The sequence below is a fragment of the Ruegeria sp. CDSB022 genome (assembly GCF_059611145.1).
This window is the reverse complement of the sequence record NZ_JBXWOZ010000002.1, coordinates 169,659-226,162: the sequence shown is the minus strand read 5'-3', so window position 1 is coordinate 226,162 and position 56,504 is coordinate 169,659. Positions and strand designations below refer to the sequence as shown.

Below are 56,504 nucleotides of genomic sequence, written 5' to 3'. Positions count from 1 at the left end.
TCGATACCGCTTTTGACAAAGACGGGAATGAACAGTTGGAATATGAAAACCTCGGCAAGCAGATCATCTGGGATATGGTGCCCGATGGCGACGGCACCTATGGCGGGGGCAAGATCTGGGCTCCGGACAGAGACAAGACCTACAGCTCGAAAATGACCCTGGACAGCCAGAACAAGCTGACCGTCAAAGGTTGTGTTGCGGGTGGATTGGTGTGTCGCGGGCAGGACTGGACACGGGTTCAGTAACCGCTCAGGGCGTCCAGGTCAGGAAATTCCCGATCATGCGCAGGCCCACATCCTGGCTTTTCTCAGGATGGAACTGCATCCCGACCATAGTGTCACGGCCAATTACGGCCGTGACGTCCTGACCGTAATCCACATAGGCCAGACGCTGTGCCGGATCGCTGACCCGGAAATGGTATGAGTGGACGAAATAGGCGTGATCGCCTGATGTGACCCCGGAAAAGACAGGGTGTTCGCTTTCCAACACCAGATCGTTCCAACCCATATGCGGCACTTTCAGCGACCGGTCTGACGGCGCAATCTGCACCACATCCCCAGCAATCCAGTCCAACCCATCGGTGTCAGTGTACTCATGACCTTTCGAGGCCATCAGCTGCATACCCACGCAGATACCCAGAAATGGGCGGGCTTTCTGCTCGACCGCTTCGACCATCGCGTCATAGATACCCTTGTGTCCGCGCAGCTCAGCCGCGCAGGCAGGGAATGCGCCGTCGCCGGGCAGCACCAGCCGGTCGGCGCGTGCAACGACATCCGCGTCTGAAGTTACTACGACCTCGCCGGCGTCCAGTTCCCGCGCCATGCGCTGAAACGCCTTTTCAGCGGAATGCAGATTGCCGCTTTCATAGTCGATAATGGCGGTGAGCATTTACAACGCGCCCTTGGTCGACGGAATCGCATCTGCTTTGCGCGCATCGGTCTCAACCGCGTCGCGCAATGCGCGCGCGACAGCTTTGAACGCCGCTTCTGCGATGTGGTGGCTGTTGAACCCGTGCAACTGGTCGATATGCAGCGTGATGCCGCCATGAGTGGCCAGCGCCTGAAAGAACTCGCGCACCAGTTCAGTGTCGAAGGTGCCAATCTTGGGTGTCGGCAGGTCTACGTTCCAGATCAGAAACGGTCGCCCTGACAGATCCAGCGCACAGCGCACCTGTGCATCGTCCATCGGCAGGTGACATTCGCCATACCGCCGGATGCCCTTTTTGTCGCCCAAGGCCTGTGTCAACGCTTGCCCCAGTGCGATTCCGGTATCCTCGACCGTGTGGTGGTCGTCGATGTGGTAATCGCCCTTGGCGCGGATCGTCATGTCGATCAGAGAATGGCGCGCTAACTGATCCAGCATGTGGTCAAAGAAACCGACGCCGGTCTGATTGTCATACTGGCCAGTCCCATCCAGATTGACCTCGACCGTGATCTCGGTTTCGGCGGTCTGACGGCTGATCTTTGCGCTGCGCATGGGCGAATTCCTTTTACTACAGGCGTGCTTATAGACGGGGTAGGGCGGGTTGATCCAGACCATCCGTCGCAATCGCCGCAAACTGTTGCAGGGGATTGCGCCCGGGCGCAGCCCATGTCAGCCTGCGGCCAACTCAACCAACAAGGCCCGGCCCATGTCCACCTGTGTTTTCATCCAGATCCGCTGCAAACCCGGCACCACTTACAAGGTGGCTGAAGAGATCGCGTTGCGCGAAATCCACTCGGAGCTCTACTCTACCAGCGGCGAATATGACCTGCTGCTGAAGCTTTACATCCCCGAGGCCGAGGATGTGGGACATTTCATCAATGAAAATCTGCTGGTGATCTCGGGTATAGAACGCTCGCTGACCACAATGACGTTCAAGGCCTTCTAGCCCTGCTCAAACGTTGTCACGCGGAAGATTCGGTCCGGGTCGTGATCGGAGTACTTCGGCGCGGTGTCAAAGACGTTCTTATGCGCCGTCCGCGCGGCCAATGTGAAGGTGGCTTTGTTCGGTTGCGGCATATGAACATATACGCGGGTCATGCTTTTTCAGCAGGCCGCGCCATAAGAAAACAGCGTTGAGTGAGAGGGTTTGTATCTGGAGCGGGCGAGGCGATTCGAACGCCCGACCCTAACCTTGGCAAGGTTATGCTCTACCCCTGAGCTACGCCCGCATCAGATACATATTTGGTCCGGAGACCTCTCAATGGAGCGGGCGAGGCGATTCGAACGCCCGACCCTAACCTTGGCAAGGTTATGCTCTACCCCTGAGCTACGCCCGCGCCGTTGAGTGAGGCGTGAAGTATTAATTCTGGCGGAAAGCTGCAAGGGGAAAAACGCGACTTTTGCAAAAAATCTTCTCGTGCGGAGGAAATCCAGACAGACTTGACCTCGCGTAGCAGCAGCCCAGTTCAACTGGACCGGTCGAGATTCCGCGTTAAGCTTTGCCCAGAGCTTAGGAATATTAATAGACGGAGCCACCCATGCTGACAATTACACCGGTTTATGCGGCATTAGCCGCCTTTTTGTATCTGGCGCTGAGCCTTCGGGTCATTGGCCACCGACGGGGCGAAAAGGTTTCCTACGGGGATGGTGGCAAGGGGCAAATGATCAAGGCGATCCGGACTCATGGCAATTTCGCCGAATACGCGCCGTTTGCGCTGTTATTGATGGCAATGGTTGAATTGCAGGGCGCCAGCGGGTTGCTGTTGAACCTGTTGGGATTGGCCTTGCTGGGTGGTCGCCTGCTTCATGCATATGGGTTTGGCAGGTCTCCGCAGATCGTTATCCTCAGGCAAATCGGAATGCTGCTGACATTTGGTTCAATCCTCGTAGCTGCAATAGCCAATATTGTGTTGGCGGTGTGAGCGCGGTGGGTCGCTCACGCCGAAAAAGGCCACCGTTTTACCCAGATTCAATTATTAACTAACTGTCAACGTTGTCTCAGGTGCTTGATTTTGTGGTATCTGCTGCCACTGCTCAAGAAGGACAGGTGAATAATATGAAGCGGTTCTTGTTACTTTCGCGTGTAGTTGCACCTCATTTCTGCTGCTTGGCGCTGTAAGCTTTGTGGCAGTTGTTGCCGCACCTGATATGGCCATCGCCAAAAATGGTGGCGGCAAAGGCAATGGCGCTGGCAAAGGCAATGGTGGTGGAAATGGGAACGGCGCGGATAAGTCTGGCGACAAGTCCTCACAGGTGAAAGGTGGCAAGTCCTCGGGTAAAAAGGGGACGGGCAAAGGGTTGCTCGCCAGTCTTGGCCTAAAAAAGCAAAAAACTGCCAAAACGGGCGCTACGACTCAAAAGAAAAACGGGCTGGTCGCTTCGATTGGTAATCTGGTCAAGGGCAATAAGAAACCTGCCAAGATGACCAAAGTTACCACTGCTGTCGTTGATGAGAAGCCGGTTCACCCCAACAAGCACGGCAAATTGCATCGGAGCTTAAAGGTCTGAACGCGGCCCATGCCAGCCAAACGGCTCTTATGAATGCGTCCCCGAACAGTATGCCAGGAAAGCTGCACTCTTATCAGCAGAACATCCTTGGTCATACCGACGCGACGACAGATCTGCAGGATAAGAACGACGATCTGGAAGACCTGCAGGAACTGACCGCAGAAGAGATCGAAGAGGCCTATGAGCCGACCGAGGACGAGCTTGCCGAGGGCATCACCGCTCAGGACAAGTACGACGACGCGGTCGAAGAGGCTGAGCTGGCTGTAGAGGAGGCCGAGACAAACCTGGCCGGATCATCTGACCCGCAAGAGGCTCTGGATACTCTGACCGGCGGTCGCGAGTTGTCTGACGACGCCCTGAACGAGCTGCGCGACCTGCTGGGTCTGCCGGCGCTTGCGGATTATGATGTTTCTGATGATGAAACAGAAAAGGAATTGGTCGAAGATGAGGTTGAAGAAGAAACCGTAGACGGCTGAACCTTAACCCAATGAAATGGAAAAGGCGCGCCCCAGAGGCGCGCCTTTTTTGCTATTCCAGCTCGATCAGCAGGTCCTTGGCGTCAATTTGGCCGCCTGGCTGAACGTGGATGGCTTTGACTACGGCGTCCCTTTCGGCGTGAATGCCAGTCTCCATCTTCATGGCCTCGATGGTCAAAAGCATATCGCCTTCTTTGACCTCTTGTCCCGCAGTAACCGCAACGGTTGCCACGACACCCGGCATCGGTGCGCCGATATGTGCGAGGTTGCCGATTTCTGCTTTGGGTCGGGCCTGCGTGGTTGATGTCACCAAACGGTTTGGCACCCGGATCACACGGGGCTGACCGTTCAGTTCAAAGAACACTTTGACCTCACCATTTTCATCGGTTTCACCGATGGCCTGACAGCGAATTTCCAGAGTCTTGCCGGGATCGATTTCCGCGGCGATCTCCTCGCCGGGCTCCATTCCATAGAAGAATGTGCGCGTGGGCAGGGTGCGGACGGGGCCATAAATCCGGTGGCGACCCATGTAATCAAGGAACACCTTGGGATACATCAGGTATCCGTTCAGATCCTCGTCGTCGACCTCTTTGCCGTCAAGTTGTTTGGACAGTTCGGCGCGCGTTTCCTCCAGATTGACCGGGGGTACGTCTTTGCCGGGGCGGTCAGTGTTGGGGCTTTCGCCCTTAAGCGCCTTGCTGATGATCGCATCAGGGAACCCGCCCGGAGGCTGCCCCAGATTGCCGCGCATCATGTCGATGACCGAATCCGGGAAGGCCACATCCGAGTCCGGGTTTTCGACATCGGCGCGCGTCAGCCCCTGGCTGACCATCATCAGCGCCATATCGCCAACCACTTTTGACGAAGGCGTGACTTTGACGATATCGCCGAACATCTGGTTCACGTCCGCATACATCTGCGCCACTTCATGCCAACGCTCTTCCAGGCCAAGGCTGCGCGCCTGAGCCTTGAGGTTGGTGAACTGGCCACCAGGCATCTCGTGCAGATATACCTCGGATGCGGGGGCCTGCAGGCTGGATTCAAAGGCCGCATACTGGCCTCGGACCACCTCGAAATAGTCGCTGATTTCGCGGATGGCCTTGATGTCCAAACCGGTGTCGCGTTCCGTATGGCGCAGCGCTTCGACCACAGTGCCCAATGTCGCCTGAGAAGTGTTGCCACTGAAGCTGTCCATTGCGCAATCTACTGCGTCCACACCCGCTTCGGAGGCGGCCAGAATGGTGGCGCTGGCGATACCGGCAGTGTCGTGCGTGTGGAAGTGGATTGGCAACCCGACCTCTTCTTTCAGCGCACGGATCAAAATCTTGGCCGAGGCTGGTTTCAGCAGGCCGGCCATGTCTTTCAGGCCCAGAATATGAGCCCCGGCATCGCGCAGCTCTTTCGCCATGCCGACATAGTATTTTAGGTCATATTTGGCACGGTTCGGGTCCAGAATATCGCCAGTATAGCAAACGGTGCCTTCACAGATTTTACCGTTCTCGACCACCGCATCCATCGCGACACGCATATTTTCGACCCAGTTGAGAGAGTCGAAGACGCGGAACACGTCGATATTTTCTGACGCCTGACGAACGAATTCCTGCACCACGTTGTCGGGGTAATTGGTGTATCCAACCCCGTTTGCGCCGCGCAAAAGCATCTGGGTCATCAGGTTCGGCATCACCTCGCGCAGGTCACGCAGACGTTGCCACGGACATTCCTGCAAGAACCGATAAGCCACATCGAATGTGGCGCCGCCCCAGCATTCGACGCTGAACAGCTGCGGCAGGTTGGCCGCATAGCTCGGGGCTACTTTGATCATGTCGATCGACCGCATCCGCGTCGCCAGCAGCGACTGGTGCCCGTCGCGCATCGTGGTGTCGGTGATCAGCAACTGGCGCTGAGCCTTCATCCAATCGGCCACCGCCTGCGGGCCCTTTTGTTCTAGCAGATTGCGGGTGCCCATCTGCGGCTCACTTTTCAGAGCCGGGGCCTTGGCCTCTTTCAGATCGGTACGCGGTTCGGGACGATCCTTGGTTTCAGGATGCCCATTCACGGTGATATCCGCAATATAGGTCAGAACCTTGGTGCCCCTGTCACGGCGTCGTTTAAAGGTGAACAGCTCGGGCGTCGTGTCGATGAACTTGGTGGTGTATTCATTCGACAGGAAGGTCGGGTGTTTCAGCAGGTTGATGACAAAGTCGATATTGGTGCTGACGCCACGAATACGGAACTCGCGCAGCGCTCGGTCCATTCGCGAAATCGCGGCCTGTGGCGTCGGGGCCCAGGCCGTGACCTTGGTCAGCAGCGAGTCGTAGTACCGCGTGATTACACCACCCGCATAGGCCGTGCCGCCATCTAGGCGAATACCCATGCCAGTAGCTGAGCGGTATGCGGTGATGCGACCGTAGTCGGGAATAAAGTTGTTCTGTGGGTCTTCGGTTGTGATCCGGGTCTGAAGGGCATGACCGTTCAGGTGCACATCCGCTTGGCTGGCGGCGCCGGTGGCTTCGGCCAACGATTTGCCCTCGGCGATCAGGATCTGTGCCTGCACAATGTCGATACCTGTGACTTCCTCGGTGACGGTATGTTCCACCTGAACGCGCGGGTTCACCTCGATGAAGTAGAACTTGCTGGTTTCCATATCCATCAGGAACTCGACGGTGCCTGCGCATTCATAATTTACATGGGCGCAAATCTTGCGGCCCAGTTCGCAGATTTCCGCGCGTTGTTCTTCGCTGAGATACGGGGCAGGCGCGCGTTCCACGACTTTCTGATTACGGCGCTGGACCGAGCAGTCGCGCTCATACAGGTGGTAAATTTCACCATGTTTGTCGCCCAGAATCTGCACCTCGACATGGCGGGCGCGGATAATCATCTTTTCCAAATAGCCCTCGCCATTGCCAAAGGCAGCCTCGGCTTCGCGGCGGCCTTCCAGGACTTTTTCTTCCAGTTCGTCCTCGGATTCGATTGGGCGCATGCCGCGGCCACCTCCGCCCCAGGATGCTTTGAGCATCAGGGGATATCCGATCTCTTTGGCTTGTGACCGGATCGCGTCCATATCGTCACCCAGCACTTCGGTCGCAGGGATTACCGGAACTCCGGCGGCGATGGCCACGCGGCGGGCGCTGGCCTTGTCGCCCAAGGCGCGCATGGTTTCGGCCTTTGGTCCGATGAAGGTGATCCCGTTCTGGACGCAGGCATCCACGAAATCTGGGTTTTCCGACAACAAGCCATAGCCCGGGTGGATGGCATCCGCACCACATTCCTTGGCCACGCGAATGATCTCGTCAATGCTGAGGTAAGCGGCAACCGGCCCCATCCCCTCGCCGATGCGATAGGCCTCGTCCGCCTTGAAACGGTGCAAGCCAAGCTTGTCCTCTTCCGCATATACGGCGACTGTGCGTTTGCCCATCTCATTCGCTGCGCGCATCACGCGAATAGCAATCTCGCCGCGGTTGGCGATCAGGATCTTGTCGAAATGTGTCATATCAGGTCCCGGTCCTGTTTGTTTGGCGAACTTCTAGGCGAACAATACGCGCAGGTATATCGGTGATTTGGGTAGAACCGGCATGTTAACGCTCGCAAACGCCTCCTGTTGGTGAATGCTTGATAGCCTTGCTGCGCTGCGGCATCAAGACTGGTGAATTGCGGCGTGATTTGGCGTGTTCATTATGAACTTTTTGGCCACGGTCGGCAGGTGCTTTGCCAAGTTTCGACTAGCAGGCAAGTTGCGCGCATGGTCGTGCCGGGTGCCGAGCCGATTGACTTCAAGCACGTTGGGAATGAAAGGCCTGACCGCGCCCGGTTTTCGTGGATGTGCAGCCCTGAGAGGTTTCGGGCAGATCGTTTGCGTGCTGCTTGCCTCAAATCATTGCGTTACTTCTTTATCCGATCCTCTGAAAGATCACCGACCGTTTAAGAGTCTAGGGATTGTGCCGCTCAAAGGCGATAGGGCTGGCTAGGACGGTTGGCAAGATCGCGATGTGGCCAAGATCTTGGAGAAAGCTAACAAGTATAGAAGTGGCTACCTTGCCCGCGCAATCAGGCGCCGGGTAAGTGAAGTTTTTGCTAAGTATTAGCTAGAGCTTCACGCCGCCGCGACTGGGCCTGAAGTCCGAACCTTTTGGCCGTTGCTATCAGCGGACCCGGTTTCGGTTGGCGTTCCCTTGGCGACTTGCACCTGATTGCGCCCTTTGTCTTTTGCCATATACAGCGCGTCATCGGCGGCGCGCATTAAATCTTGCGGCATGGTGCCGTGCGCCGGGTAATGCGATAAACCAACCGAAATCGTTATTCGCGGCAGCGACTTGTCACCGTATCGGACCGAAACCGCTTCGACCGACTGCCGTAATTTCTCGGCACGGCTCACCGCGTCATCCGGGGTGTTGTCCGGCAAGATCAGCATGAATTCCTCTCCACCAATACGGCAGGCAACCTCGTCGCGGTCACAGCCCTGTTCCAAGGCGGCTCCGACTGCGCGCAGCACCATGTCGCCTGCATCATGGCCATGAGTGTCGTTGAACTTCTTGAAATGATCGACATCAACGGCGATCAGGCTCAGCGGTACACCGGTCTGTTGACTGCGTGAAATAGACTTGCGCAGGGTTTCCGTCATATGACGACGGTTGAACAGTCCGGTCAAAGGATCACGCACGGACTGGTCGTGCAGCTGATCGCGCATCCTCACATTTGCAATGGCCATGCTGATCTGTTCAGCGCAGAGCTGCGCCAGTTTCCTGCTGACGTGAAACTCTTCTTCGCAGTTTTCATGTGCCCGAAGATGCAACAATCCAACCGTCTCGCCATGAGCCAGAATTGGAAAGCAGAAATATTGGCGCCCGTCATGCGGTTCGGCATGCTCGCAGATGAAGTCAATCTCTGAGGCGCCGAATTCATATGTGCGTCCTCGGCGCAGGCCCCAGCAACCCTCTGGGTGGATATGTGCCTTATGGGTGCCGCCGTTCCAACTGGCGCAGCCATCAAGCACATCGCGCGAGTTCGAGTAGACGTAAACGCTGCCCTCTGCTTCAGGCAGGATATGGGTCATAAAACGTGAGACCATGTCGAACAGCTCATCCAGAGAACGGCTGGATTGCAGCCACTCGTTCAGCTCCCCTAGCAGCCGCACCTCACGCGCCAGCCGCAACTGGTCAGCCATCAGATCACGCTCTTTCTCGGATTGTTTGTGCAAAGAGCGCAGTTGCGCCCGGTTGGTCCTGTAGGTCACCAATGACACCATCGCCAGCGCCAACAGGGCCACACCGCTTAGAACGATCAGCGAAATTCTCAGCCGGGTTATGAAGGTCGCCCGCAAATCCGAGATATCGGTAAAAAACTCTATCGCACCGATGAAGCGACCGTTTTTGGTAACCGGCATAAAGACTTTGACTATGTGATGCGCACTGGAGTTCTGAATGTTGCCTGTGTGCAAGTCCAAGCCGTCAATCTCGGATAGGGGCACAACCTCTTGTAAATAGTACACCATTCCCCGGGCAACGTCGGCGCGAAAGAACGCGCTGTCTTCGCGCAAGCCGACCTCACCTTGACGAGTGGACCAGACCACGCGTCCACTCGTGTCGAACAACCTGAACCGGTAGACATCCGATGCTTCGGGCATCGAGGTCAGAAACTCTGCGTCATGCCCGTCTATATGGCCGGTTCGCAGCGTTGTTTCGGGGTCTTCAAGGTGCAAAACAACCCGGCGTTTCCACAATTCTGACTGTTTGAGGATATCTGTCCGCAGCATCCGTTCCACCAAGGGCGCAGGAAGCCTATAGACACCCCAACCCGCACCAATGGCGAGGCTGATCAGCAATAGGGTGATCCCGGTCCATTTGAGTCGATGATTGATCGTCCCCCGCTCAGCCAATGCCATATCCATATGCTCCCAAACCTTTGGGCCAAGCATCTGACCTAAGGCTTTACAGAGAGTTAATGGCATCAGTCGAACACCGCTTCATTTGGTTAGAATTGAACGCAAGGAAAATCTTAAAAGCTTGTGAACAAGCCGTGAACAAAGCCTTTCCCTTTGCGCCCATCCGGCGTAGTTTGAGAGTATGAGCAGTTTTGACGAAATGGACGCCTTCGAGGGCGCATTGCTGTCGGCGCGGGCGATGCCTGCGGTGGCTGTCGACTATTTGAACGACCTCAACCCGGCACAGCGCGAAGCGGTCGAGCGGCTGGACGGTCCGGTTTTGATGCTGGCAGGTGCCGGCACGGGCAAGACCAAGGCACTGACAGCGCGGATCACCCATCTGCTCAGATCGCATCGGGTACGCGAGAACGAGATTTTGGCCGTGACCTTCACCAACAAGGCCGCGCGCGAGATGAAAGAACGGGTCGGGCGCATGCTGGGCCGACCTGCCGAAGGGATGCCGTGGCTGGGAACGTTCCACGCGATCTGCGTCAAACTGTTGCGCCGCCATGCCGAACTGGCGGGCCTCAAGTCGAATTTTACCATTTTGGATACGGATGACCAAAAGCGTTTGCTCAAGCAACTGACTCAGGCAGCCAATATCGACGACAAACGCTGGCCTGCGCGGATGCTGGCCGGGATCATTGATGACTGGAAAAACCGCGCGCTGACGCCAGATAGGGTGCCTGCTGCGGATGCCGGAGCTTATAATAACAAAGGCATTGAGCTTTATGCCCAATACCAGACCCGCCTGCGTGAGCTAAATGCGGTGGATTTCGGCGACCTGCTGTTGCACATGGTCACGATCTTTCAAACCCATCCGGATGTTCTGGAGCAATACCAGCGCTGGTTCCGCTACATCCTTGTCGACGAGTATCAGGATACCAATGTCGCCCAATATCTCTGGCTGCGGCTGCTGGCCGGGGGGCACAAGAATATCTGTTGCGTCGGCGATGATGACCAGTCGATCTATGGCTGGCGCGGGGCCGAGGTAGGCAACATCCTGCGGTTCGAGAAAGATTTTCCCGGTGCTTTTGTGGTTCGGCTGGAACAGAACTACCGCTCGACCCCGCATATTCTGGCGGCGGCTTCGAACGTTATTCGGGGCAATGAAAGCCGGTTGGGCAAAGAGCTTTGGACCGACAGAGAAGAGGGTGAAAAGGTTCGCCTGATTGGCCATTGGGATGGTGAGGAAGAGGCGCGTTGGATCGGAGAAGAGATCGACGCGATGCAGAGCGGGACGCGTGGCGTGCGCCCGATGAACCTGGACGAAATGGCTATCCTCGTGCGCGCGTCGCACCAGATGCGCGCGTTCGAGGATCGGTTCCTGACCATCGGGATGCCCTACAAGGTGATCGGCGGGCCACGGTTTTATGAGCGGATGGAGATTCGCGATGCCATGGCCTATTTCCGGTTGGTGGTCAGCCCCGAGGATGATCTGGCGTTCGAGCGGATCGTAAACACGCCCAAGCGCGGCCTTGGGGACAAGGCGCAGCAGACCATTCAAGTGGTGGCGCGTGAAAACGGGGTGTCCCTGGTCGAAGGGGCGCGGATCGTGGTCGAGCAGGGGCTGATCAAGGGCAAGGGTGGCAAGGCGCTGCGCGAGTTGATCGACGGGCTGGCTCGGTGGAATGCGATGACACGCGGACCACGGATCGAAGTGGATGATGACACCGTCATTGATGACGGGGTGTCTCCGATCCGCTATGGCGCGCCCGAGCACACGCATATCGAACTGGCGCAGATCGTGCTGGATGAATCCGGCTATACCGCCCATTGGCAGAATGAGAAAACGCCCGAGGCGCCGGGGCGGCTGGAAAACCTCAAGGAACTGGTCAACCAGCTGGACAATTTCGAGAACCTGCAAGGGTTCTTGGAACATGTCAGCCTGGTCATGGACAATGAAAAGGAAACGGATGGGGCAAAGGTCTCGATCATGACTTTGCATGCGGCCAAGGGGCTGGAGTTTCCCGCCGTGTTCCTGCCGGGTTGGGAGGATGGCTTGTTCCCGTCGCAGCGGTCGATGGACGAGACCGGAATCAAGGGGCTCGAAGAGGAACGGCGCCTGGCCTATGTGGGCATCACCCGTGCCGAAGAGGTCTGTACGATTTCCTTTGCCGCCAACCGCCGGGTGTTCGGGCAATGGCAGAATTCGATGCCATCACGGTTTATTGACGAACTGCCCGAGGAGCATGTCGAGGTTCTGACGCCTCCGGGACTCTATGGCGGGGGGCAGCCCTCGGCCGGGATCGAAACCCGTGCGGCTGAGGCAAATGTCTATAACTCACCCGGCTGGAAACGGCTGCAGGCGCGGCAGGGACAATATGGCATGTCGCAACCGCGCGAAACCCGCAACACGGTGATCGACGCAACCGCGGTGGCAAGTTTCACACTGGGTGAACGGGTGTTTCACAAGAAATTCGGCTATGGCGCAGTGGAGGGCATCGAGGGCGACAAGGTTGAGGTCGCGTTCGACAAGGCGGGCACCAAGAAGGTTGTTGCCCAGTATCTTTTTCCGAAGGACGACGTTCCGTTCTAACCAAAAGGAATGCGCCTGACGGCGCATGCTCAATGTTTTGAAAGGCGCCTGGGTGGGCGCCTTTTTCTTTGGGAGAAACGAAAAGCGGCGGTTCCCAGGGAGGAGGAAGGAAACCGCCGTTCTTTTCAACACCAGGGCAGGGAGGAGGAGAGCCCCGATGTATCCGAACCCGGGTTTGATCCCGGTATGAGGAAGACGCGGCGACGTCAGGGAGGAGGAGAGACGTCGCCGCGTACTTTCAACATCAGGGCAGGGAGGAGGAAAGCCCCGATGTATCTGCTTCCGGCGTTCAGGGCCGGTATAAAAGGCGGCAACGTCAGGGAGGAGGAGAGACGTTGCCGCAGATTACAGACCCAAGGGAGGAGTAGGGTCTGATCTCTGTATTGCTGTGCGCTTAACGCGCGAATTGTTCTTCTGCGGCCTGCATTGCCAGCCGACGGATCATTGAGCGGTGCAGGCCCAGGTCGGCCAACTCGCGATCGGACAGCTCGGACAGTTCGTTAACCGTCTGGCGGTAGGCCCGATAGCGTGCAAACCGGGTCTTTGCGGTTTCGATCATCGAAGCCAGGCCGAATGCCGGAGCGCTTCTCAGAGCGGTTTGTTGTGTTGCTACACCCATCTGCGTAACCCGTTTCGTATGTTGGTGCCGAAGTGTTTCGGCGTTTGCTTGAGGATGAAAATAAGCAAATGCTGCGATCGCACAATAGCTGACGTCGTCAATGCTGCTATGCAGCAAATGCATGGATATCAAAGAGTTGAATGTTGGCAATCGAATATGCCTTAAAAATATGGGTTTGAGTTGCGCCAAGGGTGTCGCTCCTAACCCGGTTCCACTGAAAACCATAGGATCGTTACGTAAGGTCCGATTGCTTCGGTACGGTTATCGAAGCAGCCGAACGGCTGTGCTCGTGCGTATATGGGAAATCGTGGGTTCAGGTGGCTTTTAGTAACTTGGGAGTGCGTGGGAACCGAGCCACCTTTGTTGATTCGTAGTTTGGAATGGAGGATTTGCTGGCTCTATCTACGGGGAATCGACGAAAGTAAAAAAATGTTGGGAATTCATGGGACGCTCAGAATTGCTCTGATTTATCTATATATGGTTACTATAAGGTAGTTGTATCCTAATTATGGTGTATAAATTGAGTTTCCATTCATTTTCTTATCGATTACATTGTGAGTTGGGGCATGAGTGTGAGAAATTTTCTATTGATTTCCATGAATTCCCATGTCATCCCTTAGTTATCCGATGAGGACGAGGCACATGGGGCGCTAAACGACCCCGAACCAATAAAATCAGGTTTCATACAGGCTTCTCGCTTTCATCAATCAAGAGATCCGGCGCGCGGGCGAGCAGACATCCCCCCAGGTGGCGCGCGCAGCTGGACATCCCGCAAAGCGGGTCAATGCGGCGGGTTGATCAGTGGCAGCAGATCAACCCGCCGTTTTAATTCTGGGGGGAGTGAGAATTTCAAGTGGGGCGCAAGCGAAAGGGACAGTCGTCTTGGCGCGCAGGTTTAGAGGTGAAAGCCACCATAAGGTGGACACGAAGGGCAGGGTATCAATCCCGGCCTCGTTTCGCCGTGTGCTTGAAGCTTCTGATCCCAACTGGAAGCCCGGTGACAATCCCGAACTTGTAATTGTTTATGGCGATCACCGGCGCAAATTCCTTGAATGCTATACTATGCAGGCGATTGACGAGGTTGACGCCAAGGTCGATGCGCTTCCGCGCGGTTCGATGCAGCGGAAAACCCTGCAGCGTATGTTCCACGGGCAATCCTTTCCGACCAATGTGGACGAGACCGGGCGTCTGGTCCTGCCTGCCAAGCTGCGCAGCAAGATTGACCTAGAGGGCGAAGCCTTCTTTATTGCTGCCGGCGACACGTTCCAGATCTGGAAGCCTGAAACCTATGAGTCTGATGAATTGGCGGCGGCCGAAGAATGGCTGGATGATCAGCCCGAAGATTTTGACCCTCTGGTGTTCCTAGATGGCGTCGGGGACGCGTGACGGCATGGCCGGTGCGCAACCCTCTTCTGACAAACCACATATTCCGGTATTATTGCGCCCTTTGCTGGCTGCGGTCTCTCCGGTGTCGGGTGTTTGGTTGGACGGAACCTTTGGTGCCGGGGGATATACCCGTGGCCTGCTCGAGGCAGGCGCGGACAAGGTCGTCGGCGTTGATCGTGATCCGCTGGCCTTTGAAATGGCTGCGGACTGGGCCAAGGGCTATGGCGATCGGCTGGTGATGCAGCCCGGCGTCTTTTCGCGTCTGGACGAATACGCGCAGGACTTGGACGGGGTGGTGCTGGACCTTGGGGTTTCCTCCATGCAGCTGGATTTGGCCGAGCGTGGCTTTTCCTTTATGAAGGACGGCCCGCTGGACATGCGCATGAGCCAGGACGGCGAAAGCGCGGCTGATCTGGTCAACACCGCAAGCGAAGCGCAACTCGCCGACATCCTGTTTCACTATGGTGAAGAACGCGCCAGCAGGCGAATTGCCAGGTCTATAGTCAAGGCGCGGGCGGAAGAGCCGATCACAACCACTTTGCGGTTGGTGGGGCTTATCGAATCCTGTCTGCCCAGGCCCAAACCCGGTCAATCGCATCCCGCGACACGCAGCTTTCAGGGGCTGCGCATCGCGGTGAATGCAGAATATGAAGAATTGTTCCAGGGCCTGATGGCCGCTGAGCGCGCGCTGAAACCTGGCGGGCAGCTGGCTGTTGTGACGTTTCATTCGATCGAAGACCGCATGGTCAAGCGGTTCTTTCAGTCGCGGGCGGGCAAAACAGGCCGGGCAAATCGCTATGCGCCCGAAATTACGCAGGACCAGCCGCAATTTACGCTCAAAACCCGTAAGGCAGTGGGGCCGGACGAGCAGGAATTACAAGAAAACCCGCGTTCGCGCTCAGCCAAGCTGCGTGTTGCTGTGCGCACTGAGGCTCCGGCGGGGGAAATTGAAGCCCGCGCCATTGGGATGCCGCAACTAGGGGGAAGGGCAAAATGAAGAGTGTATTGTATGTGTTGACTGCCTTGGCCGTGTTCGGGGTGGCCCTTTGGGCGTATCAAGAGAACTACCGCACCCAGCAAGTTGTGAAAGAAACGCAAACACTGCAACGAGAGATCGGCGTGGCGCAGGTCCGACTGGCCGTTCTGAATGCGGAATGGGCCTATTTGAACCGTCCTGATCGTCTTCGAGAGCTGGCGGATCTGAATTTTGAACGTCTCGGCCTGCTGCCCTTGCGAGCAGAGCAGTTTGGGCGCGCGGATCAGGTTGCCTATGCCGAGGATCCAGATCTTCCGATTGTCGATCCCATCGAATTGCAGGCGATAACCAACATTAAGGCGTTGGGAGAGGTGCAGTTCCCATGACGCGCACGCCCCTCCGCCCTCTGGCCCGTGTCCTGGATGCGCGTGCACGCGGTGAAAATCCCAAGGTTATCGAGCGCGAAAACATCCAGAAGCGCCATGAAGATATGAAGGACAGGGCCCGTGCTCGGGCCGAGGGCCGTTTGCTGGTGCTGGGACTTTTCTTCTTTTGCGCCTTCTCGGTGGTTGGTGTTCGGATGGGGATGCTTGCGACATCCGAGGCGCAAGAACCCTTGGCCAACGCCCCCGGTGCCACAATCGCGATGCAGCGCGCCAATATTGTTGACCGCGAAGGGCGCATTCTGGCCACCAACCTGGACACCTATTCCGTCTATGCCCAGCCGCCGTTGATGATCGATCCGATTGCCGCCGCGGATCAACTGGTGGCAATCTTCCCGGATTTGGAAAAAGACCGTCTGATCAAGGATTTCACCGGCAACCGCAAGTTCCTGTGGATCAAAAAGCGCATCTCGCCCGAGCAGAAGCAAGCCGTGCATGACATCGGTGATCCAGGTATTCTGTTCGGCCCGCGCGAAATGCGCCTTTACCCGAATGGCAAGCTGGCAGCACATATCCTTGGCGGGTCAGGTTTTGGGCGTGAAGGCGTCAGTGCTGCCGAGGTGATCGGCGTGGCCGGGATTGAAAAGCAATTCGACGATTATCTGCGGGACCCTGCCAACGGAAACAAGCCGCTGCAACTCTCGCTGGATCTGACTGTACAGGCCGCTGTCGAACAGGTGCTTTTTGGTGGCATGAAGATCATGAACGCCAAAGGCGCCTCAGCCGTTTTGATGGATGCGCATACGGGCGAGGTCATCTCGGCGGCGTCGCTGCCATCCTTTGATCCCAATGATCGCCCGCGCCCCCCGACGTCGGGGTTCGATCCATCGGACAGCCCTCTGTTCAACCGCTATGTGCAGGGCGTTTACGAGCTGGGATCTGTGTTCAAGATATTCACCGCCGCGCAGGCAATTCAGCTTGGTCTGGTGAACTCTGAAACGATCATCGACACCTCGGGTCCGATGAAAATCGGGCGTTTTCCGATTGGTGAGTTCAACGGCAAGAATTACGGCAAGATCAGCGTGGCGGATGTGATCGTCCACAGCTCGAACCGGGGTACTGGGCGTCTGGCGCTGCAAATTGGCGCGCAGCGGCAACAGGAATTCCTGCGTTCGCTGGGCATGTTCGAACCGACCCCGTTCGAGATTGTCGAAGCAAAAGGTGGCGAGCCGCTCAAGCCCAAGAAATGGGGTGAGCTGAGCACAGTGACCATTTCTTATGGCCATGGCTTGTCGACCAGCCCGATGCATCTGGCGGCGGGATATGCGGCGATTGCCAATGGCGGGTATTATGTCAGCCCAACGATTCTGCGCAGGAGCGGGTCACAATATGGCCCGCGCGTGATGTCTCTGGGCGCTGCGACGCAGGCGCAGAAGATGCTGCGCAAGGTTGTCACCGACGGCACAGCGAGCTTTGGCGATGTCGCCGGCTATGACGTGGCAGGTAAAACCGGTACGGCAGACAAACCGAAGCCGCGCGGTGGGTACTATGATGACAAAGTCATCGCCACTTTTGCGACGATCTTCCCGGCCTATGATCCGAAGTACGTACTTATCGTCACTCTGGATGAACCTTCCATCGTGGCCTATGGCGAAAAACGCCGTACAGCAGGGTGGACAGCCGTACCTGTGGCTGCGGAGCTGATCGGGCGTGTCGCGCCCTTGTTGGGATTGCGCCCCCGGCTTGAGCCTGAGGCGCGCGCTGCTATAACGCTGACCTCGAATTAGGCGTCCGGCGAAAGGTGGGTCATGGGCACTAGGACTAAGAAACTCAGCCAACTGGCCCTGACCGCACGTGCGGGTGCAAACCCTGAGATTACCGGGTTGGCCGTTGATAGCCGCGAGGTCAAAGACGGTTATCTGTTTGCGGCACTTCCGGGAACGCGCGTCCATGGCGCAGAGTTCATTCAATATGCTCTGCGCATGGGGGCCGCCGCAATCCTCACCGATGCCGAAGGGGCCGAGGTCGCAGCGGGCGTGCTTGCGGGGTCGGATGCCGCGCTGGTGGTGGTTGAAGACCCAAGGCAGGCGCTGGCAGGATGCGCAGCACTGTGGTTCGGAAAGCAGCCTCAAACCATCGTGGCTGTGACGGGGACCAATGGTAAGACCTCTGTCGCGACCTTTGTCCGCCAAATCTGGATGGAACTGGGTCATGCGGCCGTCAACCTGGGCACAACCGGGGTCGAGGGCGCATGGACTGCCCCTCTGGCGCATACAACGCCCGAACCGATCACCCTGCATCGGTGTTTGGCCGAGGCGGCTGAGAACGGTGTGACACATGCCGCGATGGAGGCATCCTCGCATGGTCTCGAGCAGCGCCGCCTCGACGGGGTACAGTTGGCGGCAGCGGGTTTCTCGAATTTCACCCAGGATCATCTGGATTATCACGAAACCTTCGAGGCGTATTTTGCCGCCAAAGCAGGACTTTTCGACCGCGTGTTGCCTCAGGACGGCACGGTTGTGGTCAACATGAGCGATCCAAAGGGTGGGCAGGTTCGTCGTATCGCTGAAACCCGCGGGCAAAATGTGCTGACTGTTGGATTGGGTGATGCAGATCTGTGTCTGCTCAATCAGCGCATTGATGCAACCGGGCAAGATCTGCGGTTTTCGTGGCAGGGTAAGGTGTATCAGACCCGATTGAACCTGATCGGTGGGTTCCAGGCTGAAAACATCCTGCTGGCATGTGGGCTGGTGATCGCTGGCGGCGAAGATCCCACGCGTGTTTTCGAGACCCTGCCGCATCTGACGACGGTCCGGGGACGGATGCAACTGGCTGCGACGCGTGAAAACGGGGCTGCTGTGTTTGTCGATTACGCCCATACGCCAGATGCTGTGGCCACGGCACTCAAGGCTTTGCGCCCTCATGTTATGGGCCGGCTGATTGCCGTCATCGGTGCCGGCGGAGATCGTGATGCGACCAAGCGCCCGCTGATGGGCAAGGCTGCGGCCAATAACGCTGATGTGGTATTTGTCACCGACGACAATCCCCGCACCGAAGACCCAGCTACCATTCGTACTGCGGTGATGCTGGGCGCGCCCGAGGCAACCGAAGTGGGTGATCGTGCCGAAGCCATCCTGCGCGGCATAGATGCCCTGCAACCGGGTGATGCGCTGCTGATCGCCGGTAAAGGGCACGAGACAGGCCAGATTGTGGGCGATCAGGTTTTACCTTTCGACGACGTAGAACAGGCCAGCATCAGCGTGGCCGCCCTCGACGGGAGGGTGGCATGACGCTCTGGACTGCGGCCGAGGCCGCTGCGGCCACGGGTGGGCGTGCCACTGCTGATTGGCAGATCAATGGCGTATCCATCGACACCCGGACACTGCAGTCCGGCGACTTGTTTGTTGCTCTCAAAGCGGCACGCGACGGCCACGATTTTGTGGCGCAAGCGCTTGAGAAGGGCGCAGGCGCTGCGCTGGTCTCGCAGATACCCGAAGGCGTTTCCCCGGACGCGCCGTTACTGATCGTAGAGGACGTGCAGACCGGGCTTGAGGCGCTGGGACAGGCGGCTCGTGCCCGGACAGAGGCGCGCGTGGTCGGTGTAACCGGCAGCGTCGGCAAGACATCGACCAAAGAAATGCTGGTCAACATCTTGGAAATGCATGGAAAAACACATGCCAGCGTTGCCAGCTACAACAACCATTGGGGGGTGCCGCTGACGCTGGCGCGGATGCCGCGCGATACCGAATTCGCTGTGGTCGAGATCGGGATGAATCATCCCGGAGAGATTGCTCCGCTGGCGCGTCAGGCCCGCCCGCATGTGGCCTTGGTTACCACCGTCGCGGCAGTCCATCTGGAAGCATTCGAGTCGGTTGCAGGTATTGCGAAAGAGAAAGCCGCGATATTCGAAGGGTTGGTCCCGGGCGGTGCGGCCATCGTGAATGCGGATATCGAACACGCCGACATCCTGCGCCAATACGCAGATGAGGCCGGAGCAGGGATCGTCGATTTTGGGCGCGCTGCGTCAGATTACGTGCTGACCGATGTTGTGCAGAAACCGGACTCGGTCCATGCGACTGCCAGGGTCGACGGAAAAGCCATCTCCTTTGATGTGCAATCAGCAGGCACTCATTTTGCCATGAATGCACTTGGGGCATTGGCGACCTGCATTGAACTTGGTGTCGACCTGAACGAAGCCATCGCAGGCTTGGGCAACTGGTTGCCGGTAAAAGGTCGCGGCGTTCGCGAGCAGATTTCACTGCCGGATGGTGGTCAGGTCGAATTGCTGGACGACAGCTATAACGCCAATCCAACTTCGATGGAGGCTGCCTTGGATGTTCTGGCCGCCTCACAGGGCAGGCGCCGGATCGCATTTCTGGGTGATATGAAAGAGCTGGGCGCGCAAGAGATCCCCATGCATGCTGCGATGGCGAATGTCGCGGCTATGACGCAGATGGATCAGGTTCACTGCATTGGCCCGCTTATGAAAGCGCTTTACGATGCGTTGCCAGCGGAAAAGCGCGGACTTTGGTTTGAGACCAGCGTTGAGATGGCTGAACGGCTGCCAGAGCTGATCTGCGCAGGCGACACTGTTCTTGCCAAAGGATCACTCAGCATGGCGCTGGCGCGAATTGTTGACGGTTTGCGGGAAATGGGGCAAGGGGACGCGCTTGAGCCATGATCGCCGCACGGGAAAGGTATTGATATGCTCTATTGGTTGACCGGCCTGTCGGACGGAGGGGATTTTTTCAATCTCTTCCGGTACATCACGTTCCGGGCGGGCGGTGCCTTTATGACAGCGCTGATTTTCGGGTTTATCTTTGGCAAACCGCTGATCAATGTTCTGCGCCGCAAGCAGGGCAAAGGGCAACCGATCCGGGATGATGGCCCCGAGGGGCACTTTTCCAAGGCGGGTACGCCGACCATGGGCGGCTTGCTGATCGTGGGCGCGCTTGTCACATCGACACTGGTTTGGGCACGGTGGGACAACCCCTATGTCTGGATGGTCTTATTCGTAACGTTGGCCTATGCCGCCATCGGGTTTGCAGATGACTATGCCAAGGTCTCCAAGCAAAACACCAAAGGTGTTTCTGGAAAAATGCGGTTAGGACTTGGTGTGATTATCGCGGTTCTGGCGTCTATTTGGGCCACGATGCACCACCCTGAGGCGCTGCAGAATCAGCTTGCGGTGCCGGTATTCAAAGACACGCTGCTCAATCTGGGGATATTCTACATTCCCTTCGCGATTGTCGTGATCGTTGGGTCCGCAAATGCGGTGAACCTGACTGACGGGCTGGACGGGCTGGCGATCATGCCCGCAATGATCGCCGCATCGACCCTGGGGATTATCGCCTATGCAGTGGGCCGGGTCGACTTTACCGAGTATCTGGATGTGCATTACGTGCCCGGAACCGGCGAGATCTTTATTTTCACCTCGGCCCTGTTCGGCGCTGGCCTTGGGTTTCTATGGTACAACGCGCCGCCTGCTGCCGTGTTCATGGGCGATACTGGATCGCTTGCCTTGGGCGGCGCTTTGGGAGCGATTGCGGTGGCCACCAAACACGAATTGGTGTTGGCTGTCGTCGGAGGTCTGTTCGTGGTCGAAGCGCTGAGCGTGATCATCCAAGTGCTGTATTTCAAGCGCACTGGTCGTCGCGTGTTCCTGATGGCCCCGATCCATCATCACTATGAGAAAAAGGGGTGGGCAGAACCCACCATCGTTATCCGGTTCTGGATCATCTCTCTGATCTTGGCGATGATTGGGCTTGCGACGCTGAAGGTCCGGTAGGCTCCCGCCAGGTTCGGAGGACAGCCGGCCCGCCGCCTCCTGTTGGGCCGGGCTCGCGCTGCGCACGAACCTGCTGTCGATCTTGCCAATGGCAGGTTCATCTGTGCAGTGTGTCGGCGCATTTGAAGTCGAAAGAAGGTGGGAAATATGATCCCGGTCAAAGGGTTTTCAGGACAGAAAGTTGCGGTTCTGGGGCTGGGTCGGTCTGGCCTGACCACGGCGCGCGCCTTGCGGGCCGGTAATGCCGAACCCGTCTGCTGGGATGATAATCCGGCTGCACGCGCGGCGGCCGAAGCCGAAGGGTTCACATGCTGCGATCTAGGCCGTCACGGGGCGTTTGATGAGGTTGCCTGTCTGATTGTCTCGCCCGGGATACCGCATCTCTACCCATCGCCGAACCCTGTGGTGGCGGCGGCGCTTGAGGCCGGGGTGCCCGTGGATAACGATATCGGTTTGTTTTTCCGCTCGTTCGCTGGGCCGGAATGGGACAATCTCGATACTCCGCCCCGCGTGGTTGCGGTGACCGGGTCGAACGGGAAATCAACCACCGCCGCCCTTATCCATCATATCCTTATCGAAGCCGGCCGTGAGGCACAGCTGGCGGGGAATATTGGCCGAGGCGTTTTGGACATTGATCCAGGGGGCAATGGCTCGGTCGTGGTGTTGGAGTTTTCGAGCTATCAGACAGAGCTTGCGCGGTCGCTGACACCTGATGTGGCCGTTTTCACCAATCTGTCACCGGATCATCTGGATCGTCACGGTGGCTTGGGGGGCTATTTTGCCGCCAAGCGCCGTCTGTTTGCCGAAGGTGGCCCTGACCGTGCCGTGATCGGAGTGGATGAGGACGAAGGCGCCTTTCTGGCCGGTCAGCTGGCCGAAGCGCCAACGGATGACCGGGTGATCCGTATCTCGGTTGCCCGCAAGTTGACCGGACCCGGATGGCAGGTATTTGCGCGCAAAGGGTTCCTGTCGGAGTATCGCAAGGGGCGACAGGCAGGGTCGATTGACCTGCGCGAGATCAAAGGTCTGCCCGGTGCACACAATCACCAGAATGCCTGTGCCGCCTACGCCGCGTGCCGCGCGTTGGGGTTGGCCCCTCGGATCATTCAGGATGCGTTGCACAGCTATCCGGGCCTGCCGCATCGCAGTCAGATCATCGCCGAAGCGGATGGGGTCACCTATGTGAACGATTCAAAGGCGACCAATGTCGACAGCGCAGTAAAGGCGTTGAACGCGTTCAAGAAGGTCCGCTGGATCTGTGGCGGGCTTGAGAAAGAGGGCGGGTTGTCTGCACTCAACTCAGCCAGTGAACATGTGCTCAAGGCTTATGTGATCGGGCGCGAAGCTGCCGGATTTGCAATGCAGTTACAGGCAGATACCGTGGTTTGCACCACAATGGCAGAAGCCGTTGAACAGGCAATGAACGACGCGCAGTCGGGCGAGACGATTTTGCTGGCCCCTGCCGCAGCCAGCTTTGATCAATATGACAATTTCGAACAACGCGGTGAGGATTTTGCCGAACAGGTTCGCAAACGGCTTTAGGACACGCCATTTGCAATAGATCGCCGGTTGGGCCAAGCTGAGATGCTATCAGCTTGACGCGCCATATTTTTTGGTTTTGCTACCCGTCAAATTCAACACGAGGTTATGACTATGCCATATCGTAAGTTTTCCCTGATCCTGCCTGCCATTCTGATTGCGGGTGCCTGCACCAACACTGGCGCAAACTACCAACCGATCATCGATGGTCCGGTTGGCCCGAATTACAACGTTGATCTGCAGCAGTGCCAACAGCTTGCGGCATCGCAGGCATCTGTTGATGGCACCACGGCCGGGAATGCAGCCATCGGCGCCGTTGGCGCAGCCGCAGTGACCGGGATCGTACAGGACAGCAGCGATAATCTGGGCCGTGCTGCAGTTGCAGGTGCGTTGGTTGGCGCCGGTGCGGATGTGATCAACAAGAACCAGAACAAAGAAGTGTTGGTGCGTAACTGCATGCGTGGCCGTGGGTACAACGTCGTCGGCTAGTGCCGCGCAAATACCGTGTCGGCTAACCCCGACTGGCGATTGCAGTTCCAGCGGCATGGCCTGAGGACCATGCCCATTGGAAATTGTACCCGCCCAGCCAACCGGTGACATCCACCGCTTCACCTATCGCATAGAGGCCGGGGACATCCCTGGCCTCCATCGTTTTTGACGACAGATCATCGGTGTCGATGCCGCCCAGCGTGACCTCGGCGGTGCGATAGCCTTCGGTCCCGGAAGGGGTCAGATGCCAGTTCGACAGGGCCTCGACCAGGTCCGAAAGGGCAGTGTCCGATTGGTCGGCCAGATTGCCATGCATGGGAATGTGTTGGCTCAGGAAATCGACCAATCGCGCGGGTAACTGCCGGGAAAGTTCAGTAGTCAGGGCTTTGCGTCCGCTGTTTTGGCGCTGATCTCGCAGCAGGTCGAACAGTGGCATATCCTGGATGAGGTTGACCCGGATCGCCTCACCCTCGCGCCAGTATGAGGATAGTTGCAGCGCAGCTGGTCCGCTGAGGCCGCGATGGGTGAAAAGCAAAGCCTCGTCAAAGCTGGTCCGGTCGTTCGACAGCCGCGTCGGCAGCGAGACACCGGACAGGTCCTTGAACCTGCCATCGGAAAAGGTGAACGGCACCAGAGCCGCGCGTGTCTCGGTCATCCGCAATCCAAACTGGTGCGCGATGTCATAAGCCAGACCCGTCGCCCCCATTTTAGGGATCGACTTGCCGCCTGTGGCCAGTACCAGATTGGTGCAGGTCAGGGCATGACGCTGCCCCTCGCGCTCAACCGTCAGCGCGAAACCAGTGTCGGTTTTGCGCAGGTCCTTCATCTCGGTCCTTACCCACAGCTCGGCCCCGGCGCGCTCTATTTCATCCAGCAACATTTGGATGATCTGTTTCGAGGAACCGTCGCAGAACAGCTGTCCCAGTGTTTTCTCGTGCCAAGCGATGTCATGACGCCCGACCATTTCAATGAAATCCCACTGCGTGTAGCGTGCCAATGCGGACTTACAGAAATGCGGGTTCTGAGACAGGAAGTTGCCTGACCCTGCATACATATTGGTGAAATTGCACCGCCCGCCGCCCGATATGCGGATTTTCTCACCCGGCGCCTTCGCGTGATCGATCACCAGAACGCGCCCAACGCAATGGGCGGCACACATCAAGCCAGCAGCACCGGCGCCCAGGATGATCGTATCATAAGTCATGCGCGGGGGATGGCGTGGAATGGCTGGGATGGCAAGGGGGAGACGTGAAAACGCGCTGCAAACGTCCGTCCGTGACTGTGGCTCCGTCCTCTGATTGGTTTGGGAAAATGGAATGAAATTGGCAGTTGGAACATTTGTGATATTGGCCGGAATACCATGTGCCAGAATACGCCCGACAAAAAAGCTCAATATGACGCTCTGCACAGGAGGGCGGTTCAGTGATCACGCGCATTTCCCAAGTCACAGTTCAACTGGGAAAAAAGGCTGAATTGGTCGAATCCAGGGGGATAAAGCACAACGATCTTGTTCCCTAGGTGATCCGAACGCCCGGGACGGGAAGCCCTGAAGCGGATCACTGGCTTGAAGGCGCCAATTTCCCCCTGTTGCTGCGTCATTCCACTAGCCCAAACGCTAAAACCCCTGTAGACTCGCACGTAGACCCCGAAAACGGGGCGTTGACGAGGCAGATAGTGGCGGTATCTCATGACTGAGATGGTGTATGGCGCGGTCCAAGACCAGCGCGGAGAACCGATTCTACCGAAGTGGTGGCGGACGATTGATCGTTGGACGATGTCCTGCGTACTGATCCTGTTTGTCATCGGGCTGTTGCTGGGGTTGGCCTCATCGCCGCCGCTGGCTGGTCGCAACGGGTTCGATCCGTTCCATTATGTCGAACGCCAGGCGTTGTTCGGCGGATTGGCGCTTGTTGCGATGCTGCTGACTTCGATGATGTCGCCCACACTGGTTCGACGTCTGGCGGTGTTGGGGTTTCTTGCTGCTTTTGTCGCGCTGGTCTTCCTTCCCGTCTTTGGCACAGATTTTGGCAAAGGTGCGGTGCGTTGGTATTCGCTTGGCTTTGCCTCGCTGCAGCCGTCTGAATTTCTGAAACCCGGGTTTATCGTTGTGGCGGCCTGGTTGCTGGCCGCGTCACAACAGATCAACGGCCCGCCCGGTCGGCTATGGTCTTTTGCGCTGTGCATGGCGATTGTCGCCATGTTGGTTATGCAGCCCGATTTTGGTCAGGCCTGCCTGATCCTGTTTGGCTGGGGCGTGATGTATTTCGTTGCCGGTGCGCCGATGTTGTTGCTGGTTGGTATGGCGGGGTTTGTCGTGCTTGGCGGTATGTTCGCCTATTCCAACTCGGAACATTTCGCCCGACGCATTGACGGGTTCCTGAACCAAGAGGTCGATCCGACCACTCAGCTGGGCTATGCCACCAATGCGATCCGCGAGGGCGGGCTTTTCGGTGTCGGCGTGGGTGAAGGGCAGGTGAAATGGTCGCTGCCTGATGCCCATACGGATTTCATCATCGCTGTCGCGGCCGAGGAATATGGCCTGATCCTGGTGCTGATCATCATCGCACTGTATTCGCTGATCGTTGTGCGGTCACTGCTGCGCCTGATGCGCGAACGTGACATGTTCATCCGTCTGGCTGGCACCGGTCTGGCTTGCATGTTCGGGGTTCAGGCGATGATCAACATGGGCGTCGCCGTGCGCCTTTTGCCCGCCAAAGGCATGACCTTGCCATTCGTCAGCTATGGCGGCTCGTCCCTGATTGCAGGTGGTATTGCAATCGGCATGCTTCTGGCGTTTACCCGCACCCGCCCTCAGGGCGAACTTGGTGATATTCTACGCGGACGAGGCTGATGGGCAAACCCTACCTTCTGATTGCGGCTGGCGGGACCGGGGGCCACATGTTCCCGGCTCAGGCGCTAGCCGAGGCGATGCTGCACAGGGGCTGGCGTGTGCGCTTGTCCACCGATACGCGCGGCGCAAGATATACGGGTGGCTTTCCGCATTCGACTGAAATTGTCGAGGCGTCCTCGGCAACCTTCGCTCGTGGCGGACTGCCCGCCAAACTGATGGTCGGTCCCAAGATCGCAGGTGGTGTCGCCGGTATGGCGTTTCAGATGCTGCGCGACCGACCGGACGTAGTGGTCGGCTTTGGCGGTTACCCCTCGATCCCAGCGCTGGGTGCTGCGACGATGTTGAAGATCCCGCGCATGATCCATGAACAGAACGGCGTTTTGGGCCGCGTGAATCAGCTGTTTGCGACCCGCGTGGCGCAGGTGGCTTGTGGTGTCTGGCCGACTGATCTGCCGGACGGTGCAAAGGGCATACATACCGGCAACCCGGTTCGGGCCGCCGTGCTGGACCGGGCTGCGGCGGGCTATATCCCACCGGGCGATTACCCGATGTCGATCCTGGTGATGGGTGGCTCGCAAGGTGCGCGCATCCTAAGTCAGATTGTGCCCGAAGCGATTGCCGCGCTGCCTGATGAGATGCGCCGACATATTCGTGTCGCGCATCAGGCCCGCGACGAAGACGGCGCCCGTGTTTCCGCGTTTTATGACGACCACGGTATCCGTGCCGAAGTGAAACCGTTCTTTCAGGATGTGCCCCGTCGTATGTCCGATGCGCAGCTGGTGATATCACGCTCAGGCGCGTCAAGTGTGGCGGATATATCCGTCATCGGGCGGCCCTCGATCCTGATCCCGTATGCCGCCGCAGCGGGCGATCATCAGACCGCCAATGCACGCGGGCTGGTTCAGGCCGGAGGGGCAATCATGATCCCCGAGAACCTGCTTGACGTTCCTTCGCTGACACAGCAAATCACCGCAGTTCTGACAAACCCCGAAGCCGCGCAAAAGATGGCCCATGCCGCCTTATCGACCGGCGCACCGGACGCGACCGAGCGCTTGGTCGCCCAGGTCGAACAGTTGGCGCAGAAGGAGACCGCATGACCCCAGCAACCAAACTGCCGCAGGATGTCGGGCCGATCCATTTCGTGGGTATCGGCGGGATCGGGATGTCGGGCATTGCCGAGGTGCTTTTGAATCTGGGCTACCGGGTGCAGGGCTCGGACCTGAAAGCGTCGAAAATCACCGACCGTTTGGCGGGGCTGGGGGCCGAAATCTTCATTGGTCAAAGCGCCGAAAACCTTGAGAACGCCGCCGTAGTTGTGGTGTCGACTGCGATCAAACCGGGCAACCCGGAGCTGGACGGCGCCCGTGAGCGCGGCCTGCCAGTGGTGCGTCGGGCCGATATGCTGGCCGAGTTGATGCGCCTGAAATCCAACATTGCCATTGCCGGAACCCACGGCAAGACCACCACCACCACGATGATGGCTGAACTGATGGTGGCAGGGGAATTTGACCCGACCGTGATCAATGGCGGTATCATTCACGCTTATGGCTCAAATGCGCGGATGGGGCAGGGCGAATGGATGGTGGTCGAGGCGGACGAATCCGACGGCTCGTTCAACCGGCTGCCTGCGACCATTGCCATCGTCACCAATATCGACCCCGAGCATATGGAGCATTGGGGCGATTTCGACCAGCTGCGCGACGGGTTCTACGAATTTGTCTCGAACCTGCCGTTTTACGGGCTTGCCGTCTGCTGCACCGACCACGCCGAAGTGCAAACACTGGTGGGTCGCATCACAGACCGGCGCGTGCGGACTTATGGTTTCAACGCGCAGGCGGATGTGCGGGCCGAGAACCTGACCTATAAGGGCGGCGTCGCACATTTCGACATTCACCTGCAATACGAAGACAAGAGGATCGAGGGTTGCACCCTGCCGATGCCCGGCGACCACAACGTCTCGAACGCATTGTCGGCCGTCGCTGTTGCCCGCCACCTGGGCATGAAAGCCGCCGAAATCCGCGAAGCGTTGGCTCATTTCGGTGGCGTCAATCGTCGCTTTACCAAAGTGGGTGAGGTCGATGGCGTCACGATCATCGACGATTACGGTCACCACCCGGTTGAAATCGCAGCGGTTCTGAAAGCCGCACGCCAGGCCACCGAAGGCCGAGTGATAGCGGTCCATCAACCCCACAGGTATTCGCGTTTGTCTAATCTGTTCGATGATTTCTGTACCTGTTTCAATGACGCCGACGTTGTTGCCATCGCCGATATTTTCGCTGCCGGAGAGGACCCGATCGAAGGGGCGTCCCGCGATGACCTGGTTCAGGGGCTGATCCGGCATGGGCATCGACATGCCCGCGCTTTGATGGACGAATCCGATCTTGAACGCCTGGTTCGTGAACAGGCCCGCCCCGGAGACATGGTTGTCTGCCTTGGTGCCGGTACGATCAGCGCCTGGGCCAATGGCCTGCCTTCGCGCTTGCAGAAATAACAGGCGATGTGACGTAATGGACTCTTTTGTGGTGCAACCCTAAAGAGTGATCGTGCAACCGCAGAAAAAGCGGTCTCGGAGGCAAGATTTGGCGTATTCGGTATTATTTGCAGGGTTGTGGGTCATAGCATCGACTATCGTGGCCATGCTACCGATGCGCCTGCAATTTCCACCGGGGATTGTCTTGGTTATCGTTGCGCCGGCGCTGATTGTCTGGCTGGGTTACGATTTCGGCTGGTTCTTTTCGGTCCTGGGCTTTGCGGCTTTTGCATCCATGTTCCGAAACCCAATTCGCCACTATTGGCAACGTTGGACAGGCCGAGGGGACGACGAATGAATTGGTCCATTGCCCTTGCCGCCCTGTGGGGAGTTGTTGCGAATGTCCTGGCGATGATCCCCAGCAAGGATAATCACTGGACCCGCGCCTATTTCTTGATTGCTGCGGGTATTCCTATCGTTGGCTATGTCACGCTGCAGAACGGTCCGTGGATCGGGTTGATTGTTCTGGTTGCTGGGATCTCGGTACTGCGTTGGCCCGTGATTTATCTGGGCCGGTGGTTGCGTCGGATCCTGGGTGCCGCGCAATAGCGGATACAGCTTGCTTTGGCGGTTCGAATCCGCGAATTAGCGGCCATGACTTCTGTTCCCTCGCCACGCGGCAAGCTCACCCAGAACCGCCCGCTGAATGATCTGACCTGGTTGCGGGTCGGAGGACCGGCGGATTACCTCTTTCAACCCGCCGACCAGGAAGACCTGCAGCAGTTTCTGCGCGACTTGCCTGACGATATCACGGTTTTCCCGATGGGCGTCGGCTCAAACCTGATCGTCCGGGACGGTGGGCTGCGCGCCGTAGTGATCCGGTTGGGCCGGGGATTTAATGGCATCTCGATTGAGGGCAACATTGTCACCGCAGGCGCGGCAGCGCTGGATGCGCATGTGGCGCGCAAGGCAGCTGATGCGGGCGTGGACCTGACGTTTTTGCGAACCATTCCGGGGTCGATTGGCGGCGCTGTGCGGATGAATGCGGGATGTTATGGCAGCTATACGGCGGATGTTCTGTGCAAGGCGACGATCATTACGCGGCAAGGGCAGGTCGTCGATCTGACGCCCGAAGAACTGAATTTTCGCTATCGTCAGTCGGATCTGCCTGAGGGTGCGGTGCTGATCTCGGCCACGTTCGAAGGCCCCCTAGATGATCCTGATGAACTGCATGCCCGCATGGACTCGCAGTTGAAAAAGCGGGATGAGACCCAGCCGACCAAAGATCGCAGCGCGGGCTCGACCTTTCGCAATCCGGCGGGATTTTCCTCAACCGGTCGCGCGGATGATGTGCATGACCTCAAGGCCTGGAAGGTGATCGACGACGCGGGAATGCGGGGCGTGATGCGGGGCGGGGCGCAGATGAGCCCCAAGCATTCCAATTTTCTGATCAACACCGGCTCTGCCACCGCTGCCGACCTCGAAGGGTTGGGCGAAGATGTGCGAAAAAAGGTTTACGAAACAAGCGGCATCACGCTAGAGTGGGAAATCATGCGGGTCGGTGATCCGCTGACAGATTAAAGCTCCGACCGTCAGACCCAAAACAGGCAAAATAGGGCGACGGATCAAAGGCATAAAGCAGGACGGACCACCACATAAGGTCCGCAGAATTTGAGGCGCACGACGTGGGTAGTTCGAGCAGGACAAACCCCAAAGTGGCGGTATTGATGGGTGGACCCTCGGCGGAACGTGAGGTGTCTCTCAGCTCTGGGCGCGAATGCGCGGCCGCCCTAAGGGGAGAAGGCTTTGAAGTGGTCGAACTGGACGCGGGTCCGGACCTCTATGTGCGCCTTTTGGATATCAAGCCGGATGTGGTCTTCAACGCTCTGCATGGTCGCTGGGGCGAGGATGGCTGCGTGCAGGGTCTGCTGGAGTGGTTGCGTATTCCCTATACTCATTCCGGTGTGCTGGCATCGGCGTTGGCCATGGACAAGCAGCGCAGCAAAGCGGCGTTCCGTATCGCGGGTCTGCCAGTCGCCGAAAGTGTGATCGAGGCCAAATCCGAAGTTGCCGCGCGTCACACGATGGAACCGCCCTATGTGGTCAAGCCCAACAACGAGGGTTCCAGCGTCGGCATTTATCTGGTGCATGAAGGCGCCAACACTCCACCGAAACTGGCAGACGACATGCCCGAACTGGTAATGGTCGAACAATATGTGGCTGGCCGCGAGTTGACCGTCACAGTCATGGGCGACCGCGCTTTGACCGTGACAGAAATCATGACGGATGGCTGGTACGATTACGATGCCAAGTACAAGCCGGGTGGGTCGTGGCATGTGCTGCCTGCTGAAATCCCGCAGGACATTTTTGACCTTTGTATGGGCTTTGCCAAACAGGCGCATGATCTGTTGGGTTGCAAAGGCGTCAGCCGCACAGATTTTCGGTGGGATGACAGCAAGGGCGCAGAGGGCTTGTTCCTTCTGGAAACCAACACCCAGCCGGGAATGACGCCGACGTCACTGGCTCCGGAACAGGGCGCGCATTGCGGGATAACCTTCGGCCAGCTTTGCGCATGGATGGTGGAGGACGCATCATGCGACCGCTGACAGCCACCCGTGCGCCGGTTATCCATCGCTCAAAGCCACTTGCTGGTCCGGATGCCGATTTCGCTTCGGGGGACCGCAACAATGTAGAACCCAAGTTCCGCCTGCGGCGACTTTGGGGGCGTAAGTCATCGGCGTTTGATCCGGCGCCGTCCCGCCTAAGCTATCGGTTACAGCGCTGGATGTTGACGCCTGGTGTTCGCCGTGGCCTGAAATACGGGCTGCCGGTCTTCGCTGTGTGTGCAGCGCTTGGCGGGTATTTCAGCTCTCAGGACCGGCGCGAAGCGATTGTGGCTCATGTCCATGATGTGAAAATCTCGATCCAGCAGCGACCAGAATTCATGGTCAACCTGATGGCGATTGATGGGGCGGGAACCAACCTTTCGGAAGACATTCGTGAAGTGGTGCCGCTGGACTTCCCAATCAGTTCCTGGGACCTGGATGTCGAACAGATGCGCGAAACGATCACAGGATTGGATCCGGTTAAATCAGCCTCTGTGCGCATCCGTCCAGGAGGTATCCTGCAGGTGGATGTTGTCGAACGGCAGCCCGCCATTGTCTGGCGTACCCGCCGAGGGGTCGAATTGCTGGATGAAACCGGCGCGCATGTTGAAATCATCGCATCGCGGCAGGATCACTCCAATTTGCCACTGATCGCGGGTGAGGGCGCGGATTCCTATGTACCCGAAGCGCTGCAACTGACGGCCACAGCCAGCAGTCTGGGCAATCGGGTGCGCGGTCTGGTGCGAATTGGCGAACGTCGCTGGGATCTAGTTCTGGATCGCGGTCAGCGCATCATGTTGCCGACGGAACGGCCAGTGCGCGCATTGGAACGCGTGTTGGCCGTGAACGAGGTTCAGGATCTTCTGGAACGCGATGTGGCCGTGGTGGATATGCGCCTGGGTCAGCGACCGACAATCCGAATGACCAAAGCCGCCAGCGAAGACTGGTGGAATACAAAAGTAGATGTGAGTAGCGGGCAGTAACGACAATGATGACCGATCTTTATCAGTCCCAACGGGCCATGCGGCAAATGCGCAGGCAGGCGATGCAACGCGGCGTTGTCGCTATTCTAGATGTCGGGAGCTCTAAGATTTCCTGCCTTGTGCTGCGGTTCGACGGCGCCGGGCGTTTGCACGAGGACAGTGGCATCGGGTCTCTGGCCGGACAATCCGGGTTTCGGGTGATCGGTGCCGCGACCACGCGGTCCCGTGGTGTGCAATTTGGCGAAGTCACTGCGATGCAGGAGACCGAGCGCGCCATTCGAACCGCGCTTCAGGCCGCGCAGAAAATGGCAGATATCCGTGTCGACCATGTGATCGCCTGTTTCTCGGGGGCAAACCCGCGGTCCTATGGTTTGGATGCCCAGGTGGATCTGGAAGGTCAGCTGGTAACCGAGGCCGAAGTTGGCCGTGTTCTCAATGCCTGTGACGTGCCCGACTATGGTGCGGGCCGCGAAGTCCTACATGCTCAGCCGGTGAATTTTGCGCTGGATAACCGATCGGGCTTGATCGACCCAAGGGGTCAGATGGGGCAATCGCTGGCCGTCGATATGCACATGCTGACCGTGGACGCGGTTGCAATCCAGAATATCGTGCGCTGTATCAAGCGTTGCGATCTCGAATTGGCCGGTATCGCGAATTCGGCCTATGTCTCGGGTATTTCGGCGCTGGTTGAGGATGAACAGGAACTGGGTGCCGCCTGTATCGACATGGGCGGTGGCACCACGAGCGTGTCAATATTCATGAAGAAACACATGATCTATGCCGATTGCGTGCGCATGGGTGGGGATCATGTGACCAGTGACATCTCGATGGGGCTGGGCGTTCCGGCGTCTGTTGCCGAACGGATCAAGACATTCAATGGCGGCGTTCACGCGACCGGCGCGGATGACCGCGACCTGATCGACATTGGCGGTGATACCGGCGATTGGGAACATGACCGCCGTACCGTCAGCCGGGCAGAGTTGATAGGTATCATGCGTCCACGTGTCGAAGAAATCCTGGAGGAAGTGCGTGTACGGCTGGATGCGGCTGGCTTTGAGCACATGCCCAGCCAGCAGATCGTCCTGACCGGAGGCGGCAGCCAAATCATGGGGCTGGACGGGTTGGCCTCTCGTATTCTGGGGCAGCGTGTTCGCCTTGGTCGCCCGCTGCGGGTCCATGGGTTGCCGCAATCGGCCACAGGGCCGGGGTTCTCTTCGGTTGTGGGGCTAAGCCTGTTTGCAGCCAACCCACAGGATGAATGGTGGGATTTTGAAATCCCCGTAGACACCTATTCCGCACGCCCGTTCAAGCGCGCTGTGCGGTGGTTCCGTGACAACTGGTAAAGCCGCGATCGCGGCGCTGGTCATGGCTGTGCCGTCAGCGATAGAGGCTCAGACCCGTATCACACCCGAAGCCTTCCTGGGGGCCGTTCAAGGAAAGACCGTAAAGTTTCACGTCTATGACAGCGGTATGCTGGTCGGCACCGAAGAGTTCCTGAGCCCGACTCTCTCGGTCTGGCGTATGGAGGGCAAGGGTTGTGTGTACGGGAAAATTACAACTCCTAATGGGCAGATTTGCTTTCTGTACGTCGATGACGAGGATGGTCTGCCAGTTTGCTGGTGGCCGTTTTTGTATGAAGACCAGTTGATGGTGCGAATGGTCGGTTTCTCTAGGACAGAAATTCAAGAGGTCAGGGACATTTCTGAGAAGGGTCTTAACTGCCCAAGTGCCCCAATTAGCTAAAGAAATATCTTGCAGGGGCTGTCAAAATCCCACAAGATATCCTCAGGGCCCGTCAGAGGCCTTGCGAGAGGGCTTGAGCAGTTTTCCGCAGACAGAATGTGAATGAATTGCAAGTGACGCGCCCGTCAACAGTGGCGCGAGCGTCGCATGTTTTGTGGTGCTTTGAGATAATTCCGCAACATCTGGCAATCTTTGCCAAATACTGTTTCCAGGTGCCTTATTTCCTCCATATTTTGTGGATTTTCGCGATTTTTGGCGTGACGTTTGCCGTTTGGATCGGTAGGATTGTTAGTGGATAGGTAAGAAAAACACCGCGTTGGCGGGTTATATAAACAGGCGGACAGAAGCATGACATTGAATCTTTCGATGCCCGGGCACGACGAGCTGAAGCCTCGGATTACAGTTTTTGGCGTTGGCGGAGCGGGCGGTAACGCCGTCAACAACATGATTGAAAAACAGTTGGACGGTGTCGATTTTGTCGTTGCCAACACCGATGCCCAGGCGCTGCAGCAAAGCCAGTCTTCGTCACGAGTTCAACTGGGCGTGAAAGTCACCGAAGGTCTGGGTGCGGGCGCGCGTCCGACAGTGGGTGCGGCAGCGGCCGAAGAAAGCATCGAGCAGATTGTAGACCATCTGGCAGGCGCGCATATGTGCTTCATCACGGCCGGTATGGGCGGTGGCACCGGCACGGGTGCCGCACCGATCATCGCGCAGGCAGCGCGTGAATTGGGTGTTTTGACCGTCGGTGTTGTGACCAAGCCTTTCCAGTTCGAAGGCGCTAAGCGGATGCGTCAGGCCGAAGACGGTGTTGAAGCCTTGCAGCGCGTTGTCGACACGCTGATCATCATTCCAAACCAGAACCTGTTCCGTCTGGCCAACGAAAAGACCACGTTTACCGAGGCGTTTTCGATGGCGGATGACGTTCTGTATCAGGGTGTCAAAGGCGTGACCGACCTGATGGTGCGTCCGGGCCTGATCAACCTCGACTTCGCGGATGTTCGCGCCGTTATGGACGAGATGGGCAAGGCGATGATGGGCACGGGCGAAGCCACCGGCGAAGATCGCGCCGTACAGGCCGCCGAGAAGGCCATCGCCAACCCGCTGTTGGACGAAATCAGCCTCAAGGGCGCCAAGGGCGTTCTGATCAACATCACCGGCAGCCACGACCTGACCCTGTTCGAACTGGACGAAGCCGCAAACCGTATCCGTGAGGAAGTGGACCCAGAGGCGAATATCATCGTCGGCTCCACGCTGGATACCGCAATGGAAGGCGGCATGCGCGTTTCGGTTGTGGCAACAGGTATCGACGCCAGCGAAAAGCAGGATGATGTGCCTGTCGCGCGTCGTTCGATGTCGGCACCGCTGACCCGTTCGGTTTCTGCAGAGGAAGCGGCCCTGGAAGAAATGTCAGTGGCGGCAAGCGCCGAACCTGAACCTCAGCCCGAACCAACGCGTGAACCTTCGCTGTTTGAGGCAACTGAAGAGCCGATGGAACCGCAGTTCCAACCGCGCGCAGAACAGGATGATGACGGCCTGCCACCCCCGGCCTATCAGCCGCGCGTGGCCGAATTCGAGCCGACTCCCGAGCCGGTCGAATACGCCCCAGAAAGCTTTGTCGCACCTCAGCCGCAAGCACCCGCAGGATCGCCATCACCCGAAGCTCTGAGGCGCTTGCAGGCAGCCGTCCAGAATGTACCTCCGGCTGAAAGAGGTCATCCTGCGCCTCGGCCACAGGAGGTCTCCGATACTCATGGGGATGCCGACCGCCCGCGATTTGGTTTTAACCGCCTGATTGATCGCATGACCGGCCACGCAGCCGATACTCCGGCGCAGCAACCGGCCCGCCAGCAGCCGGTATTGCGCCAATCTGACGCTACGGCACCTGCACATGTCGAGGACGACCCGGAGCAGGATCGGATCGAAATACCGGCCTTCCTTCGCCGTCAAGCCAACTGATCGCGGTAACAATATACTAAAGAGGGGCTGCCATTTGGCGGCCCTTTCTTATTTTAAAACAGTGCATTATCCCTATGTGAGCAGGGTTTTGCCGACCTGTCACATTCATGTTTCATTCGGTTGCAAAGAGTGAGTTGAGCCTTTTGACCTGCTTCCTTAGTTGAATGCCAACACGGCCATCACAGGTCGGACGCCACTCACCGAGGTCACACTTGCAACATACGCTCAAATCTCCGATCACGTTTACAGGCCTCGGGCTGCACAGCGGTAAGCCTGCGACGATGATCCTGAAGCCGGCTGCTGCTGGCCACGGCATCTGGTTCAAACGGACGGATATCGAGCTGGGCAATGCGTTGATCCCTGCAATCTACGATGTGGTCGATCGTACCCCGCTTTGTACCCGACTGGTCAATGAAGCGCGCGTTACGGTTTCCACCGTCGAGCATATCATGGCAGCCTTGGCTGGATGCGGTGTCCACAATGCGCTGATCGAGATTGATGGCCCCGAGGTGCCGATCATGGACGGGTCTTCGATTGAATTCGTTCGTGGCATCATGTTGAAAGGCGTGCGTCGTCAGGCAAGCCCGGTCCTGGCCTATGAGGTTCTTAAACCTGTGACCGCAACCCGTGAGGGTGCCAGTGCTTCGATTGCGCCTGCGGACGGGTTGATTATCGATTTTCATATCGATTTTGAAGACAGCGCCATTGGTCGTCAGACTAAGACGCTGGATATGTGCAATGGCTCTTTTGCACGCGAGCTTAGTGATTGCCGGACATTCTGCCGTCGTACCGACGTCGAAGCGATGCGCGAGAACGGCTTGGCTCTTGGCGGCACGCTTGAAAATGCTGTGGTCGTTCAGGGCGACGAAGTTCTGACCCCGGGTGGCCTTCGCCACGCAGACGAGGCGGTGCGTCACAAGATGCTAGATGCTCTGGGTGACTTGTATTTGGCGGGTGGACCGATTCTGGGTCATTTCACCGGCGACAAGTCTGGTCATGCGATGACAAACACGCTGCTGCGCAAGCTGTTTGAAACGCCCGGTGCTGTGCGTCCGATCCTGTGTACCCCCGAACAGGCCGCGCGTCTGCCCGGACAGGGTCTGGTCTGGGACGAAATCCCCGAAGTCGCCTGATTGGTTCCACTCTGCTGACAAATCCGCCAAAGGGCCTACTAAGGCGTTTTGCACTGGAATTTTATGTGCTAGACCAAGGCCCAAACCGGGGTATTCCCATTAAGCAAGACGACAAGGATTGGCGGAATGATAGGCACCAAAGCGGCGGTCAGATTCGCAGGGGCGGTACTTCTGACAGCAGTTTTGACAGCGTGCAACAGCGGGGGCGCTGACCGCAATCAGAACCTAGAAGGGTTCACCCCCGAACAGATTTTCACGCGTGGGGAATTTGAGCTGTCGGAGAATCGTTCCGACGATGCAGCGTGGTACTTCTCCGAGGTTGAACGTCTTTACCCTTACTCTGACTGGGCAAAGCGCGCGCTGATCATGCAGGCGTTTTCATACCATGCAGATGAGAATTACGAAGAAAGCCGTGCAGCAGCACAGCGCTATATAGATTTCTATCCAACTGACGAAGATGCGGCCTATGCCCAATACCTGTTGGCACTCAGCTATTATGACCAGATTGACGAGGTGGGCCGCGATCAGGGCCTGACGTTCCAGGCGCTTCAGTCATTGCGCACGGTGATCGAAGTCTATCCGGACAGCGAATATGCCACCTCCGCCGTGTTGAAATTCGATCTGGCCTTTGACCATCTGGCTGGCAAAGAAATGGAGATCGGACGTTATTATCTGCGTCAGGATCACTATACTGCCGCGATCAACCGGTTCCGCGTTGTGGTAGAGGATTTTCAGACAACTTCGCACACCGCCGAAGCGCTCTATCGCCTGATCGAGGCATATCTCTCGCTGGGTCTGGTGGATGAGGCGCAATCGGCCGGTGCAATTCTGGGTTACAACTACCAATCCTCGGAATGGTATGACGCTGGCTATAAGCTGCTGACCTCTCGCGGGCTGAAACTCAAAAGCCGCGGCAACAACTGGCTCAGCACGATTTATCGCCAGACCGTCAAAGGTCAGTGGTTGTAATCGCCATGGCTAAAGGCGTGGGACGCTGAGACCCGATGCTGCGCGCCCTTGATATCCGCGATATGCTGATCATCGACCGGTTGGAACTGACGTTCCAGCCGGGATTGAACGCGTTGACCGGCGAGACCGGCGCGGGCAAGTCGATCCTACTGGATTCGCTTGGGTTCGTTCTGGGCTGGCGCGGGCGGGCAGAGCTGGTGCGTCAGGGGGCCGCTCAGGGTGAAGTTGTGGCCGAGTTCGAGCTGCACGAAAACCACCCCGCACATCCGATTTTGGCCGAAGCCGGATTGCCCGGAGGCGAAGAGCTGATCCTGCGCCGCGTGAACACAGCCGAGGGCCGGAAAACCGCATGGGTCAATGACCGGCGTTGCTCGGGCGAGGTGTTGCGGGCTTTGTCGGAAACCCTGGTGGAACTGCATGGCCAGCACGATGATCGCGGCCTGCTGAACCCGCGGGGCCACCGCGCGATGCTGGATGATTTTGCCGGGGCAGGGGGGCAACTGGCCACTGTGCGCTCTGCATGGTCCGAGATGTCGCGCGCGCGCAACCTTTTGTCTGAGGTCGAATCTGCGTTGGCTGCCATGCGGGCAGAGGAAGAATTTCTGCGCCATGCGGTCACTGAGCTTGATAAGCTTGATCCGCAGCCCGGCGAGGATGCCGAACTGGATGCAAGGCGCCGCATGATGCAGGGGGCAGAGCGGATTCGCGATGACGTCGCCCGTGCCTATGACTTGCTTGGCAGTGATGGGGCCGAGGGCGCGATGTCTGATGCTCTGCGCTGGTTGGAAGGCGTGTCCGATAATGCGGGCGGGCAGTTGGAAGAGCCTGTTGCCGCACTGGGGCGTGCACTGGTCGAATTGGGCGAGGCGCAAGATGGCGTTAATGCCAGTCTTCAGGTGCTGGACTTCAATCCGGCTGAACTGGAGGCAGTCGAGGAACGGCTTTTCGCCATTCGTGCGTTGGCCCGAAAGCATGACGTTGCCCCGGACGACTTGGGCGGGTTCGCGGAGACTTTGCGTGAGCGGCTGAACCGTTTGGATGCTGGTGACGCTGATCTGGCCGACAGGCGCGTTGCGGTTGAGACTGCGCAGGCAGTTTATCACAAGGCTGCGGAGGCACTCAGCAGCCTGCGCCAACGGGCAGCGGGTGAACTTGACACCGCTGTGATGGCCGAGCTTGCACCGCTGAAAATGGAACGCGCTGTGTTCCAGACCGAGATCACCCCGTCCGATCCCGGCCCCGAAGGTGCGGATGCTGTGGCGTTCACCGTTGCCACCAACCCCGGTGCACCGTCTGGACCGTTAAACAAAATCGCCTCGGGCGGTGAACTGAGCCGCTTCTTGCTGGCGCTCAAGGTCTGTCTGACCGGCGATGACAGCGTGCGCACGATGATCTTTGATGAGATCGACAGGGGTGTTGGCGGCGCGACTGCGGACGCCGTCGGCAGGCGTCTGGCATCGCTGGCACAGGGCGGGCAGGTATTGGTCGTGACGCATTCCCCGCAGGTCGCCGCACGTGCCGCCTATCACTGGCGTGTTCAGAAACATGTGACCGATGGGCAAACTCTGTCGACCGTGGTGCCTTTGGCCCAGGCCGACCGGGTGGACGAAATTGCCAGGATGGTCGCTGGTGACACGATCACGGACGAAGCGCGTGCCGCTGCCCGTGCTCTTCTGGACGCATAGGCCCTCACAGACGCGCGATCCGGCTTTTATCCGTGCCCTCCGTGGCTTAGTAAGGGGTGTATCCTGATCCCCCGAGGGCAAATGACCCAGTCAACCCGCACCGTTCTGCGCAACCAGCTCAATCAGGCTCTGGCCGCGATGAAGGACGCGTGGCGGGTGATGCGCAGGCGCGGGCCCAGCCAAATTCAGTTCTGGTTCATCGCGCTGGCGATTGGGATTGCCGCAGGCTTTATGGCATTGGGATTTCGTAAGGCAATTCAGGCATTGCAGGCCTATGTCTACGACACCGGGGATATCTCGTTACTGCACAGCCATGTGGAAAAGCTGCCGTGGTTCCTGATCCTGATCACACCGATCATCGGCGGTCTTATCGTTGGCATCATCCTGCACCGGTATACCGATGACGGGCGCGTGCGTTCAGTTGCCGATGTAATCGAAGGCGCTGCCCTCACCGATGGTCGGGTCGAAGGCAAGGCGGGTATCGCGTCTTTTTTCTCCTCGCTGATTACGCTGAGCACAGGTGGATCTACGGGTCGAGAAGGGCCGGTTGTGCATATGGCAGGCGTGATCTCGACCTGGGTCAGTAATCGTATCCATGCCGACGGAATTACCGGGCGTGATTTGCTGGGATGTGCGGTGGCGGCGGCAGTTTCGGCCAGTTTCAACTCACCCATTGCCGGTGCTTTGTTCGCGCTTGAGGTGGTGCTGCGCCATTTCGCGGTGCATGCTTTTGCGCCCATCGTTATCGCTTCGGTCGCCGGGACGGTGATTAACCGGCTGGAATACGGCGACGTGACCGAATTCACGCTGGATACGCCCGGATCCCTGCAATTCTATGTCGAGCTGCCCGCGTTTCTGATCCTTGGGTTGATCTGCGGGTTGGTGGCCTTGCTTCTGATGCGGTCGATCTTCTTTGCAGAAGATATTGGCAATCACATTCAAAGCCGGCTGTCCTTGCCCGGATGGCTGCGTCCTGCTGTATCAGGCGCAATGTTGGGACTGATCGCGATCTGGTTTCCCCACATCATCGGCGTTGGATACGAAACCACGATCCGGGCCCTGGCCGGAGATTTGGTTCTGACAACCGCCATCCTGTTCGCAATCATCAAAACTGTGGCTGTTGCGATCACGATGGGGGGACGTATGGGTGGCGGTGTGTTTTCACCCTCGCTGATGATAGGTGCGTTAACCGGGTTGGCATTCGGGTTGATTGCAACGGGTTTGCTGCCCGATGTATCGGGTACCCATACCCTCTACGCATTTGCCGGGATGGGCGCGGTGGCCGCTGCCGTGCTTGGTGCCCCGATTTCGACCACGATGATTGTCTTTGAACTGACCGGAGATTGGCAGATCGGTCTGGCGGTGATGGTGTCGGTTTCAATGTCCACGGCGCTGGCTTCGCGCCTCGTGGATCGATCCTTCTTCCTGACCCAACTGGAACGACGCAATGTGCATCTGGCCGCGGGGCCACAGGCCTATCTTCTGGCGATGTTGCGCGCAGGCGCAGTGATGCGACCGCTTGGCGATGCACGTTCAATCACCCGGGAAGAAGCACAGGTTTTGATTGATCAGGGTCTTTTTGTTCAAGCAAGCGCTACGCTTGAGGCGGCGATGCCGTTCTTCGACCGAGACGAAATCCTCTGCATACCGGTGGTTGTGAGCGGTGATGACGGAGCTGAGACCCCAGTCGGTACGCTCTACCATATTGATGCGCTAAAGGCCTATAACCGCGCGTTGGCAGCCACGGCTGCAGAAGAACATTCATAACAGGGGCCCCTGCAACATTGGTCCTTGTCAATCTTGTTCCTTGAAACAGGCGAGGTATTAACGCGATACGATCTTTGGATCTGCACTTGCCGGGCGTGGCCAGTCGAAATCCAGATGCTCATGTGTTCGATCTGACAAGCTGTGCAGAACTGAGCTTTCTAGCTGAAAAACATTAGGCCTTGGAGCGCTGGTGAAGGACTAACTTTACCTCACTGACGCTCTGGAATTTGTGGAACGACGCGCAACTTTGAGCCGTCGACAGCTTCCCAGGATATTTTCGAGCCAGCGGGTCATGCAATATTGGCCGTAACATCGAGAAATTCTGATCTATTGCGGACTTTTGTCGGTATCTGGTCAAAGAACGGCAGTGTGGCACAGCCCAATTCCGCGGCGGCTGCGCCAATGTCTGATTTTGGAAGTTAGATTCAATTTCCGCAGAATCCGATTTGCACACTCTTTGTCTGTCATCGCGCTCTGAGGGCAACAATCCGAGCGAGTGATGAACTTTGCGCCAACACCGCTCCTTACGATCTGTTGGCATTCGCCGCTGGAAGGAGGCCATCCGGGCGTAACAGCAACAACAAGATGACTGAGGCCAGAACCATTGCATCCCGGTATGGGGCCAGACTGTCTGGCAGGAAAGCCTGTAGCAGAACCTCCAGCCCGCCGACGATGAACCCACCAAGGACAGCGCCGCCCAAGCTGCCCAAACCCCCAAGTACGGTCGCAATGAAGGCCTTGAGAACGGGGAAAAATCCCATCAGTGGATCCACTGACCCGCGTTGTGCCGTCCAGATGACAGCGGCAATACCCGCAAGTAGCCCTGACAGGGCAAAAGCCACAGCAACGACCCGGTTGGCCTTGATACCCAGCAGTTTGAGCATCTCGATATCTTCGGCAGCGGCGCGCATGGCCATGCCAATCGTTGTGCGCCGCAACACGAATGTCAGGCCTGCAAGGGCTGAAAATGTTACGATGATTGATACGGTCGGGATAATGCCAAATGTCGTCTGGCCGATATGATAGGTGCCAGACCATGACGCTGGAAAAGAGATCGGGACGGGTCTGGCGGAAATTCCGTTCTGGAACAGAACTTTGAGGATCTCGGATACCGCGAAAGATGTGATCAAAAGTGCAACGACATCCGCGCCGCGCATGGCGCGAAACGCTGTACGCTCCATTGCCATGGCCATGAACACAGAAGCGCCAAGCCCGACAACAAGAGCGGCGATCGGCGGCAGGCCAAAGCTCATGGCCAGAAAGATGCCATAGCCCCCGAACGTCATGATTTCGCCATGCGCGAAATTGATCAATCGCACAATAGAGAACACAATCGCCAGCCCCAGGGCCAGCATCGCATAAATTCCCCCAAGGCTAAGCGCGTTGATCATTTGTTGAAGAAGAACATCCATCGCTCAAGCCGCCAGATATGCGGATTGCAAGACCGCGTCATTTGCTAGTTCCGACGGTGCACCGGCAGCGGCAACAGCGCCATTCGCCAGCACGACAGCATGATCGGCAATGTCCAGGGCAAGAGCCGCGTTTTGCTCGACCAGAAGCACTGAAATACCGTCGGCTTTCAATTCTTCTACGATGTCGAAAATCTGATCCACGACCTGCGGCGCAAGGCCAAGCGACGGTTCGTCCAGCAACAGCAAGCGCGGTCCGCTCATCAAGGCACGTCCCACCGCCAGCATCTGTTGTTCGCCCCCCGACAAAAGCCCCGCCATCTGACGGCGGCGTTCGCCCAGGATCGGGAAACGCTCTTTCATCTCGGCCAAACGTTTGGCGCTGAGCGTCTCGTCGCCCAGAATTGATCCGGCCAGCACAAGATTTTCTTCGACCGTCAGCTGCGCAAACACGCGGCGTCCTTCCGGTGAGATGGCCACACCCGCCCGCACAATGGCGTCGGGTGCGGCCCCTGTCATATCCTTGCCAAAAAGGGAAACAGCGCCCGATACCACGGGCAATGCACCTGCGATCGCCATGACCGTCGTTGTCTTGCCTGCGCCATTGGCCCCTAAAAGCGCCGTTATGCCGCCTTTGGGGACGATCAGGTCAATGCCCTGAACCGCGCGGATTGGGCCATAGCGGACGTGCAAGCCTTGGATATCGAGTGCTGTTTCCATTGGGTTCAGACCTTACGGCTGTGGCAGGATTGCGGGATCAGCTGAGGTGCGCAGGACAAACTCTTTTTCGCCTGCATCGGTAATCCGTGCGACCACAACATCACGCAGAGGCATCCGGTCGGTCCCCGCGAAAGTGAAGTTGGACATGATACCCTCACCATTCTCAATGCCGGCCATTGCGGCAGTCACGGCAGCAGGGTCTGTCGTGCCAGCCGCTGCGACGGCATCCTCGATCATATGCGCAATATCGCAGCCATTGACGTAGTAATTGTTGTCAGGCGTGATCCCCTTTGCAGTAGAGAACCGCGCGATGAAATCGGCATAGGCAGAGCCTTCGTCTGGGAAGCCACCAGATGTATGCGTTACGCCTGTGACGACATCACCAAGGCCGCGTACGGTTGGTGAATCGAGTACGTCACCTCCCATCACCTGGGTATCAACCCCGGCACCCCGCAGCGCACGGATGAAGGCCGGGAAATCAGGCTCCCACGCCCATGTGACGATCACGTCCGGGGTGGTATCCGCATTCTTGATGGTCGTCACGATGGCAGAAAAGTCCGGCTGGTTCAGCGAATAGTTGCTTTCCCCGACAACGGCACCACCAAGCGATGTGAAGGCCTCGCCAAAGTACTCGGGCCCACCCAATGTGTAGGCACTGTCTGGGGATTTCACGAGCCAGACACGTTCGAACCCTTGCTCGCGTGCGTGGCCTGCCAGTACGGCGGCCTGTTGGTTGTCCGCGGGGTAACTGCCAAAGACATGTTCACCGACTTGCGTCAGAACCGGGGCTGTTCCGGCAAAGGTCATTGTTGGGATGCTGTCAGCCGCTGTGATCTGGGCCGCGGCGATTGTCGGATCGGCATCGGCTGACGCCACGATGAACTGCGCGCCGTCATCGATCATTTCCTGTACAACTTTAACGCCTTCGGCGATGTCAGACCGGGTGTCGCGCACAATCAGCTCAACCGGTGTTGTGCCGTTCAGGCCCCCCTTGGCGTTCATTTCGTCAATGCAGAACTGGAACCCGGCATAGGCGGGTCCGTCATAGGGGGCCAGATAGCCCGATTGCGCGGACATTACGCCGATTTTATAACTCTCAGCCATCGCTGTTCCAGCCAGGCCGGTGATAACTGCTGTTGAAAGAAGAAGGGCATTACGTATCATTTTATTGCTACCTCTGTTGGTTGACTTCGGTTGGTTTCGCTAATTTCTGCTTTTTGGGCTGTGCGCCCTTTGCCGATGTAAGCCTCGATGACTTTGGGATTTGCGCGCACGTCTTCAGGCGTGCCTTGCGCGATGACGCCACCTTGGTGCATCACCACGATCCAGTCCGACAGGCGGTTCACGAACCTCAGGTCATGATCGATCAGAAGGACACCGATGCCGCGTGTTTTGCCGACCTTAATCAGCCGATCAGCCAGGTCATCTGTTTCGCTGGGATTCATGCCAGCGGCCGGTTCATCCAGTAAAAGAATCTTCGGGTCTTGTGCCAAAGCGCGGGCGATTTCCAGGCGCTTGCGGGCACCATATGGCAGGCTGTCGGCGCGATACCCGGCGACTTCCCCAAGATCAAAGGCATCCAGTTCACGCAGGGTGATAGCCGCGGCAGTCTTGCGGTCGTGACCTGCGGCCAAAGCGGCAACAAGAACATTTTCGTAGGCTGTCAGACCGCTGAACAGGCGCAAGTTTTGGAAGCTACGCGAGACACCAAAGCCTGGCACTTTGTGATGCGAGACACGGGTCAGATCAACCTCGCCCATATGCGCAGAACCGGTGTCCGCCTGATAGGCGCGTGTCAGCAAGTTAACAAGCGTGGACTTGCCAGCACCGTTGGGGCCAATCAGGCCAGTGATGCGCCCAGTCGGAGCTTCGAAACTGACGTCTCTTACTGCTTTGACGCCTGCGAAACTTTTTGACAGGTTTGATGCTTTCAGCGTGGCTGGGACAACGGGCTCGGGCGTGCGCGCAGGGGCTACTCGGGACTTCAGGCGCCCGAGCAGATTTGCGTCGGCGCCAGGGCCAAGTTCAAAGCCTCCGACCAGACCCTGAGGTCGCGCCCAGATCACCAGCAGGATGGCAAGCCCCAGGACAATCGTCGTTAGGCCAAAGACCTCGGGCAAGGTGACGCCAAGCACAGTTGAGCCGCCTTCGAACTGGCGCACAGTGTCCTGCAGCAGCGTCACCGCGATCACCCCGACCACTGCGCCGCCAACCGATGACATTCCGCCGACAATCATCATGACCACCTGCGCAAAGACGAGCCCAAGGTAGAAGGATGCGGGTGAAAATGCCCCCAGCATATGCCCATAAAGTGCACCCGCGACTGTCGCCATGGTACCAGAGGCACACCAAGCGATGAATCTTGTGCGTCGGGCATTAATGCCAAGTGCTGTTGCGGCATCCTCATCGTCACGGGCCGCGAGGGAAAACAGGCCCAAACGGCTTTCGCGAAACCAACGGGCCAGCAGGATTGCGACCGAGGCCGCGCCGAGGGCCAGAACCAGATCTGTCACCCTTGGCACACCGTAAAACGTCTGGCTGCCGCGTGTGATCTCGCGTGCGGCGATGGCCACGCCATGGGCGATGATCAGCAGGCCAAGCGTGGCAATCGTGGCAGACGCACCCACAAGCCGAGCGATGGCGCTTCCGGTTAGGGCTGCAAAGGCAAGTCCCGCAAGGGCGACCACCGGCAGCGACACCCAGATCGTTACTTCATGGCCTGCCAGAAATGACGGAAGATCCGGCAGGGCAGAACGTTGAAGAGCAGCAGGCATGGTGAGAATGCCTGACAGATAAGCGCCTAGCGCCAAAAACGCGCCATGCCCGAAAGACACAATGCCCGTGTTGCCGCAATAGATCGCAAGGGCCACTACAGCGACCACATTGACACACATCTGTACAGCAATCCGCTCGCCAGTGCGTCCAAAAATCAACGTCAGCCCAAGCACCACAGCCAGCAGCACAGCAACCGCCGCCGCCGTCCGGAGCAAGTTGGACGCCCGCAAGCGTCCGGGATGTGTATGAAGGGGGGCGATGCTCATGAGGGAATGTCCCCTACTGCTGTAAGGATTGCGTCTGCCAGCAGATCCGCCCACAGCCCGACTTGCGATTGTTCGCGGATTTGATCGTTTCGAATTTCAATCAGGCAATGCACAAGCTCACGGGGTTCTGCATGCGCTGGAATAAACCAATCGCCCTCAGTTTCGATCTGATAGGGCTTGTTCAACGCAAAGGTCATGTCAGGGCGGAGCTGCGCGATATGTGCCATCAATGCTTTGGCAGCACCGCCTGTACCGCGGCTTAAAAAGCCTGCCTGCCAAGGCCGGTCCTTGCCATCGAGATGCGGTGTAAAGGAATGGATCGAAAACGCGGCACGACGCGGACGGTTGGCAAAGAGCCGATTCAACTCTGCATCCATAGGTCGAAAGATTTCATCGACACGCATGGCCCGGCTCAATTCGGTGATCGCGCTGTTCCCCGGCACCTCAACCTGGTCGCTGATCGCAGGGACCGCCAAGGGGCTGTCAGGGGGACGGTTACAGTCAAATACCAGCCGTGAGTAATTTTGGATGACGAGAGGCGCGTTCAACTGTTCAGCCAACTGGCGCGCTACATCCTGAGCACCAATGTCCCAGCCGCGGTGGCTTTCAATGACGTCGCGGGAGACTCCCAAATCTCCAAGCATCTCGGGGACTGCATTGCCTGCATGCTCACACAGCAGCACGATCTCCGACGTGCTATCTGCATTAACGACGTCAATCGGCGCAGGATCGTTCGGCCCCAATAAGGTATGAGTACACAAATTCATGCAGCTTGGACCGCACGGTGTGTGCATCGTCTTATCATACCGAGCAGATCCTTGGGGTCGTGCGGGTCGGCAACCAGATCCAGCATTTCGCTTGGGGCGCCGTCAGTCGCTTTTTGGTGCAGCCAGCGCGTGGCCGAGAAATCCTCGACCACAAAGCCAACACCATCAAAAACCGTGATCTGATCTTCGGAGGTTCGTCCCTTTTTAGAACCGGTTAGAACCTGCCACAGTTCGTTGACCGCGTGATCCGGGTCGAGTTGCTGGATATCGCCCTTGATGCGCGTCTGTTTTGGGTACTCTACAGAAATGTCATTGCGCATCAGAATATCCCGTTGCCGATACTCGCAGCGGTTTTAGCTGATTTGGGGGCCAGTATACGCGTCACCATCGCCGATGTTGCCACCGTGCGAAGCGCCGTCAGAAGGGTCATTTCAGAAAAGGGCTGTGGATAGACGGTATCAACAGAGGCCAGCACACCAACGGCGGTTAGGGTTTGCAGGCCGACCTTGGTGTTCGATCGGTGCCCGTTCGCGGACTTGAAGGTGTGATCCACACCATCAGAGGTTGGCATCAGTTCAATCACACCCGCCTTAGAATGGGACGCAACGCGCGGTGTCTTGTCAAATACCGGCCAGCGTTTGAAATCGGCTTTGATCATATTGGCCAATCCTGCAAGGCAGTCCCGTAGGCCATGCTTATGGACCAGGGACCGCATGTTTTCGACGCTGACAAATGGAACCAATGCTCTGTCAGAGGGCGCGCTCATCAGTATGTTCCTTCGTACGCGGCGCATTTCTGTGCTGTGTCCATGTCTTTTACCGCGTCGATTTCTGCAGCCTTATGGGCGGCGTAGACGCTCGCGAAATCTGGTCCGAACCAACTGGTGACGGTCGTATCCGCCTGAAACGCCTCAAGGGCGGCCTCAAGCGTTTCGGGCAGGCGCACAAAACCACGCGCCGTGAGATCATCCGCTGACAGAAGCGACAGGTCTTCCTCGGTCGGCGCAGGCGCTTTCAGCCCATCTTCGATCCCCTGAACACCAGCATGTACAACAGCGGCCAAAGCCAGGTAAGGCGACGCCGCTGCATCCGCCGCGCGGTATTCAATGTTGAATTGTCTGGCGATTGAAGCGGGGTCCTTTGCCGTCACAGGGCAGACCCTTAACGAGGCCTCGCGGTCTCGGAACCCGAGATTGTTATACGCAGCCGACCACCGGTGCGGAGTAAGGCGTTCGTATGACACGACAGACGGTGCCGTCAGCGCTAAAATGTTAGGCAGGTATTTTAGCACGCCAGCAGCGAACCCATCAGTAAGTCTGGACATCCCGCAGGGGCCGCTTGCATCAAATGTGACCGGCTCGCCGGCATCGTCGACAAAGCTCATGTGGATATGAACGCCATTGCCGACGCTCGCCACATCGCGGATTGGCGTAAAGGTTGCAGCCTCACCCAGGTGACGCGCTGCCGAGCGAGTAAGCTCGCGCAGGATTACTGCCGCATCTGCCGAGCGCACACCTTTGGCAGGGCCGATAACGACCTCGTATTGATTGGGGCCGAATTCCTTCATGATACTGTCTGGCTCGAGCCCGTTTTCGGCGAGTGTCGCCATCAGCACTTCGCAAAGCTTCCGCTGAATCTCGAACCCTTCGCGTCCGTATCCCTGGTTTTCCACCGCCGGTGGGCTTTTCAGTTGAAACTCGTGCTCGAACGCCGAGATCAGATGAACGCCCGCCACATCATGCAGGCGCTTCAGCGCGGATTTGAGGATAGCGCGCGTACAAAAGGCCCAAGGATCCCCGTCAAGCGTGACGACATCGCCCATCAGGAAATGCTCGGTCACATCTCCAAATGTCGCCCGGGCCTCTGCGTTTGCATCGGGAATCAAAAGCAAATCACCTAGTGCGCCGAACGGGCTGTCAGCGATTATGTCGAAACAGGTGATCTGCACATTGGTAGGGGTCCAGCCGACCCCCCGCACCAGCCGTTTTTCCAACTGATCAGCGGGAAAGGCTTTGCCGCGCACCTTTCCGGCAACATCGGATATGGCAGCAAAAATTAGCGGCAGGGTCATTTTTCATTTTCCTCTTGAGTAAAGCGCAAAGCATCCCAGGCCTTGATGCGGTCTCGGGTCTGTTCCCAGTTGTCCTCGGCAATCCGCGTCACGATGGCCTCGGTCACCGAGAGTGCCGCCGAGTAAGTATCCCACAAGGTGCCGCTATCAATTGGCACCGGCATGACCTCATGGGCGTGTTTGGCAATCGGTGAAATCCATTTGTCCGTCATCAGGATCACACGGGCATTCCGATCGCGTGAGGCAACAAGCGACAGCTGCTCCAGCGCCGGTTGGTAACGGCGAAAATCAACAGCATAAAGGATATCCCCGGGCCGCATCCGCAACAGATATTCTGGCCAGCCTTCAGGCGTATCAGGCAGATGAAACACATCCTTGCGGATCTGACGCAGGTGGAACGAAAGATGCTTGGCGATCGTATCGCTGATCCGGCCACCCAGCACGTAAACGCTGCGTTTCGGGTCGGTCAGAAGGGTGCAGATCTGGTTAAACTGATCTTCGGTGATCGCATCAGCCGCCATGGCCATCTGGCTGGCCGATTTGGAAATAAAGTCCTTCAGATATCCCCCATGAACGGGCCGTTCCGCCTGGTGGAGTTGAACAGGCGAGCGGTGCCCTTCTTTCAATTCCGCGATAAGATCACGTTGGAAATCCTGATATCCATCAAGTCCAATCTTGGTAACAAACCGTGAGATTGAAGGCGGTGACACCTCGGCGTGTTTTGCCAGCTCCTGGATCGAGGAAAGGCCGGCAAATGGGTAATCCGACAGGATAGCTGCAGCAAGTTTGCGCTCTCCGCTGGTTAGCATATCGGCTGCGCTCTCGATGCGTTCTCTGATCAACATGCGCTATAAGGTGGTGGAAAAATATTTTCTGTCAATCTAAATTGAATTGACTTTGGAATTTTATTTTCTTTTAGTATGGACGTCATGATCGCCCTCATTCATAAAATTAGACCTCTTGGGCAAACATTTGAAAGCAGAGACAGACATGGAAATGACCCGCGATCTTCCACTAGAACATGACCAATCGGGATTGCTGTTTATTGACGTGCAGAACTTTGCAGCCCACAGGGATGGTGCTGAATTCGAAGGGCTGACAAATGCCGATTTTGACGCAAAGTTTGGCTGGTTTTTTGAGCAGCTGAAATCCCGTATCGTACCTAATATGCAAGCCTTGCAAAAGGGATTTCGCGCGGCGGGAATCGAGGTTCTTTACACAACGATTGAAAGTCTGACCAAAGACGGGCGCGACAGATCTCTGGATTACAAAATCACGGGCTTCAACGTGCCCAAAGGATCCTGGGACGGCAAGGTGATCGACGAACTGGCACCAGCCGATGATGAGATCGTGTTTCCAAAATCTTCGTCCTCAGTCTTTGTCTCGACCCACATAGATTACGTGCTGCGCAATCTCGGCATAAAGCAATTGGTGCTGGCAGGGATCGTGACCGATCAATGCGTCGAAAGCGCAATTCGCGATGCCTGTGATCTGGGCTATCTGGTCACCCAAGTGACGGATGCCTGCATGACCTACACGCAAGAGCGTCACGACAATTCCCTGCAAACGATCAAAGGCTACTGCCGTCAGGTGACGACAGCCGAATTGCTTGACGAAATCGGTCGTGGCTAGGTCGGTGAGGCGCCCAGCCGATCCGTTTGGCGGCGCGTCTCAGGCGTTATCCACACCCGTTTTCTCGCCAAATTCCGATTTTTCCCTGCGCGTCAGTCCAACCTGTCATCATCCAAAAAATCGCTCAGAAATATTTGGCGAGGCACACTCAAAACAGCATGTGAGATCAGAGACAAACCCACACTTTTCGGTAAAACGTCCAAGCATTATCTGCCCTCACCACATGTTTTCCTTGATGCAGCGAATGCCAGTTTCAGAGTGACATAGTAAAAAGGCTACATAAGTGGTCACGGATTTGCCGATAAACAAAGCAAATGCCAGGTTGAAACCATTTTTTTGATCGGTATCGGGGCCTTGGGACCAGCGGTAGGGCCACGAGCGTTGTAATTGCGTCTCCAAGTGGTTACATAGGGAACACTAAAGTTCTGGTTTTCTGCAGCCCAGGCGTATCGCCTGCTAGAGTGAACTAAGTTCTTCCATCATGAAAATTCAGCTGTCACGTCCTCTACTTGGATTTGATGTTTGGGAAAGTTGCCGATGTTTTCGCGCACGACCACATCGCTTGTGACGTTAGTTGATCCGTTTGTGGTGATCAGACGCACCGATGGCTTGCCAATAAGCCACAACGCAACCGTTGATCAAATGAGCTTCCGATAGGCAAAAACTGCGCCTATCGACCATCGCGTCCTGGGATTGGCCCGGGCGCAAGATCAAGATTGCGCAGAAAGACATAAAACAGCGAGGCGGCGCTTTCTCCGCCAGAGGAACTAAAATGACATTTCCAGAATGGACGAAACCAGGCATCTACGGTGCTTTGTGTGGTGCGGTTGCGGTCTCAATCCTTGGCTTTACCTGGGGCGGATGGACAACCAGCGGCAGCGCTCAAGAGTTGGCGAAAGATCATGCTAGCGAAGAAGTAACGCTTGCGATGGTGCCGGTCTGCCTGAACAGGTCAACCGCTGACCCCAAGCGCGAAGAAATAATCGAAACACTGCAAGAGGCCTCTGGCTTCAACCGCCGCAAGGCCATGATGGATACAGGTTGGGCAACACTGCCGGGGTCAGATTCGCCAAGCCGCGACCTCGCAGATGCCTGTATCGCGGGGCTTGAGCTGGATGGATCATAAGGCAAAGGCAATGCCGCAACTCTTTCGGACGACTTGGCGCGCAAATCTGTCACTAGGCATTCAGATGAGTGCGGCGCTGATTGGGTTTACACTCTGTGCTTTGCTTCTATTTTCGATGCCTGCATTCGCTCAATCTACATCGCAATCGGTGCCAGAAAATGCCACTGCAACGAGTTACGGTGACGGTTGGAAATGCAACGCCGGGTATAGGTTGAGTGGCGACGTCTGCGCAGCTGTCGTAGTGCCAGAAAATGCCTATCCGACCAACCGTACCTATGGTTTAGGTTGGGAATGTCTTCATGGTTTTCGCGAGAACGATGAAGCGACCTGTGTTGCGGTGATTGTACCCGATGGCGGATTCCTTGATTCATCAGGTGAACGCTGGCATTGCTCTCGCGGTTTTCTCAAAATCGACGATACGTGCCAAGAAATTGTCGTACCCGCAAACGCTTATCTGGCTGATACGACCTATGGACCCGCGTGGGAATGCAAACGTGGGTTCGAAGCATTGGACGACCGTTGCGTCGCCATTGTGGTCCCGGCTAACGCGTATTTGAATTCATCAGGATACGGCCAACCCTGGACATGTGAACGTGGATATTTTGTAAAGGATGGCACGTGCGCGGCCGTCGTGATCCCTGAACATGCCTACTTGGACGATGCAACGTACGGCACGGGATGGAAGTGCGAGCGGGGATACGCGACCTCAGGTGTGAATTGCGAAACAATAGAGCTTCCTGCGAATGCCCATCTTGACAGGTCCGGAAACCGTTGGAACTGCAACAAGAATTTCAAGTCATCTAAAGGTCTGTGCGTTCTTGATAACTGAGCGCGCGGCGCGACTATTTCGACTTTGGTATCCGATGGTGACGACCGTGTTGCCTTGGGTGTCGACCACACAAAGGAAACATCATGAAAACCGACTTTAACGTGGCAAACACGATCCGTCGTCCTGTTAGCGGGGCGCAGGCGCCGCCATTTACCAGCGACGAACCCATAAGATCAACTTCTGCCACTCAGATCATCTTGCCGCCAACTGCGATTGTCTATTGCCAAGGTAACTTTGCCAAGGCGGATGGCAAAACTGCAAATGGCCTCGTTCGCCATTCAGAGGCCTATAGGATCCTGTCTGTCATAGATAGCGATCACGACGGCAAAGACAGCGGGTTGGTTCTTGACGATACTGTAAACCACATTCCGGTCTTCAGAAGTCTGGACGCTGCTGTTGTCCATGAAGCTGTAATCCCGGATACCCTCATTTACGGGATGGCACCATCTACGGGCAGGCTCTCATCGACAGATCGTGACGTTGTTCTCGACGCGATATCACTTGGTATGAACATCGTCAGTGGATTGCATGAGTATCTGGGCGATGATCCAGAAATCGCCTCTTTTGCGGCCGAACGCAAAGTCACCATCCGAGATATTCGCAAACCTAAACCCAGCAAGGATATGCGCCTGTTCGATGGGAGTATTTCTGGTGTGAAAGCACTGCGCATAGCGGTTCTTGGGACCGACTGCGCCATCGGAAAGCGGACAACAGCGACTGTTTTAGCCCGTGCCTTGAACACAAGAGGCATCAAGACTGTCCTTGTTGGTACGGGCCAGACAGGTTTGATGCAGGGTGCAAAATATGGGGTGGCAATGGATGCCGTACCACCGCAGTTCTGTTGCGGCGAACTTGAAGGCGCGATCGTCGACGCTTCCGAGTCTGAACGACCCGATGTCATATTGATCGAAGGTCAAGGGGCGTTGAGCCATCCGGCATTCTGCACATCCGCCTTTATCCTGCGGGGCAGCCAGCCGGACGCCGTAATCCTCCAGCACGCTCCAAAGCGCGCGCATCGCTGTGACTTTCCCAATATGCCGATGCCCAAGCCTGCAAGTGAGATTGCCCTAATCGAAGCATTTGCTGACACAAAGGTCATTGGTGTCACGCTCAATCATGAGGGGATGTCCGAGGCCGAGGTAACCGACACGATCGCCGCACAGTCACAAATACTCGGGCTGCCTGTAACGGATGTACTCAGCCGGCCGGCTTCGCATTTGCTTGCAATGGTTGTTGCCGCTTACCCTGGGTTACGTCACTCCACACCCGTGGCTGCGATATGAGTACCCCTCGCATTGAGGTGCATCTGAGCAAGATACGTCACAATGCGAAGACTGTTGTCGAGCGCCTCAAGACACGCGGCATCGGTGTCACCGGTGTGACCAAGGCAGTGTGCGGGCATCCGGCCATCGCTCAGGCAATGCTCGACGGCGGCGCTGTGGGGCTTGCGGAAGCGCGGCTTAGTAACGTGCGAAGGTTACGCAACGCGGGCATGACATGCCCGATCACATTGATCCGTACACCAACGCTGAGCCAGGTCGATCAGGTCATCCAATACTGTGAGGCGAGCTACAATACAGAAATCCTCGTGATTACCGCTCTGGCCGCCGCCGCGATCCGGAAAGACTGCATTCACGGCATTATCCTGATGGTTGAGATGGGCGATCTGCGCGAAGGGATCATGCCAAAAGACCTCGGCTCAGTTGCACAGCAAGTGGTGGACATGCCCGGCGTTACGCTGAAAGGCATCGGAGCGAACTTTGCATGTCTGGGGGGAATTGCCCCGAATGCTGCAGATATGGAGGCCCTATCTGACCTGGCGAATGAAACAGAGGGGCAGTGTGGTCCCTTCCTTCACACGGTATCTGGCGGAAACTCGGCCAACCTTCCTTGGGCCCTCGGCGGACACCCAGCTTGTCGCATCAATGATCTAAGGCTGGGGGAAGCAATACTTCTGGGCGTTGATCCGGTTTCCGGAGATCAGATAGGCGGGATGTATACGGATGCCTTCACGCTTGTCGCTGAGGTAATTGAAACAGGGTCCAAACCTGCATCTCACCCTCAGAGCATCTGCGATCCGGTATTCAAAAGACTTCACCTCGTCCCGAAAAGCGGACAGAGCACACAAATAATTCTGGCCGTTGGTCAGCAAGATACGGACATTTTGGGGCTTTCGATGCCCCCTGGATACCGGCTTATTGGTGCAACAAGCGATCATCTTGTCGTTGGCACTTACCATTCGACGCAAAGCGTAGGATCGGAAATGAAGTTCCAAATGAACTATAGTGCGTTGATGAATGCTATGTCCGCTCCTGACGTTAAGACAAAGTTGCTCCGTGGCAGTCATTCACGACACGCGCATGTCTCTCAAGGATCAGGCAATCACCTGGCATCGATTTGAACACTCAACTGATAAATGCACCGTTGAAAACGGTTAGGAGAATAACCATTGGCAAAGCTGACAAAAAAGACTGTCTTCAATGCACACGTTCCCAAGGCGGAAACACCGATGGACAAAACAACGCGGATCGTTAGAGAAATGGTCAACGAAGAAGCAGAGCAAAGACAAATCAAGAATGCCCGGCTCCGCAAAACTCGGCTCGAAAGGGATGCGAATACATTATCTGAAGCCTGTCCGCCGAAGCCCGTCAAAAAGCGGTGACAGGATTGTCGCCCCTTCTTTTCGCGCGACTGGAATGATCGAAACACGAACAAAGCGGCTAGCGAGCATTGTTTTTCCCATGCATCAATCGCACCCATACTCATTTTACGGATACTGCCATGACAATCTCAGATGAGAGCTCAGAAAAAATTCACTATATCTGTCAGACATATGTGGAAAATAAGCCCGGTCGCGGAGGGCAAGGAAACTTGAAAATTGGCAAGCAATTTGAATATTCCACGGCAGCAGAGGCACAAAACAGAGCAGAAAGGGAAGCGCTATCCGACGATTGCGCTGGCGCTGATGCCTACATGGTCAGTGAGGACCCGAACAGTGGCGAGGTCGGGGCGCCGAGTTTCATCATTAGGCTTGGAAATGTTCCGGAATTTGATGAGTTTTAGATCTTGAGCAGGCTTCAGTTTAACTCTCTAAATTCACATTGATTGCGGCATTAGATCGACAAAAAGTAAATCTATTTGGTGCCAGAAAAACAGACCATTTTGGGCGTGGGTTTTGCCAAGAAACTGCGCCATGAATACCG

The 56,504-nt window shown here is 57.2% G+C and carries 51 protein-coding genes, 2 tRNA genes and 1 pseudogene (1 of these 54 only partly in view); 37 read left to right on the top strand and 17 right to left on the bottom strand.

The features are described from left to right. Positions 1–245, top strand: the 3' portion of a protein-coding gene (locus AC2FIZ_RS06505; RefSeq protein WP_142636876.1) for a DUF2147 domain-containing protein. 163 nt of this gene lie to the left of the window's left edge; 245 of the gene's 408 nt are visible here — the last part of the coding sequence; its start codon lies beyond the left edge, outside the window; the stop codon is at positions 243–245. A 4-nt stretch (positions 246–249) separates the two neighbouring features. On the opposite strand, the gene hisH is transcribed toward AC2FIZ_RS06505, so the two are convergent. After that, positions 250–888 carry an imidazole glycerol phosphate synthase subunit HisH gene (hisH, locus tag AC2FIZ_RS06500; protein WP_496790781.1) on the bottom strand — a complete coding sequence of 213 codons (639 nt, stop codon included), beginning with the start codon at positions 886–888 and terminating at the stop codon, positions 250–252. Beyond that, positions 889–1,476, bottom strand: a complete 588-nt coding sequence (hisB, locus tag AC2FIZ_RS06495; protein WP_142636880.1) for an imidazoleglycerol-phosphate dehydratase HisB — start codon at positions 1,474–1,476, stop codon at positions 889–891. It lies immediately after the preceding gene. 154 nt (positions 1,477–1,630) lie between these two features. Between hisB and AC2FIZ_RS06490 the strand changes: the two genes are divergently transcribed. After that, entirely contained in the window at positions 1,631–1,870 is a 240-nt protein-coding gene (locus AC2FIZ_RS06490; RefSeq protein ID WP_142636899.1) for an Lrp/AsnC family transcriptional regulator, read from the top strand. Here AC2FIZ_RS06490 and AC2FIZ_RS06485 read toward each other — a convergent pair. From AC2FIZ_RS06485 to AC2FIZ_RS06475, 3 genes are all read right to left on the bottom strand, one after another. Beyond that, a complete protein-coding gene (locus AC2FIZ_RS06485; RefSeq protein ID WP_185956685.1) occupies positions 1,867–2,022 on the bottom strand; it encodes a hypothetical protein in 156 nt (51 codons plus the stop codon). The genes AC2FIZ_RS06490 and AC2FIZ_RS06485 overlap by 4 nt on opposite strands. Before the next feature lie 56 nt (positions 2,023–2,078). Next, positions 2,079–2,153 (bottom strand) — tRNA-Gly (locus tag AC2FIZ_RS06480). A 33-nt stretch (positions 2,154–2,186) separates the two neighbouring features. Continuing rightward, positions 2,187–2,261 (bottom strand) — tRNA-Gly (locus AC2FIZ_RS06475). 201 nt (positions 2,262–2,462) lie between these two features. Between AC2FIZ_RS06475 and AC2FIZ_RS06470 the strand changes: the two genes are divergently transcribed. From AC2FIZ_RS06470 to AC2FIZ_RS06460, 3 genes are all read left to right on the top strand, one after another. After that, positions 2,463–2,846, top strand: coding sequence for an MAPEG family protein (locus AC2FIZ_RS06470; RefSeq protein WP_496690910.1), 384 nt, complete (start codon positions 2,463–2,465; stop codon positions 2,844–2,846). Between the two features lie 226 nt (positions 2,847–3,072). Beyond that, positions 3,073–3,432, top strand: coding sequence for a hypothetical protein (locus tag AC2FIZ_RS06465; RefSeq protein WP_496701644.1), 360 nt, complete (start codon positions 3,073–3,075; stop codon positions 3,430–3,432). A gap of 50 nt (positions 3,433–3,482) precedes the next feature. Next, positions 3,483–3,908: a hypothetical protein gene (locus tag AC2FIZ_RS06460; RefSeq protein ID WP_496790780.1), complete on the top strand. Its 426-nt coding sequence runs from the start codon at positions 3,483–3,485 to the stop codon at positions 3,906–3,908. A 52-nt stretch (positions 3,909–3,960) separates the two neighbouring features. Here AC2FIZ_RS06460 and AC2FIZ_RS06455 read toward each other — a convergent pair whose 3' ends face one another. Beyond that, positions 3,961–7,398, bottom strand: coding sequence for a pyruvate carboxylase (locus AC2FIZ_RS06455; RefSeq protein ID WP_496790779.1), 3,438 nt, complete (start codon positions 7,396–7,398; stop codon positions 3,961–3,963). Positions 7,399–7,998: 600 nt separating this feature from the next. After that, on the bottom strand, positions 7,999–9,786 hold the full coding sequence (locus AC2FIZ_RS06450) for a sensor domain-containing diguanylate cyclase (protein WP_496689809.1): 1,788 nt from the start codon (positions 9,784–9,786) through the stop codon (positions 7,999–8,001). 181 nt (positions 9,787–9,967) lie between these two features. Between AC2FIZ_RS06450 and AC2FIZ_RS06445 the strand changes: the two genes are divergently transcribed. After that, a complete protein-coding gene (locus AC2FIZ_RS06445; RefSeq protein ID WP_142635059.1) occupies positions 9,968–12,364 on the top strand; it encodes an ATP-dependent helicase in 2,397 nt (798 codons plus the stop codon). A gap of 394 nt (positions 12,365–12,758) precedes the next feature. Here the strand turns inward: AC2FIZ_RS06445 and AC2FIZ_RS06440 are convergent, their stop codons facing one another. Then, positions 12,759–12,983: a DUF1127 domain-containing protein gene (locus tag AC2FIZ_RS06440; protein ID WP_142635057.1), complete on the bottom strand. Its 225-nt coding sequence runs from the start codon at positions 12,981–12,983 to the stop codon at positions 12,759–12,761. Positions 12,984–13,901: 918 nt separating this feature from the next. Between AC2FIZ_RS06440 and mraZ the strand changes: the two genes are divergently transcribed. From mraZ to AC2FIZ_RS06395, 9 genes are all read left to right on the top strand, one after another. Next, positions 13,902–14,369, top strand: a complete 468-nt coding sequence (mraZ, locus tag AC2FIZ_RS06435) for a division/cell wall cluster transcriptional repressor MraZ (RefSeq protein WP_496790778.1) — start codon at positions 13,902–13,904, stop codon at positions 14,367–14,369. 4 nt (positions 14,370–14,373) lie between these two features. Beyond that, positions 14,374–15,366 carry a 16S rRNA (cytosine(1402)-N(4))-methyltransferase RsmH gene (gene rsmH, locus AC2FIZ_RS06430; RefSeq protein WP_281972837.1) on the top strand — a complete coding sequence of 331 codons (993 nt, stop codon included), beginning with the start codon at positions 14,374–14,376 and terminating at the stop codon, positions 15,364–15,366. Beyond that, positions 15,363–15,731 carry a cell division protein FtsL gene (gene ftsL / locus AC2FIZ_RS06425; protein ID WP_142635053.1) on the top strand — a complete coding sequence of 123 codons (369 nt, stop codon included), beginning with the start codon at positions 15,363–15,365 and terminating at the stop codon, positions 15,729–15,731. Before rsmH ends, ftsL begins: the two co-directional genes overlap by 4 nt. After that, positions 15,728–17,515, top strand: coding sequence for a peptidoglycan D,D-transpeptidase FtsI family protein (locus AC2FIZ_RS06420; protein WP_142635051.1), 1,788 nt, complete (start codon positions 15,728–15,730; stop codon positions 17,513–17,515). Before ftsL ends, AC2FIZ_RS06420 begins: the two co-directional genes overlap by 4 nt. A gap of 21 nt (positions 17,516–17,536) precedes the next feature. Beyond that, entirely contained in the window at positions 17,537–19,018 is a 1,482-nt protein-coding gene (locus tag AC2FIZ_RS06415) for a UDP-N-acetylmuramoyl-L-alanyl-D-glutamate--2,6-diaminopimelate ligase (protein WP_281994911.1), read from the top strand. Further along, positions 19,015–20,409 carry a UDP-N-acetylmuramoyl-tripeptide--D-alanyl-D-alanine ligase gene (locus tag AC2FIZ_RS06410; protein ID WP_496790776.1) on the top strand — a complete coding sequence of 465 codons (1,395 nt, stop codon included), beginning with the start codon at positions 19,015–19,017 and terminating at the stop codon, positions 20,407–20,409. The genes AC2FIZ_RS06415 and AC2FIZ_RS06410 overlap by 4 nt, the downstream gene beginning before the upstream one ends. A 24-nt stretch (positions 20,410–20,433) precedes the next feature. Continuing rightward, positions 20,434–21,516, top strand: coding sequence for a phospho-N-acetylmuramoyl-pentapeptide-transferase (gene mraY, locus AC2FIZ_RS06405; protein WP_142635045.1), 1,083 nt, complete (start codon positions 20,434–20,436; stop codon positions 21,514–21,516). A gap of 147 nt (positions 21,517–21,663) precedes the next feature. Then, positions 21,664–23,058: a UDP-N-acetylmuramoyl-L-alanine--D-glutamate ligase gene (murD, locus tag AC2FIZ_RS06400; RefSeq protein WP_282021458.1), complete on the top strand. Its 1,395-nt coding sequence runs from the start codon at positions 21,664–21,666 to the stop codon at positions 23,056–23,058. A 111-nt stretch (positions 23,059–23,169) separates the two neighbouring features. Then, positions 23,170–23,544: a glycine zipper family protein gene (locus AC2FIZ_RS06395; RefSeq protein WP_246097157.1), complete on the top strand. Its 375-nt coding sequence runs from the start codon at positions 23,170–23,172 to the stop codon at positions 23,542–23,544. A 22-nt stretch (positions 23,545–23,566) separates the two neighbouring features. Here the strand turns inward: AC2FIZ_RS06395 and AC2FIZ_RS06390 are convergent, their stop codons facing one another. After that, positions 23,567–24,748 carry a BaiN/RdsA family NAD(P)/FAD-dependent oxidoreductase gene (locus AC2FIZ_RS06390; protein WP_281972765.1) on the bottom strand — a complete coding sequence of 394 codons (1,182 nt, stop codon included), beginning with the start codon at positions 24,746–24,748 and terminating at the stop codon, positions 23,567–23,569. Positions 24,749–25,231: 483 nt separating this feature from the next. Between AC2FIZ_RS06390 and ftsW the strand changes: the two genes are divergently transcribed. The 15 genes from ftsW to AC2FIZ_RS06315 all read left to right on the top strand — a co-directional run bounded on the left by ftsW (position 25,232) and on the right by AC2FIZ_RS06315 (position 41,707). Beyond that, positions 25,232–26,395 carry a putative lipid II flippase FtsW gene (gene ftsW, locus AC2FIZ_RS06385; RefSeq protein WP_142635039.1) on the top strand — a complete coding sequence of 388 codons (1,164 nt, stop codon included), beginning with the start codon at positions 25,232–25,234 and terminating at the stop codon, positions 26,393–26,395. Beyond that, the gene (locus tag AC2FIZ_RS06380; RefSeq protein WP_142635037.1) at positions 26,395–27,492 is read left to right on the top strand and encodes a UDP-N-acetylglucosamine--N-acetylmuramyl-(pentapeptide) pyrophosphoryl-undecaprenol N-acetylglucosamine transferase; all 1,098 of its coding nucleotides are present in this window, start codon (positions 26,395–26,397) and stop codon (positions 27,490–27,492) included. Before ftsW ends, AC2FIZ_RS06380 begins: the two co-directional genes overlap by 1 nt. Continuing rightward, positions 27,489–28,886: a UDP-N-acetylmuramate--L-alanine ligase gene (gene murC, locus AC2FIZ_RS06375; protein ID WP_281972766.1), complete on the top strand. Its 1,398-nt coding sequence runs from the start codon at positions 27,489–27,491 to the stop codon at positions 28,884–28,886. Before AC2FIZ_RS06380 ends, murC begins: the two co-directional genes overlap by 4 nt. 88 nt (positions 28,887–28,974) lie before the next feature. Then, positions 28,975–29,223, top strand: a complete 249-nt coding sequence (locus AC2FIZ_RS06370; RefSeq protein ID WP_142635033.1) for a DUF2484 family protein — start codon at positions 28,975–28,977, stop codon at positions 29,221–29,223. After that, the gene (locus tag AC2FIZ_RS06365) at positions 29,220–29,474 is read left to right on the top strand and encodes a DUF2484 family protein (RefSeq protein ID WP_142635031.1); all 255 of its coding nucleotides are present in this window, start codon (positions 29,220–29,222) and stop codon (positions 29,472–29,474) included. The genes AC2FIZ_RS06370 and AC2FIZ_RS06365 overlap by 4 nt, the downstream gene beginning before the upstream one ends. Before the next feature lie 45 nt (positions 29,475–29,519). Beyond that, positions 29,520–30,446, top strand: coding sequence for a UDP-N-acetylmuramate dehydrogenase (murB, locus tag AC2FIZ_RS06360; RefSeq protein WP_142635030.1), 927 nt, complete (start codon positions 29,520–29,522; stop codon positions 30,444–30,446). A gap of 104 nt (positions 30,447–30,550) precedes the next feature. Next, positions 30,551–31,471: a D-alanine--D-alanine ligase gene (locus AC2FIZ_RS06355; RefSeq protein WP_496689715.1), complete on the top strand. Its 921-nt coding sequence runs from the start codon at positions 30,551–30,553 to the stop codon at positions 31,469–31,471. Continuing rightward, complete coding sequence (locus AC2FIZ_RS06350) at positions 31,459–32,454, top strand: cell division protein FtsQ/DivIB (protein ID WP_142635027.1); 996 nt, start codon at positions 31,459–31,461, stop codon at positions 32,452–32,454. Before AC2FIZ_RS06355 ends, AC2FIZ_RS06350 begins: the two co-directional genes overlap by 13 nt. 8 nt (positions 32,455–32,462) lie before the next feature. Continuing rightward, on the top strand, positions 32,463–33,797 hold the full coding sequence (gene ftsA / locus AC2FIZ_RS06345; RefSeq protein WP_281972769.1) for a cell division protein FtsA: 1,335 nt from the start codon (positions 32,463–32,465) through the stop codon (positions 33,795–33,797). Then, on the top strand, positions 33,784–34,197 hold the full coding sequence (locus tag AC2FIZ_RS06340; protein WP_496790775.1) for a hypothetical protein: 414 nt from the start codon (positions 33,784–33,786) through the stop codon (positions 34,195–34,197). Before ftsA ends, AC2FIZ_RS06340 begins: the two co-directional genes overlap by 14 nt. A 348-nt stretch (positions 34,198–34,545) precedes the next feature. Next, positions 34,546–36,153, top strand: a complete 1,608-nt coding sequence (gene ftsZ, locus AC2FIZ_RS06335; RefSeq protein ID WP_281994908.1) for a cell division protein FtsZ — start codon at positions 34,546–34,548, stop codon at positions 36,151–36,153. 212 nt (positions 36,154–36,365) lie between these two features. After that, a complete protein-coding gene (lpxC, locus tag AC2FIZ_RS06330; protein ID WP_281994907.1) occupies positions 36,366–37,286 on the top strand; it encodes a UDP-3-O-acyl-N-acetylglucosamine deacetylase in 921 nt (306 codons plus the stop codon). 126 nt (positions 37,287–37,412) lie between these two features. Continuing rightward, entirely contained in the window at positions 37,413–38,255 is an 843-nt protein-coding gene (locus AC2FIZ_RS06325) for an outer membrane protein assembly factor BamD (RefSeq protein WP_142635022.1), read from the top strand. A gap of 35 nt (positions 38,256–38,290) precedes the next feature. Then, entirely contained in the window at positions 38,291–39,940 is a 1,650-nt protein-coding gene (gene recN, locus AC2FIZ_RS06320) for a DNA repair protein RecN (RefSeq protein ID WP_281972771.1), read from the top strand. 81 nt (positions 39,941–40,021) lie between these two features. Further along, on the top strand, positions 40,022–41,707 hold the full coding sequence (locus AC2FIZ_RS06315; RefSeq protein ID WP_281972772.1) for a chloride channel protein: 1,686 nt from the start codon (positions 40,022–40,024) through the stop codon (positions 41,705–41,707). Between the two features lie 524 nt (positions 41,708–42,231). Here the strand turns inward: AC2FIZ_RS06315 and AC2FIZ_RS06310 are convergent. The 8 genes and pseudogenes from AC2FIZ_RS06310 to AC2FIZ_RS06275 all read right to left on the bottom strand — a co-directional run bounded on the left by AC2FIZ_RS06310 (position 42,232) and on the right by AC2FIZ_RS06275 (position 50,559). Then, positions 42,232–43,119 (bottom strand): branched-chain amino acid ABC transporter permease, encoded by an 888-nt coding sequence (locus AC2FIZ_RS06310; RefSeq protein WP_496690891.1) that lies wholly within the window; start codon positions 43,117–43,119, stop codon positions 42,232–42,234. A 3-nt stretch (positions 43,120–43,122) separates the two neighbouring features. Continuing rightward, positions 43,123–43,836 (bottom strand): ABC transporter ATP-binding protein, encoded by a 714-nt coding sequence (locus tag AC2FIZ_RS06305; protein WP_496789556.1) that lies wholly within the window; start codon positions 43,834–43,836, stop codon positions 43,123–43,125. 12 nt (positions 43,837–43,848) lie between these two features. Next, a complete protein-coding gene (locus AC2FIZ_RS06300) occupies positions 43,849–45,000 on the bottom strand; it encodes an ABC transporter substrate-binding protein (RefSeq protein ID WP_496789554.1) in 1,152 nt (383 codons plus the stop codon). Continuing rightward, a complete protein-coding gene (locus AC2FIZ_RS06295) occupies positions 44,997–46,877 on the bottom strand; it encodes a branched-chain amino acid ABC transporter ATP-binding protein/permease (RefSeq protein ID WP_281994904.1) in 1,881 nt (626 codons plus the stop codon). The genes AC2FIZ_RS06300 and AC2FIZ_RS06295 overlap by 4 nt, the downstream gene beginning before the upstream one ends. Continuing rightward, the gene (locus AC2FIZ_RS06290) at positions 46,874–47,644 is read right to left on the bottom strand and encodes an N-formylglutamate amidohydrolase (protein ID WP_281994903.1); all 771 of its coding nucleotides are present in this window, start codon (positions 47,642–47,644) and stop codon (positions 46,874–46,876) included. Before AC2FIZ_RS06290 ends, AC2FIZ_RS06295 begins: the two co-directional genes overlap by 4 nt. Continuing rightward, positions 47,641–48,410 (bottom strand): annotated as a pseudogene (locus AC2FIZ_RS06285) (Rossmann-fold NAD(P)-binding domain-containing protein). The gene AC2FIZ_RS06290 and the pseudogene AC2FIZ_RS06285 overlap by 4 nt, the downstream one beginning before the upstream one ends. Next, positions 48,410–49,714: a glutamine synthetase family protein gene (locus AC2FIZ_RS06280; RefSeq protein ID WP_496689719.1), complete on the bottom strand. Its 1,305-nt coding sequence runs from the start codon at positions 49,712–49,714 to the stop codon at positions 48,410–48,412. Before AC2FIZ_RS06280 ends, AC2FIZ_RS06285 begins: the two are co-directional and overlap by 1 nt. Then, positions 49,711–50,559: a MurR/RpiR family transcriptional regulator gene (locus AC2FIZ_RS06275; RefSeq protein WP_496790773.1), complete on the bottom strand. Its 849-nt coding sequence runs from the start codon at positions 50,557–50,559 to the stop codon at positions 49,711–49,713. Before AC2FIZ_RS06275 ends, AC2FIZ_RS06280 begins: the two co-directional genes overlap by 4 nt. Before the next feature lie 145 nt (positions 50,560–50,704). Here AC2FIZ_RS06275 and AC2FIZ_RS06270 point away from each other — a divergent pair, with 145 nt between their 5' ends. The 7 genes from AC2FIZ_RS06270 to AC2FIZ_RS06240 all read left to right on the top strand — a co-directional run bounded on the left by AC2FIZ_RS06270 (position 50,705) and on the right by AC2FIZ_RS06240 (position 56,364). Beyond that, positions 50,705–51,346: a cysteine hydrolase family protein gene (locus AC2FIZ_RS06270; RefSeq protein ID WP_496743201.1), complete on the top strand. Its 642-nt coding sequence runs from the start codon at positions 50,705–50,707 to the stop codon at positions 51,344–51,346. A 772-nt stretch (positions 51,347–52,118) separates the two neighbouring features. Then, positions 52,119–52,472 carry a hypothetical protein gene (locus tag AC2FIZ_RS06265; RefSeq protein ID WP_142635000.1) on the top strand — a complete coding sequence of 118 codons (354 nt, stop codon included), beginning with the start codon at positions 52,119–52,121 and terminating at the stop codon, positions 52,470–52,472. A 64-nt stretch (positions 52,473–52,536) separates the two neighbouring features. Further along, positions 52,537–53,301, top strand: coding sequence for a hypothetical protein (locus AC2FIZ_RS06260; RefSeq protein ID WP_496790772.1), 765 nt, complete (start codon positions 52,537–52,539; stop codon positions 53,299–53,301). Between the two features lie 83 nt (positions 53,302–53,384). Further along, on the top strand, positions 53,385–54,584 hold the full coding sequence (locus AC2FIZ_RS06255) for an N-acetyltransferase DgcN family protein (protein WP_281972778.1): 1,200 nt from the start codon (positions 53,385–53,387) through the stop codon (positions 54,582–54,584). Continuing rightward, positions 54,581–55,702, top strand: coding sequence for an alanine/ornithine racemase family PLP-dependent enzyme (locus AC2FIZ_RS06250; protein WP_281994898.1), 1,122 nt, complete (start codon positions 54,581–54,583; stop codon positions 55,700–55,702). The genes AC2FIZ_RS06255 and AC2FIZ_RS06250 overlap by 4 nt, the downstream gene beginning before the upstream one ends. 48 nt (positions 55,703–55,750) lie before the next feature. After that, complete coding sequence (locus AC2FIZ_RS06245) at positions 55,751–55,963, top strand: hypothetical protein (protein WP_281972780.1); 213 nt, start codon at positions 55,751–55,753, stop codon at positions 55,961–55,963. Positions 55,964–56,082: 119 nt separating this feature from the next. Next, positions 56,083–56,364: a hypothetical protein gene (locus tag AC2FIZ_RS06240; protein WP_142634991.1), complete on the top strand. Its 282-nt coding sequence runs from the start codon at positions 56,083–56,085 to the stop codon at positions 56,362–56,364. Positions 56,365–56,504: the final 140 nt, after the last annotated feature.

What these genes read in the sequence shown, in the direction of transcription:
- AC2FIZ_RS06490 (WP_142636899.1), top strand. Translation starts at nt 1,631, where the DNA reads ATGTCCACCTGTGTTTTCATCCAGATCCGCTGCAAACCCGGCACCACT.
- rsmH (WP_281972837.1), top strand. Translation starts at nt 14,374, where the DNA reads ATGGCCGGTGCGCAACCCTCTTCTGACAAACCACATATTCCGGTATTA.
- AC2FIZ_RS06465 (WP_496701644.1), top strand. Translation starts at nt 3,073, where the DNA reads ATGGCCATCGCCAAAAATGGTGGCGGCAAAGGCAATGGCGCTGGCAAA.
- AC2FIZ_RS06440 (WP_142635057.1), bottom strand. Translation starts at nt 12,983, where the DNA reads ATGGGTGTAGCAACACAACAAACCGCTCTGAGAAGCGCTCCGGCATTC.
- AC2FIZ_RS06290 (WP_281994903.1), bottom strand. Translation starts at nt 47,644, where the DNA reads ATGAATTTGTGTACTCATACCTTATTGGGGCCGAACGATCCTGCGCCG.
- AC2FIZ_RS06410 (WP_496790776.1), top strand. Translation starts at nt 19,015, where the DNA reads ATGACGCTCTGGACTGCGGCCGAGGCCGCTGCGGCCACGGGTGGGCGT.
- ftsZ (WP_281994908.1), top strand. Translation starts at nt 34,546, where the DNA reads ATGACATTGAATCTTTCGATGCCCGGGCACGACGAGCTGAAGCCTCGG.
- AC2FIZ_RS06365 (WP_142635031.1), top strand. Translation starts at nt 29,220, where the DNA reads ATGAATTGGTCCATTGCCCTTGCCGCCCTGTGGGGAGTTGTTGCGAAT.
- AC2FIZ_RS06460 (WP_496790780.1), top strand. Translation starts at nt 3,483, where the DNA reads ATGCCAGGAAAGCTGCACTCTTATCAGCAGAACATCCTTGGTCATACC.
- AC2FIZ_RS06445 (WP_142635059.1), top strand. Translation starts at nt 9,968, where the DNA reads ATGAGCAGTTTTGACGAAATGGACGCCTTCGAGGGCGCATTGCTGTCG.
- ftsL (WP_142635053.1), top strand. Translation starts at nt 15,363, where the DNA reads ATGAAGAGTGTATTGTATGTGTTGACTGCCTTGGCCGTGTTCGGGGTG.
- AC2FIZ_RS06270 (WP_496743201.1), top strand. Translation starts at nt 50,705, where the DNA reads ATGGAAATGACCCGCGATCTTCCACTAGAACATGACCAATCGGGATTG.
- AC2FIZ_RS06350 (WP_142635027.1), top strand. Translation starts at nt 31,459, where the DNA reads ATGCGACCGCTGACAGCCACCCGTGCGCCGGTTATCCATCGCTCAAAG.
- AC2FIZ_RS06390 (WP_281972765.1), bottom strand. Translation starts at nt 24,748, where the DNA reads ATGACTTATGATACGATCATCCTGGGCGCCGGTGCTGCTGGCTTGATG.
- AC2FIZ_RS06325 (WP_142635022.1), top strand. Translation starts at nt 37,413, where the DNA reads ATGATAGGCACCAAAGCGGCGGTCAGATTCGCAGGGGCGGTACTTCTG.
- AC2FIZ_RS06240 (WP_142634991.1), top strand. Translation starts at nt 56,083, where the DNA reads ATGACAATCTCAGATGAGAGCTCAGAAAAAATTCACTATATCTGTCAG.
- hisH (WP_496790781.1), bottom strand. Translation starts at nt 888, where the DNA reads ATGCTCACCGCCATTATCGACTATGAAAGCGGCAATCTGCATTCCGCT.
- AC2FIZ_RS06395 (WP_246097157.1), top strand. Translation starts at nt 23,170, where the DNA reads ATGCCATATCGTAAGTTTTCCCTGATCCTGCCTGCCATTCTGATTGCG.
- AC2FIZ_RS06255 (WP_281972778.1), top strand. Translation starts at nt 53,385, where the DNA reads ATGAAAACCGACTTTAACGTGGCAAACACGATCCGTCGTCCTGTTAGC.
- AC2FIZ_RS06450 (WP_496689809.1), bottom strand. Translation starts at nt 9,786, where the DNA reads ATGGCATTGGCTGAGCGGGGGACGATCAATCATCGACTCAAATGGACC.
- murB (WP_142635030.1), top strand. Translation starts at nt 29,520, where the DNA reads ATGACTTCTGTTCCCTCGCCACGCGGCAAGCTCACCCAGAACCGCCCG.
- AC2FIZ_RS06300 (WP_496789554.1), bottom strand. Translation starts at nt 45,000, where the DNA reads ATGATACGTAATGCCCTTCTTCTTTCAACAGCAGTTATCACCGGCCTG.
- AC2FIZ_RS06380 (WP_142635037.1), top strand. Translation starts at nt 26,395, where the DNA reads ATGGGCAAACCCTACCTTCTGATTGCGGCTGGCGGGACCGGGGGCCAC.
- AC2FIZ_RS06455 (WP_496790779.1), bottom strand. Translation starts at nt 7,398, where the DNA reads ATGACACATTTCGACAAGATCCTGATCGCCAACCGCGGCGAGATTGCT.
- hisB (WP_142636880.1), bottom strand. Translation starts at nt 1,476, where the DNA reads ATGCGCAGCGCAAAGATCAGCCGTCAGACCGCCGAAACCGAGATCACG.
- recN (WP_281972771.1), top strand. Translation starts at nt 38,291, where the DNA reads ATGCTGCGCGCCCTTGATATCCGCGATATGCTGATCATCGACCGGTTG.
- murC (WP_281972766.1), top strand. Translation starts at nt 27,489, where the DNA reads ATGACCCCAGCAACCAAACTGCCGCAGGATGTCGGGCCGATCCATTTC.
- AC2FIZ_RS06415 (WP_281994911.1), top strand. Translation starts at nt 17,537, where the DNA reads ATGGGCACTAGGACTAAGAAACTCAGCCAACTGGCCCTGACCGCACGT.
- AC2FIZ_RS06265 (WP_142635000.1), top strand. Translation starts at nt 52,119, where the DNA reads ATGACATTTCCAGAATGGACGAAACCAGGCATCTACGGTGCTTTGTGT.
- AC2FIZ_RS06280 (WP_496689719.1), bottom strand. Translation starts at nt 49,714, where the DNA reads ATGACCCTGCCGCTAATTTTTGCTGCCATATCCGATGTTGCCGGAAAG.
- AC2FIZ_RS06310 (WP_496690891.1), bottom strand. Translation starts at nt 43,119, where the DNA reads ATGGATGTTCTTCTTCAACAAATGATCAACGCGCTTAGCCTTGGGGGA.
- AC2FIZ_RS06470 (WP_496690910.1), top strand. Translation starts at nt 2,463, where the DNA reads ATGCTGACAATTACACCGGTTTATGCGGCATTAGCCGCCTTTTTGTAT.
- ftsA (WP_281972769.1), top strand. Translation starts at nt 32,463, where the DNA reads ATGACCGATCTTTATCAGTCCCAACGGGCCATGCGGCAAATGCGCAGG.
- AC2FIZ_RS06485 (WP_185956685.1), bottom strand. Translation starts at nt 2,022, where the DNA reads ATGACCCGCGTATATGTTCATATGCCGCAACCGAACAAAGCCACCTTC.
- mraY (WP_142635045.1), top strand. Translation starts at nt 20,434, where the DNA reads ATGCTCTATTGGTTGACCGGCCTGTCGGACGGAGGGGATTTTTTCAAT.
- AC2FIZ_RS06305 (WP_496789556.1), bottom strand. Translation starts at nt 43,836, where the DNA reads ATGGAAACAGCACTCGATATCCAAGGCTTGCACGTCCGCTATGGCCCA.
- ftsW (WP_142635039.1), top strand. Translation starts at nt 25,232, where the DNA reads ATGACTGAGATGGTGTATGGCGCGGTCCAAGACCAGCGCGGAGAACCG.
- AC2FIZ_RS06315 (WP_281972772.1), top strand. Translation starts at nt 40,022, where the DNA reads ATGACCCAGTCAACCCGCACCGTTCTGCGCAACCAGCTCAATCAGGCT.
- AC2FIZ_RS06250 (WP_281994898.1), top strand. Translation starts at nt 54,581, where the DNA reads ATGAGTACCCCTCGCATTGAGGTGCATCTGAGCAAGATACGTCACAAT.
- murD (WP_282021458.1), top strand. Translation starts at nt 21,664, where the DNA reads ATGATCCCGGTCAAAGGGTTTTCAGGACAGAAAGTTGCGGTTCTGGGG.
- AC2FIZ_RS06260 (WP_496790772.1), top strand. Translation starts at nt 52,537, where the DNA reads ATGAGTGCGGCGCTGATTGGGTTTACACTCTGTGCTTTGCTTCTATTT.
- AC2FIZ_RS06420 (WP_142635051.1), top strand. Translation starts at nt 15,728, where the DNA reads ATGACGCGCACGCCCCTCCGCCCTCTGGCCCGTGTCCTGGATGCGCGT.
- AC2FIZ_RS06275 (WP_496790773.1), bottom strand. Translation starts at nt 50,559, where the DNA reads ATGTTGATCAGAGAACGCATCGAGAGCGCAGCCGATATGCTAACCAGC.
- AC2FIZ_RS06295 (WP_281994904.1), bottom strand. Translation starts at nt 46,877, where the DNA reads ATGAGCATCGCCCCCCTTCATACACATCCCGGACGCTTGCGGGCGTCC.